Raw genomic sequence first — 56,310 nt, forward strand, 5'->3', positions numbered from 1 at the left:
TAATACCAGGGCAGCTTCAAAGGTTGAGATCTGACCTTCCAAAACCCGCTGCAAAACCAGCATCCGCTTCAGTTCCGTCTGTGACAGGGTAACCATCTCCTTCATACTGACATTTTCACTGACGGATTTTACCCTGACAATATCACAGACGGATCACACAGCCGCCAAAATTTCTGTTGACACGGTATGGCAGCTATGCTAAAATTATAATTTCTTGACAAGAACCAGGCCCCGTGTTATAATAATACCAGGGCAAAGTTTTGGTTTAAGGGGGTCCGGCGTTGTTTAAAGTTGGTGATAAAGTCGTGTACCCCATGCACGGGGCAGGGATTATCGAAGCCATTGAGGAAAAGGAAGTCCTGGGAGAGAAGAAGCAGTATTATATTTTGCGCTTACCCGTGGGTGATATGAAAGTAATGATTCCCATCGCCAACTGCCGGGAGGTTGGCCTGCGGGAAGTTATCGACCGGGCGAGCGTTCCCAAGGTAATCAATATTCTCAAGGGAAAAAGCACTGCCATGTCCTCCAACTGGAACCGGCGCTACCGGGCCAACCTGGAAAAAATGCGCAGCGGTGATATATATGAGGTAGCCGAAGTGGTACGCAACCTGGCCAAACGGGAGAAGGAAAAAGGCCTTTCTTCCGGGGAAAGAAAAATGCTTGAAAATGCGCGACAAATACTAATCAGTGAGCTGGCTCTGGCTGCTGAGCTGGAGGAAGAAAAGGCCCAATCCCTGGTGGACAGCGCTTTCGCTTGATACACGTCAGTCATTACTGACGTTTTTTCTTTTTTACAGGTAAGATTCTCCATTTTTTTGTTGAAGTGGCTGTCCCTTGGGACTATAATATAAGTGTCAACAGTGCTAATAATAAACAGCAAAAGAGAAAGGGAGGTGAAGAAATTGCTCAGGCGCATTATTTTTTTTCTGCTGATCGCCCTCTTTTCGGCATCCGGATTTTATGCGGGTTTGCTCATCCTGGACAAGAGTCTCTTTTCCCTTCCGGCCGGTTTACCCCAGCTCAAGTTTGGTATCATGGCCCTGAGCACCCTGGTGGGGCTGGTTTTGGGATTAGTGCTGACTTCTCCGATTATCCGCGGGGCGCTGCGCTTGACTTCTTTCCTGGAACAGCGCCTTTCCAGGACACCGACCCAGGATCTGGTCATGGGTTCTGTGGGCTTGATTATTGGACTCATAATTGCTAATTTATTAGGTTCAATTCTTTTCGTTCTGGGGCCTTTGGGCAGGTTAATCTGGATCCTTGGTACGCTGCTTTTAGGCTACCTGGGCATGAGTGTGGCCGTGAAAAAGCGGGAGGAATTGCTGGGCCTGTTTAGCAATTTTCCCCGTTTCGGCAAGGAGAAGGTTTCACGGGCTGAAAACCGCCAGTCCAATTACAAGCTGCTGGACACCAGCGTGATCATAGACGGCCGCATAGCCGATCTGGTTGAGAGCGGCTTCATCGAAGGCACCCTTCTGGTCCCAGCCTTTGTGCTGGAGGAACTGCGGCATATCGCCGATTCCCCGGACGTGTTGAAGCGCAACCGCGGTCGCCGGGGCCTGGATATCTTAAACCAGATGCGCAAGAATTCCCCGGTGAAGGTGCAGATTATCGACAATGTGCGGGGCCTGGATGATGTGGCCGAGGTGGACTCCAAGCTGGTTAAGCTCGCCCAGCGGTTGGGGGCCAAAATAATGACCAACGATTTTAATTTGAATAAGGTGGCCGAGCTTCACGGCGTGAAGGTGCTCAACATCAATGAACTGGCCAACGCCATCAAGCCCGTGGTTCTGCCGGGAGAAGAGATGACCGTGCAGGTGGTGCGGGACGGCAAGGAGGCTGGCCAGGGAGTGGGCTACCTGGACGACGGCACCATGATCGTGGTGGACGGGGGCAAAAAATACATGGGGCAAACCATCAGCGTGCTGGTGACCAGCGTTCTGCAAACCGCGGCCGGACGGATGATCTTTGCCCGTCCCCGGCAGGAACAGCGCCAGGAGGCACAAAATGTGCGGTACAACGGGGTGAACGCCCTTGGATAGTATTTTTGGCGTGGTGGTGGCCGCGGGACGTTCTGTGCGGATGGGTCAGGGAGTAAACAAACAGTTCCTGCCCCTTTCCGGCTTGCCGGTACTGGCCCGGAGCTTGCAGGTTTTTGAGGAGGCCGTGCCGGTTAAAGGTTATGTTCTGGTAATGGCAGAGGGTGAGGTAGACCGCGCGTCCCGGCTGGCCCGTCAGGAATGGGGCTGCCGCAAGCTGCTGGCGGTGGTGCCCGGCGGCGAGCGGCGGCAGGATTCCGTGCGCAAGGGGCTGGAGGCCCTGCCTGCGGAAGCGGAAATAGTGCTCGTCCACGACGGTGCCCGGCCGCTGGTGGGGGTGGAAGAGCTGGTGGCGGTGGCTTCCGAGGCCGCCCGCTGGGGGGCGGCCACCCTGGCCGTGCCGGTGAAGGATACGGTGAAGGAGGCGGGCACCGACGGCTTTGTGGTCCGCACCCTGCCCCGGGAGGCCCTGTGGTTGACCCAAACCCCCCAGGCCTTCAGATATTCCCTGCTTCGGGAAGCGCACCAAAGGGCGGAGGCGGAAAAATTTACGGCCACCGACGACGCTTCCCTGGTGGAGGCCCTGGGCCACCGGGTGAAGCTGGTGCCCGGTTCTTACCGGAACATCAAGATTACCACCCCCGAGGACTTAGCCGTGGCAGAGGCACTGCTCCGAGCGCCTTCCATAACAGGTGATGACCAAAGGGGGTAATAAAATTGTGCGCGAAGCAAAGACATGCCGCCGGGTCTTCACCTTTGCGGGTGGGTTTTGGTTATGACGTGCACCGGCTGGTTACCGGGCGCCCCCTGATCCTGGGAGGGGTCAACGTACCCTTTGACCGGGGGCTGGAGGGCCACTCCGATGCCGATGTGCTGGTGCATGCCGTTATGGATGCCCTGCTGGGTGCGGCCGGGCAGGGGGACATCGGGCGTCATTTTCCCGACCGTGATCCCCGGTATGCCGGCATTTCCAGCCTTTTGCTCCTGGAACGGGTTGGCCGCCTGCTGGTCGAGAAGGGTTTTGCCGTGAACAACATTGATGCGGTGGTGGTGGCCCAGGCGCCCAGGCTGGCCGCGTACATTCCTGACATGGAATTTAACATCGCCCGGTCGCTCAATATTGATGCCGGCCGCATTAACGTGAAGGCCACAACTACCGAGGGCCTGGGATTTACCGGCACCGGTGAGGGAATAGCGGCTTACGCCGTGGCCGCCGTTGTCTCTTCTTGAGGTCGTGCGGAAGAATCCATTCCCCACGGGAACCCTGGATTAACCGCGCAGGGACGAAATTCTTCCGGGGGCAACCGGCATGGTTTTTATACCCGGCGAAGGGGTGGATTCTATGTTGAATACTAAAGACCTCGTGATAACCCTGTTAAAAGAGCGGAAGTATGATGAAATCGCCGAAATGGTGGCCGGGGACAGGACCAGGATCAGGTACTTGAGAAGGCTCCTGTACGAGCCCGGTACGCTCCTCTGCTGGCGGGCCATCGAGGCCATGGGTGTGGTGGCCGGGCGCCTGGCCGAAGAAGACCCCCAGGCGGTGAGGTTGATTTTGCGCAACCTGCTCTGGGCCATTAACGAGGAGTCCGGGGGCATTGGCTGGGCTTCCGTGGAAGCCATGGGCGAGATAGTCTCCCGCCGGCCGGATCTATATGGGGATTATGCTTCCATCATCCTTTTTCACGTGGATGAGGAGATGCTGCGCCGCGGGGTAATGTGGGCGGCAGGACAAATTGCCCGGGCCAGACCGGATCTGGTGAGGAGATACATACCCATGCTGGCCCCTTACGTGGACGATCCCGACCCCGTGGTAAGGGGGTACACGTTGCGTTTTCTCGGTATAATGGGCGAGAAACTGGATAGGGAGCAATACGGGCATTTGTTGCAGGATACCAGTATCGTACCCGTTTATGAAGACGGGGAAATACGCCGGGTTACCATTGCGGAGCTTGCCCTTGCCTGCACCAATTGCCGGTAGACTTCTTCCACCTGCTTTCTGGTTTCTTCCAGGTTGCTGTCGTTATAAATCACAAAATCGGCCCACTTCATTTTTTCGCTCAGGGGAGCCTGGGCGTTAATTCTTTTGAGGGCTTCATCCCGGTCAAGACCCCGGGCCAAAAGCCTTTGAAGCTGCACCTCGGGGGAAGCGTAGACCACAATGATCTTCTCCACCAGGTGTACGGCCCCCGCTTCAATCAACAGGGGGATTTCTTTAATAATCACTGCACGGGGGTCCCCGGCTAAAATCTGAGCCGTAATTTTTTTATCCTCTTCAAAAACTGCCGGGTGGACGATCCGGTTCAATCGCGCCAGCTTTTCCGGGTCGTCAAAAACCAGGCGGCCCAGCTTTTTACGGTTGATGGTTTGATCGGGATTTAGAATTTCCACCCCGAAAAACTCGACGATTTCCTCCCAGGCCTTCAACCCCGGGCGCGTTACCTCGTGGGCCAGGACGTCAAAATCGATGACGTGGGCCCCCAGTTCTTGAAACAACCTGGCTACCGTGCTTTTGCCCGTGGCAATGCCGCCGGTAAGACCTGCGATCATCTCCCACTACCATCCTTTTTCCCCCTCACGGCCATGAAGGCGGCCGTGCCGGGCAAAAATCCCGCCCCCAGGTGTTCGAACACCGGGGAAAGGCGCTTTTTCTACGTCATTATTCTAACCCCGCGCGAACGGCCCGGCAAGGCCCCGATTACATTCAAAAGTTGCCTCTGCTCCCGGGCCGGTGATATAATATGGGTCGAATAATGAGGTTTTAAAAATCTCTTGAGCAGAGGAGGACTATTTTTTGTCCGGCGTCAGAGTAAGATTTGCCCCCAGCCCCACCGGCCCGCTGCACATCGGGGGGGCTCGTTCGGCTTTGTTTAACTGGCTGTTTGCCCGCAACCAGGGCGGCACTTTTATTGTGCGCATCGAGGATACGGATCTGGAGCGCTCTTCCCGGGAATCCGAGGAAAACATCCTGGCCGCTTTGCGCTGGCTGGGCCTCGATTGGGACGAGGGGATTGAAGTGGGCGGTCCCCACGGCCCTTACCGGCAGACGGAGAGGCTTACCATTTACCAGCGTTATGCCCGGCAGCTTTTAGAAACCGGGTGGGCCTACCACTGTTACTGTACCGAAGAGGAGCTGGCTGCCGAGCGGGAAGCCCTTTTGGCCCGGGGCGAGATGCCCCGCTATACCGGCCGATGTCGTCACCTGTGTGAGGAGGACCGGCGCCGTTTGGAAGCCGGGGGGCGCCGGCCGGTATTGCGCTTTGCGGTCCCCTCCGGGGAAAACATTACCGTGCAGGACCTGGTCCGCGGGGAAGTATCCTTTGATGCTGACGGCATCGGCGACTTTATTATCGTTAAGTCTGACGGCATCCCCACCTACAACTTTGCCGTGGTGGTGGATGACCATACCATGGGCATTACCCACGTCATCCGGGCGGAGGAGCACCTGTCCAATACGCCGCGGCAGATTCTCCTTTACCGGGCCTTCGGATGGCCGGTGCCGCAATTTGCCCACGTTTCGCTGATCCTGGGCCAGGATCGCACCAAGATGAGCAAGCGGCACGGAGCCACCTCCATCGAGCAGTACCGGGAGATGGGCTACCTTCCCGAGGCCCTGGTCAACTTCCTGGCCCTTTTAGGCTGGTCCCCCGGCGGCGAAGAGGAAATCTTTACTCTGGAAGAGTTAAAACGGCAGTTTTCCCTCGAGCGGGTGGCCAAAAATCCGGCCGTTTTTGACCTGGACAAGCTTAACTGGTTGAACGGCCACTACATTCGTCAAAGCTCCCTGGAGCGGGTTACCGATCTGGCCATACCCTTTTTGCAAAAGGCCGGATATATTTCCGGAGAAGTAACCCCGGAGCAGTATCAATGGTTGAAACAACTGGTGGCGACCGTACGGGATTACCTGACCAACCTGTCCGAGATTAACCAGCACGTGGATATTTTCTTTGCGCCGGAAGTAGAGCCGGAAAATGAAGAGGCCCGCACGGTGCTGGCCGGGGAGCAGGTTCCCCGTGTGCTGTCCGCCCTGGCAGAGAAAATCAGGTCGGCAGATGGATTGGATGAAGAAACTGCCCGGAGCATATTGAAAAAGCTGCCCAGGGAACTGGGATTGGGCGCTCGCAAAGTGTACCTGCCCATCCGGGTGGCCCTTACCGGCCGGACCCACGGTCCGGAACTTTACCAGGTCATCCCTCTCCTGGGCAAGGAAAAGGTGCTGGCCCGCCTGGCCCGGGCAGGTTAATTGTATCCATGCTCCGGTTTGCCACTTGGAGGGTGGGTTATGTTCAAGCAACTGAAGCGTGACATACAGGCGGTATTTGAACGGGATCCGGCGGCTAAAAGTCTTCTGGAAGTGCTGCTCTGCTATCCCGGCCTGCATGCCATTATTATGCACCGGATAGCCCATTTCTTTTACCGGAAGCGGCTCTTCACCATCGCCCGGTTGATTTCCCATATCTCCCGTTTTCTCACCCAGATTGAAATTCACCCCGGAGCCAGGATCGGCCAGGGACTGTTCATTGACCACGGAGCCGGGGTGGTCATCGGGGAAACGGCCGAAATTGGCGACAATGTAACCATTTACCAGGGAGTAACCCTGGGGGGAACGGGGAAGGAAAAGGGCAAACGCCACCCCACCATCGGCAACAATGTGGTCATCAGCGCCGGTGCCAAGATTTTAGGCTCCTTTACCGTCGGGGACAACTCGAAGATCGGCGCCGGGTCGGTGGTACTCAAGCCCGTACCTCCCAACAGTACCGTGGTGGGGGTGCCCGGCAAGGTGGTCATCCAGGACGGCAAGCGGGTAGGTTCGGCCAGTGCGCCGGATATTGACCTGCGGCACGACTTGCTGCCCGACCCGGTGGCGGAAGTAATTAACTGCCTGATGCACAACATTGAGCGCCTGGAAAAACGGGTCCTGGAACTGGAGAAAAAGCTGGCGGACAGCAAACCGGGGGAACCCTTAAAGTCCTGTGACGCCGTGGTGCAGGGCGCCTTTTCCCGGCCAAACGAGTCGTGAGGGGGCGGTACGCCGGTCCTGAAACGAAGCCCTGTGAGCTCGGGACCGGCGTGCAGGTCGTTTCATAACGTGGATTTAGAGGAGCGATTGTTCCATGGAAATATACAATACTTTGACCAGACGCAAGGAAAAGTTTATTCCCCGGGAGCAGGGGCGGGTGGATATGTATGTCTGCGGGCCGACCACCTATAACTTCATCCACCTGGGCAACGCCCGCCCCCTGGTCTTTTTTGACACCGTGCGGCGGTATTTCCAGTACAAGGGCTACCGGGTGAAGTATGTTCAGAATTTTACAGACATCGACGACAAGATCATCAACCGGGCCCGTGAAGAAGGTGTCGATGCCCTGGCCCTGGCCCGCAAATATATTGACGAATACTACCGGGACGCCGGGGCCTTGAATGTGCGGCCGGCCGATGTGCACCCCAGGGTTTCCGAGCACCTCCCGGAAATCATCGATCTCATTAGTACCCTTATCGAAAAGAAGGCCGCCTATGTGGTGGATGGGGACGTCTACTTTGACATCAGCGCTTTTCCCGAGTACGGCAAGCTGTCCGGGCGCACCCTGGAGGAAATGCAGGCGGGGGCCCGGGTGGAGGTGGACCCCCGCAAAAAGCACCCCATGGATTTCGCCCTGTGGAAGGCGGCCAAACCCGGCGAACCGGCCTGGGACAGTCCCTGGGGTAAAGGGCGTCCCGGCTGGCACATTGAATGCTCGGCCATGGCTTTAAAATACCTGGGGAATAACTTCGACATTCACGGGGGAGGTTTTGACCTGGTCTTCCCCCACCACGAAAACGAAATTGCCCAGGCCGAGGCGGCCACGGGCCGGCCGTTTGTGCGCTACTGGATGCATAACGGCTTCATTACCGTCAACCAGGAAAAAATGTCCAAATCCCTGGGCAACTTCTTTCTGGTGCGGGAAATTCTGGACAAGTTTCCCCCGGAGGTAGTGCGTTTCTTCCTCCTTTCCACCCATTACCGCAGCCCGCTGGATTTCGACGACGAAAAGATGGCTGCCGCCGGGCGGGGACTGGAACGCTTTAAAAACAGTATCCGCCTGTTAACCGAGGCCCTGGACCGGCCGTCCCGGGAACAAATAAAACCCGAAGATGAAGAATTTATAGCCGCCCTGGAAAAATACCACCAGGATTTTGTGGCCGCCATGGATGACGATTTTAATACCGCCCTGGCTGTGGGCATTTGCTTTGAACTGGCCCGGGAAGTGAATGCTTACCTGCATAACGCCGCCGGGTCTCCCTGCCGGGAAGCCCTGGAAAAGGCCATGGACCTTTTCCGCTCCTTTAACGAAGTGCTGGGCCTTTTCCGGGTTGATGAAAGGACCGGGCGCATACTCATCGAGGGGCGGCATGCAAAAAGCGATGGCCTTGAGGAAGCCCTGATCGATTTGTTGCTGGAAGTGCGGCAGCAGGCCAGGGCGAAAAAGGACTGGGCCACTGCAGACCACATCCGGGATCGCCTGAAGGAAATGGGTATTATTCTGGAAGATACGCCCGGCGGCGTGCGCTGGAAGAGACAGGGATAAGGGGACCGGTTGCCTTGGCTATGTCCTTACCCGGGGAGATCATCCCCAACCCGGAACAGTTGCCGGCCCTCGTGCTGGCCTATATTGGAGACGCCGTGTATGAGCTGGCCATCCGTCAATATCTGGTGGCCCGGGGGATCGTTTGCGTGAATCAACTGCATCAGGAAACCATAAAATATGTACGGGCCGATACACAGGCCCGGGTGATGCATGCCCTAAAAGATGAACTTACCGAAGTGGAGGCTGCCGTTGCCCGGCGGGGCCGCAATGCCCGGAGCGGTCACCCACCCCGGGGCTCCGATGTGATCAGCTACCGCTACAGTACGGGGCTGGAAAGTCTTGTCGGTTATCTGTATCTATCGGGGCAAAGCGAGCGCCTGGGAGAGATCCTTGCCCTTGCCCGTCAGGTGGTGGAAAAGGATGACTGAAAAGGCGGCTTGTGAAAATATCATTGCCGGCCGCCACCCGGTAAAAGAGGCCCTTGTGGCCAACCGGTCCATTAACAAGCTCCTGGTGGCTAAAGGAGCCGGCAGCGGCGCCCTGCAGGAAATCCTTAACCTTGCCCGGGAACGGGGGATACCCGTCCAGTACGTGGACCGGTCTCATCTGAACGGGCTGGTTAAGGATGCCCCGCACCAGGGAGTTGTAGCCGTGGCAGCGGCCAAAGAATACGTTTCCGTGGACGACATCCTGGCTGCCGCGTACCCTCAAGATCCCTTTTTAATCCTGCTGAACGAAATTACCGATCCCCACAACCTGGGAGCCATTTTGCGTACAGCCGATGCCGCCGGGGCACACGGTGTGGTTATTACCCGGCACCGTTCGGCAGCCCTTACTCCGGCGGTGGTCAAGGCTTCCTGCGGGGCGGTGGAATATGTCCGGGTGGCCCGGGTGCCCAATCTGGCCCGGACCATTACTTACCTGCAGGAGCGGGGGCTCTGGGTGGTCGGGGCCTGCGGGACGGCTCCGGACATATACTGGGATGTGCCTTTGGACGGCCCCATTGCCCTGGTCATTGGTGGGGAAGATAAGGGCCTGGGGAGATTGGTGCGGGAAAAGTGCGATCAGCTGGTCAGACTGCCCATGGCCGGGCGGGTTGGCTCTCTGAATGCCTCGGTGGCGGCAGCCCTGCTGGCCTACGAGGCGGTCAGGCAGAGGAGACAGGCCCATGGACGAGTACCTGATCGTTGACGGCTATAAGATCATTCATGCCTGGCCGGAACTGGAACAGCTTTCCGGGTCAAGTTTGGAGCATGCACGAACCCGGCTGGTGGATATTTTAGTTAATTATGCCGCTTTAACCGGGGAGCACGTGGTGGTAGTTTTTGATGCCCACCAGGTGAAACACGGCGGGGACCGGTCGGAAACCGTCGACGGGGTGCAGGTGATTTATACCCCCGAGGGAGAAACTGCCGACGCGGTCATTGAGAAACTGGTTGGTGAGCTGTCCCAGCGGGGAACGGTCTACGTGGCCACCTACGACTGGGCCGAACAACGGATGATTCTGGGGCGGGGTGCATACCGGATCACGCCCAGGGAGCTGTGGAAAAAGGTCCAGCGTACGCAGGAGGAAGGAAAAAAGCATTACGACAGCGGGCGGCCGGCCGATGCCTACTTAGAAAACCGCCTGGTGGACGAGGTTCGCATAATTTTTGAACGCTGGCGAAGAAGAAAAGACTAGCCGGGACGATTGTGGACGAAAGCAAGTCCTAATTTTTCTTGACGGGTTATCGGGGCTGAGATATAATTAGTTAGACAAAATTAAAGAAAGAGGTACGGGAAAATGCCTTGATCCGTTCCGTTTAAAGAAAAGAGAGTCTGGATCTATCTTTGGCCGGACTTCTGATTAGCGGCGGAAAGGCTTTTCTTTTTCTTTTGTTTTGAGCGGGAAAGCCGGACACACAAAGCGGGGGGGATATTGTGAGTCTGAGCGTCCAGAGGGAATGTGCGAGCTGTTATCACATGATGGACGATGAGGAAGTGGTGGAATACGCCCGCGAAGGTGATGACGCGGCCCTGGAGTATTTGATTAATAAATACAAAAACTTTGTCCGGGCGAAAGCACGTTCCTACTTCCTCATTGGGGCTGATCGGGAGGACATCATTCAGGAAGGAATGATTGGCCTTTATAAGGCTATTCGTGATTTCCGGTTAGACAAGCTTTCATCTTTCCGGGCCTTTGCAGAACTTTGTATTACCAGGCAGATCATTACGGCCATCAAGACGGCCACCCGGCAAAAACACATCCCATTGAACTCTTATGTTTCCTTGAATAAGCCCATTTACGACGAAGATTCCGACCGCACCCTTCTGGATGTCATCTCCGGTACTAAGATTGCCGACCCGGAGGAGTTGATTATCAGCCGGGAGGAATTTTATGATATTGAAGAAAAAATGGGCGAGATCCTGAGCTCCCTGGAATGGAAGGTGCTGATGTCCTACCTGGAGGGTAAGTCCTACCAGGAAATTGCCGAAGACTTAAAGCGCCACGTTAAGTCCATTGACAACGCCTTACAGCGAGTCAAGCGCAAGCTGGAAAGGTATCTGGAAAAGCGAAACAATTAATTAGCTAAGAAGGGTTACTTTGTGAGGTAGCCCTTTTCTTTTTTATATTTGACTTCGAAGGGCAAATTCCTGCTTTCAGGTCGAATGATTTACTGCCTGATTATGGCCAGCACCGCGGGTATTGATCTGGCCCGGGCGGTAAAGCAAAAAATGGCGGCCAATGCCCGGAAATACCCTACGGATACCGACCGGGGCAGGTACCAGTAGTTTTTGGCTATTTAAAGTAAGTGCGGAAAAATTTCTTAAAATAATTTAAGATTGTTGACCATTAACATGTTTAGCGTTATGATTATGGAGAGGTTTTCAAGATAACCGGGTAATTGAGCGGTTTTTCAATAAGTCAGTCGGGAGAGATGTCCATGCATTTAACGGAAGGAGAAAAAAGGGTTGCCTTAGAACAAACCGGGAACATCCTGGAAAGTTATTCCCGTGAACGGGGTAATCTTATTCCTATTTTGCAGCAGGTACAGGAAAAGCTGGGCTATGTGCCCCTGGTGGCCATGGAGGAAGTAGCGCGGCACCTGGGCATCCCACCCGTGGACGTTTACAGCGTGGCCACCTTTTACAACCAGTTTCGCCTCATTCCTCCGGGGAAACACCAGATCAAGGTATGCATGGGCACGGCCTGCCACATGAAGGGGGGCAATATCATCCTGGACTGCTGGAAGAGACGGCTGGGCATTGACGTTAACGAGGTTACGCCGGACCGGGAATTCAGCCTGGAAAGGGTGGCCTGCGTGGGATGCTGCACCATGGCACCGGTAACGGTGATCGATGAAGAAGTGCACGGCAAGGTAACCCCCACCCGGGTGGACGGATTGCTCTTTTCCTTTGGCGTAAAAATCCCAAAAGGCCAGCAGAAAGAAGGGGAAGCAGTTGAACAGCAGTAGTATAGTGGCAGAAACTTTTGCAAAATTACAACAAAAATCCAGGACTGCCTGGCAGAGCCTGCGGGACCGGCCCCTGATTCTGGTGGGCACGGCCACCTGCGGCCGCGCAGCCGGGGCCCTGGAGATTTTAAAGGTAATTAAAGAAGAGCTTGAAAAACACGGCATTGACGCCCAGGTCCTGGAAGTGGGCTGCATGGGCCATTGCTATGCGGAACCCCTGGTAACCGTTTACAAGCCCGGTTTCCCACCCATCAGCTACGGCTACGTTACCGAGGGCATTGCCGGCCGGCTGGTGCAGGATTTTTTAGGCGGTGACGACCCCTGCCTGGAATTTGCCCTGGCCGCGCTGGAGACCAACGATATGGTTCCGGCCCTCACCGACTTTCCCCGGGGAATGATTGAAAAGCCCATTATTCTGGACAAGTGTGGTCTAATTGACCCTGAGCAGATCGAGCACTACATCGCCCTGGGCGGGTATGCCGCCCAGGCCAGAGCCCTGACCCGGGAGCCTGAATGGGTGGTTGAAGAAATAAAAGCTTCTGGCCTGCGGGGGCGGGGTGGGGCCGGTTTCCCCACCGGGCGCAAGTGGGAAACCTGCCGTTTGGCGCCGGGGGAAAAGAAGTATGTCATTTGCAACGCTGACGAAGGGGACCCGGGGGCCTTTATGGACCGGGCCATCCTGGAGTCAAACCCCCACGAGGTGCTGGAGGGGCTGGCCATTGCCGCCTACGCGGTGGGAGCCCGCCAGGGCTATTTCTATATCCGCGCCGAGTATCCCCTGGCCGTGGAAAGGGTGAAAAAGGCCATCGAACAGGCGCGCCAGGCCGGCCTTTTAGGGACCAATATCCTGGGCAGCGGTTTTAGCTTTGACGTGGATGTTTTTCAGGGTTCGGGGGCCTTTGTTTGCGGCGAGGAAACGGCCCTGATCGCCTCCATGGAAGGGGAGCCGGGCCTGCCCCGCCACCGGCCACCATTTCCGGCCACTGCCGGGTTGCGGGGCAGGCCCACGGTGATTAACAACGTAAAGACACTGGCCTACGTGCCCCATATCATTGAGCGGGGTGCCCAATGGTTCAGGGAGACCGGTACTGCCGGCAGCCCCGGTACAGCCGTCTTTGCCCTGGCCGGGAAAGTGATCAATACCGGCCTGGCCGAGGTGCCCATGGGCACAACCCTAAGACAACTGGTTTATGACGTGGGCAGCGGTATTCCCAAAGGTAAGTCCTTTAAGGCCGTGCAGATTGGCGGGCCGTCGGGAGGGTGCCTGCCTGAAGCGGCCCTGGATATGCCCATAGATTTCGACTCTTTAAGCCAGGCCGGGGCCATGATGGGTTCCGGCGGGATGGTCATCCTGGATGAGGACGATTGCATGGTGGAAATAGCCCGGTTTTTCCTGGATTTCACCCAGAAGGAATCCTGCGGCAAGTGCACCATGTGCCGCCTGGGAACCAGGCAGATGCTGGACATCCTGGAGGCAATTACAAAAGGACAGGGCAAACCCGGGGATATAGAGCTTCTTTTGGAACTGGCTGAAGATGTGAAGGCGGGTTCGTTGTGCGGGCTGGGTAAGACGGCGCCCAATCCCGTTTTAAGCACCATCCGCTATTTCCGGGACGAATACGAGGCCCACATCAAGGAACGCCGTTGCCCGGCGCTGATGTGCCAGGAGTTGATTGCCTACTACATCCTGCCGGAAAAATGCGAGCGCTCCTGTGATGCCTGTGTGGGCAGCTGCCCGGTAGAGGCCATTTATACCAATGAGGACCGCGTTAAAGTTATAGACCAGCAAAAATGCGTCAAGTGCGCCAGCTGCCTGGAGGCCTGCCCGCCCCAGTACAAAGCGGTCGTCAAGCTCTCCCCGCCGGAACTGGTGGCCGAAAGGGGGCGTAAGGTATGAAAACAGTCACCTTAACCATAGATGGCCGGACCGTGCAGGCGCGGGAAGGGGAAAAGCTGCTCTGGGCGGCCCTGGAAAACGGCATCTACATCCCCAACCTCTGTGCCATTCCCGGGGCAAAACACCCGGCTGCCGCCTGCCGGTTGTGCTTTGTGGAGATCGAGGGCTACCCGCGCCCGGTGACCGCCTGCACCGAGCCCGTGGTGGAAGGCATGGTGGTGTCCACCCGCAGCCCGCGGGTGGACCGCCTGGTACACACGGCCTTTGAGCTCCTTTTGTCCAATCACCACCTGGACTGCGCCAACTGCCCCCGCAACCGCTCCTGCGAATTGCAGCGGATTGCCCGGGAACGCCGCTTCCCCTTGCGGGTGAAGCGGTTGAGAAAGCTGGAACGGAACCTGCAAGTGGACGACTCCAGCCCGGTAGTGCGCTACGACCCCGGCAAGTGTGTCCTCTGCGGGCGGTGTGTGTGGGTGTGCCGGGAAAAAGGCACCGGAGTGCTGGGTTTTGCCCGGCGGGGGTTTGAGCGCAAAGTAACCACCTTTGGGGATGTTCCCCTTGGCCAATCGGGCTGCAACGGTTGCGGCGAATGTGTCAAAGTTTGTCCCGTGGGTGCCCTGACGGGAAGAGACTCCGCAGCCATCTCAATATGAGATAAATGCCGGGAGCGCCAAACCTGGCGGTAATGCTGCCAGAGTTTACCCCGGCGTCGCAGAATGAGACAGCTTTCCGTTTCGCTTTGAGATAAAATGCTTGAAAAGTTATGGCAGGAAGTGCTTTCTTCCTGCTTTATTTTTTCTGCAGCCGGGATGGCTCAAGGCCCTGCCGCTTATTTCCCCAACCGCCAGCAATTACATAGGGCCTGGCACAACTCTTGCGAGTATAATCAAAACTGTGCGAGGCAATGGCTAAAGTTCCAGCCACCCCACAAGCTGTGAACATAGAACAAACAACATCAGTGCTTGACATGAAATAAGGACGGTTACGGTATCCGGAAATAATTAAAGGAGCAGCCGGGAGATCATTCCACATTTATGCATGCAGTGCGATCCCCGGCCTTTATTGCTGGGGGCATAAAATTGCCTCGAAGGAAAAGCACTTCAAACGGATGTGAGGTCCTGTGTCCAGACTGGATCAGGTAAAAGAAGACTGCCAGCGGGCTGCCGAAGCCATTGCCGCCGCCCTGGGGGTCGAGGTTGAGGTAATCGACCTCGACCTGGTGCGGGTGGCCGGCACGGGCAAGGTGCGCAACGACGTGGGCTCCCGCCTCCTGCGGGGGTTTGTGAATAAGCATGTGCTCAAGACCAGCCAGCCCATTTTTATCAAAGAAGCAGGCTATCACCCCATCTGCATGTCCTGCCCCCTTACGGGAAGCTGTTTTTACAAAGCTTCCATCGTTTACCCCATCATTGCGGGGCAGAACGTCATCGGCACCATCAGCCTGATTGCCTTTAGCGACGAGCAAAAAGTAACCCTGCTTACCCGCACCGAATCTTTGATGGAATTTATCGGGCGCATGGCCGACCTGATCGCAGCCAAGGTCCTGGAAACCGAGGCCATGACCGAGAAAATGATCATGGCCAGCCAGGTCAACGCGGTCATGGATGCGGTGGGTGAGGGGGTCATTGCTATCAACAGCGAGGGGATGGTCACCCACTTCAACCTCTCCGCCGAACGGATGTTCAGCATTCCCAAAAACGAAATTCTGCACCAACGCCTGGAAGAACACTTAGCCGGCCTGCCCCTCCTCCAGGCCCTGCGCGAACCCGGAGGCTTTACTTCCCGGGAGTGTTTTGTCCAGGCCAGGGGGCGGCGGCTGCATCTTCTGGTTACGGCCCGCCCCATAATGGGCAGCGACGGCCGGCCCGTAGGAGTGGTGGCCTCGGCCCGGGACTTCAAGGAAACCCAGAAGCTGGCCTATGAAATTATGAGAACTGCGGGGCCATACCGGAAACCCTGCTGGAAAGCGAACTGTTCGGCTATGAAGAAGGAGCCTTCACCGGTGCCCGTAAGGGGGGCAAACCGGGCAAGTTTGAGCTGGCCAATCACGGGACCATTTTCCTGGACGAAATTGGGAACATGTCCCTCTACCTGCAGGCAAAGCTTTTGCGGGTACTGCAGGAGCGCCAGGTAGAGCGCATTGGCGGCAATCGCCTGATCCCGGTGGATATACGCATCATTGCGGCCACCAACAGCAACCTGGAAGAAATGATTGCCAAGGGCCATTTCCGGGAGGACCTCTATTACCGCCTGAGCGTTATCCCCCTGACCATACCCCCTTTACGGGAAAGGCCGGAGGATATCAAGCTGCTCCTGGAACACTACCGGGAGCACTATAACAACCTTCTGGGCAAGAATATCCGCGGCTATACCCTCCAGGCGGAACGGGCCTGCCTTGCCTATAGCTGGCCGGGAAATGTGCGGGAGCTCATCAACGCCGTGGAATATGCCGTAAACCTGGAAGAAGGCAACCTTATTGATACCGGCAGCCTGCCCCGTGCGGTACAGGAAGGCGGTCACCGTATAGCAGAAATCCCCGGCCGCGAAAGCCGCTGGGTTACTTTAGAGCAGATGGAAAAGGAGGCCATCATCAGCGCCCTGGAACATTTCGGCTGGAACGAACAGGGCAAAACAAAAGCCGCCCGGGCGCTGGGCATAAGCCGGGCGACCATCTACCGCAAAATTGCCAAATATAACCTTTCCTCCCGCAGTGTCAGGGAAGCAATCACGGCTGAAAAACGTTAATTCCTGTAAAAGAGCCACTCTATGACAGAATGCTGTTATGGTGGATAAATGGAAATAGAAATGTTCATGAGGCGTACTCTATAACCCATGTATATAATCCTTTAGCAAGAAACAAAAAACGGGGTGGGGCTACCCACCCTTTCTTCTTATGTGATATACTTTATAGGTGCTTAAAGATTAAAGATACTTAAAGGTACAGTTGCAAAACCGCCTCCACCAAACTGAAGGTGACCCCCTGCAACGTTAATGATGCTGAACCACTGGTGTAAACATTACTCTGACCACGATATAGGGAGTGGCGGCGAAGTTGGTCAAGTTTCAGTATAGCTAATGAGGGGTTAGTCTGCCCTTTTTTGCCTGAAATGCTGGTAATAGGGAGGATGAAATGACAAAGGATACCAGCTTTTCTCGGCATTTACATGTTAAGGAGGAGGTGTGTAGCAGGTTTGGGTTTTATGTATAATGCTAAAATTGTTGATTTAAATGCCGATGTGGGTGAAAGTTTTGGTGCATACAAAATTGGCATGGATGAGGAGGTGATAAAGTACATCAGTTCAGCCAATATTGCTTGTGGACTGCATGCCGGAGATCCGGTGGTAATGGAAAAAACAATCAACCTGGCTGCTGAGTATGGGGTGGGCGTTGGTGCACACCCGGGCTATCCAGATTTGCAAGGTTTTGGCCGCAGGAATATGGCTCTCTCTCCTGCAGAGGTAAAAGCTTATGTAATGTACCAGATAGGAGCAATAATGTCTTTTGCCAGAGCTGCAGGAGTCAGGGTTGTCCATGTTAAGCCTCACGGTGCACTTTATAATATTGCAGCAAAAGATCCTTCCATAGCTCTGGCGATAGTGGAAGCAATAAAAGCGGTCGATGAAGAACTAATCCTTCTGGCCCTGGCCGGTTCGGAAATGGTGAAAGCTGCCCGGGCAGCAGGGTTGAAGGTGGCCCAGGAAGTGTTTGCCGACCGGGCTTATAATGCCGACGGAACTCTGGTGGCCAGGAGCAAGCCTGGTGCGGTAATCCATGATCCCGGGACGGCTATTCCCCGGGCAGTACGTATGGTCACTGAAGGTAAAGTAACCGCTATTAACGGAGAAGAGGTTTCTATTGAAGCTGATAGCATTTGCGTGCACGGGGATAACCCCCAGGCCATTGAGTTTGTACGGAAATTGAGGAAAGCCCTGGAGGCAGCCGGCGTAAGTATCAAGCCTTTAGTAGATGTGATACAGAAGTTTTAAGAGGGGAGCAGCTGGATATGTTGGACAACCTTGGGGCCCAAAATCTTTCCCCGGCCGAGTTAAGATCTGCCATTAGAAAAGGGGATTACAACCGGCCCACGCCGGGGCTGGCATCTGGTTATGCCCAGGCCAACCTGGTAATCTTGCCTAAAGATCTGGCTTTTGACTTTTTACTTTTTTGCCAGCGCAATCCAAAACCTTGCCCGGTACTTGATGTAACTGAAGTGGGCGATCCCGAACCAAAATTTGCTGCACCGGGAGCTGATTTAAGGACGGATCTGCCCCGTTACCGGGTTTATGAATACGGGCAGATGGTTGCCGAGGTCACGAACATCACTGATTACTGGCGGGACGATCTGGTAGCTTTTTTGCTGGGGTGCAGCTTTACCTTTGAGGAAGCCCTGTTAAACGCAGGAGTTCCTGTGCGGCATATAGAAGAAGGGAAAAATGTGCCCATGTTTATTACCGGTATTTCCTGCCGCCAGGCGGGTCCTTTTCACGGTCCTCTGGTGGTTTCCATGCGCCCTATTCCTGCTCATTTAGTAATAAGGGCGGTGCAGGTAACTTCCCGCTATCCCGCGGTACATGGAGCTCCTGTTCATATTGGCCAACCTGAGTTAATTGGTATAAAAGACCTGAACAGGCCCGATTTTGGTGATGCTGTGACTATCTACCCGGGAGAAGTTCCCGTCTTCTGGGCCTGTGGTGTAACTCCACAAGCGGTGGCCATGGCTGCCAAGCCCGAATTGATGATTACCCACGCACCGGGACACATGTTTATCACCGACCTGAGAGATCAAGACTTGGCAGTGATTTAAGGTTAGGAGGAAGAAAGAAAAATGAAGGCGGAAAAAAATAATTTTTGGACCAGGTTAAAGAACGTGGGGCCGGCGGCGGTGGTGAGCGCAGCCTTTATCGGCCCCGGAACGGTAACCACCGCTACTCTTGCCGGTGTCCAGTTCAAGTATGCCCTGCTTTGGGCGATGCTATTTTCCACCATTGCCACCATGATTCTCCAAGAGATGAGCGCCAGGGTGGGCATTGTCACCGGCAAGGGCCTGGGGACAGCCATCAAAAACACCTTCGAGCAGCCGGCGGCCAGGTTGGCGGCGGTGTTACTAATCGTGGCCGCTATCGGAGTGGGCAACTCCGCCTTCCAGAGCGGCAACATCTCCGGAGCCAGTATGGGCCTGCAAGTGCTGTTCGGCGCGACCAAACAGGTATGGGTGGCAGTGATTGGGTTAACCGCCTTTGCGCTGTTATGGACCGGCAGTTACAAGCTGGTGGAAAAGGTCCTGGTGGCCATGGTAGTTTTGATGAGCCTGGTGTTCCTGACCACCGCGGTGGTGATCAAGCCCAACGTGGGCGAATTGCTCCGTGGACTTTTCGTTCCTGTAATTCCTCCGGGAGCCCTGCTTGTTACCCTGGGCATTATCGGAACCACCGTGGTACCCTATAACCTGTACCTGCATGCGTCTGCCGCCGCTGAACGGTGGGGTGGAATAGCGGAGAAACAAGAGGCCATCAAGGCCAGCAAGTTGGACCTCCTGGTATCCATCGGCCTGGGAGGCGTTATCTCGTTAGCTATCATTATTACCGCCTCTTCCCTGTTCGGCAGCGGAGTGGAGGTGAAGACCGCCGGTGATATGGCCAAGCAGTTGGAACCCTTGCTGGGCCCGTGGGCCAAGTGGTTCTTTGCCATCGGGCTGTTCGCCGCCGGCGCCACCTCAGCCATCACTGCACCCATGGCCGCGGCCTACGCCATTACCGGTGTGGCCGGGTGGAATACCGACATGAAGAGCGCCCACTTCCGGGCTATCTGGATAATCGTCCTGGCTATCGGTGCCGTGGTTGCGTACGTGGGAGTTAACCCGGTGCAGCTCATTTTGTTTGCCCAGGCGGTAAATGGTATCCTGCTTCCCATTTCCGCCATCTTCCTCCTGATGGTGGTTAACCAGGAGAAGATTATGAAGAACTTTGTTAACGGAGGCGCCATGAACCTGGCAGGCATTGCGGTGGTGCTGGTCACTGTGGTGCTGGGGATACGGATGATTCTCAAAGCTTTCAAGGTTATCTAAAAACTGTTGCTAAGCTATTGAAATAAGATTGGAGGGCGCGCCTGCGGTTTAAAACCCGCTGGCGCGCTTCATTCCTGAGTACAGCAGGGGGTGATAAAAGTGTATGACAGGCCCAGATTTCTTCCGGCAGGTGACAGGGCGATAGTGGTGGAATTCGGCAATGAAATTAATCCAGAAATCAACCGGCGAGTGCGTAACCTGTACCTGGCTTTACAAAGGAGTGGTATTGGTGGGATAGGAGAAATGATTCCCACCTATCGTTCCCTGCTTATTTATTATGACCCTATGCAGCTACCCCTGAACCAGTTGATCGATTATATTCAAGAAGTAGAAGCTGATATGGAACGGCTGAAATTACCCCACCCAAAGATTTATGTAATACCGGTAATTTATGGTGGAGAATACGGCCCGGATCTGGAAGATGTAGCAAGATACAATCAACTTACACCCGGAGAAGTAATCCAGATTCATACCGCCACTGATTATCTCATTTATATGCTGGGGTTCGCTCCTGGTTTTCCTTATCTGGGAGGGATGTCTTTGCGCATTGCCACCCCCCGTCTAAAAACACCTCGTACCCATATACCCGCCGGGTCGGTGGGTATTGCCGATAAACAGACAGGTATTTATCCCATAGATAGCCCTGGTGGGTGGCGGATTATTGGTCGCACGCCTGTAAAACTGTACGATCCTTACCGGGAGCCACCGGTTTTACTGTCGGCAGGCAACTATGTGAGGTTTGTCTCTATAACTGCCGAAGATTACCATAAGATAAAGGCAGCAGTGGAACAAAATACTTACACGCTCCAAGAGCTGCCTGTAGAGCTGGGGGGATAGAAACTGCATGGCTGTCTTGAAAGTGGAAAAGCCGGGCATGCTAACTACCATTCAAGATCTGGGGCGACATGGTTTTCAAGAATTCGGAATGCCGGTGGCTGGGGCGGCTGACGAGTTCTCTTTTAAATTAGCCAACATGCTGGTGAGGAACCGGCCAGAAGAGGCGGCTCTGGAATTAACCCTCGCAGGTCCTACTTTAAAGGTACTGGAAGAAGGAGTAATTGCCATTACCGGAGCTGATATGGGACCCCAACTTAATGGCCGCCCGCTGGTGATGTGGGAAGCAGTACTGGTCTACCCGGGTGATGTGTTAAGTTTCGGGTGGTCCAGACAGGGGTGCCGTGCATACTTGGCTGTAGCTGGGGGTATAAACGTGCCGCCGGTAATGGGCAGCAAATCCACTTACCTGCGCGGAAGTATTGGCGGATTTGAAGGTAGGGCGCTAAGGGGGGGCGATATAATAAGCTCCGGAGTGCCTTCTTATCCACTGGATGAACTGGTTGGACGCAGTATCCCACCAGAGTATATATCATCCTATAACGGAAAATGGGAGGTAAGGGTAGTGCTGGGCCCTCAGGACGATTACTTCACGGCAAAGGGTATCCAGACCTTCCTCCAGAGTGAGTATAAAGTAACCCCCGAGTGTGACCGCATGGGATGCCGTTTGGAGGGTCCCCCCATTGAACATCAGAAGGGAGCAGATATAATTTCCGATGGGATACCTGCGGGTGCAGTACAGGTTCCCGGGCACGGTCAGCCCATTATTATGCTGGCCGATAGGCAGACCACGGGTGGTTATGCTAAAATAGCCACTGTCATCTCATCCGATTTATGGAAAGTAGCCCAGGCTAAGCCGGGTGATATTATCCACTTCCGGGCCGTTACCCTTCCCGAAGCTCATCAGGCCTACCGTATCTACCGGGAAAGGTTGCAGTCTCTTCCTACGGTAATTCAAATACTCTGGAACCGGAAGAAACATTATCGAATCCAGGTAAATGGTAAAATATACCGGGTATGTGTGGAAAAGATGGAATATTGAACTTTCAATAATGGCACGGTCATGGAAATTTTTGCCCGGGCCATCCACGCCGCCAGCCCGCGGAAAAACAAGCCCTTTGTGGCCATCAACTGCGGGGCCATACCGGAAACCCTGCTGGAAAGCGAACTGTTCGGCTATGAAGAAGGAGCCTTCACCGGTGCCCGCAAAGGGGGCAAACCGGGCAAGTTTGAGCTGGCCAATCACGGGACCATTTTCCTGGACGAAATTGGGAACATGTTCCTCTACCTGCAGGCAAAGCTTTTGCGGGTACTGCAGGAGCGCCAGGTGGAACGCGTCGGTGGCAACCGCCTGATCCCTGTGGATATACGCATCATTGCGGCCACCAACATCTTCCGTACCTGGTACGTGAGGAGGGCCAGCGAACAAAAAGAAAGAACCATGGTCATACCCACGGCGGTATGGGCATCATAGGTCAACACCAGCAGGGGTACGAGAATCTTAGAGGGTCAGCCCGCAGGGTGTACCAGGCAGGGAAAAGTTGATGTAACTGGGTCTAGAAGACGTTAAGCTGAAGGAGGTTGCAAATGGGACTCTCAATTAGGCCTTTACGGGTAGGGACATTAGCTGGTTTCGAAAAATCCAAGTTTACTTACGGGTTTAATTTTGGTGAGAAACTTGATGCACCATGTTTGGTTTGGTTAATTGAAGGGGCTTCGCGTAAGATCTTGGTTGATTCCGGTCCGTCCGGACCGGAATGGGCCGCCAAATACCATACAGCTATGAAATGGGACGCCGAGGATGCATTGGACAGAAGGCTCCGTTCGGTTGGGGTTGATCCCGCGGATATTGACCTGGTGATCTTGACGCATCTACACTGGGATCACTGCTTCAATACCGAACTATTTCCTAAAGCCAAATTCCTTGTTCAAAAGGAAGAACTGAAGTATGCGATTGCTCCTTTACCGGTTCATCAACGTGCATACGAAGTAGACATGCCCGGAATTAAACCTCCCTGGTTTCAGGTCTTTGATCGAATGGTAGTCCTGGACGGAGATACGCCGGTGGAACCAGGAATTCAGGTAATACTGTTACCTGGACATACGCCCGGCTTGCAGGGCGTACGGGTGGAAACAGAGACAGGAGTCTACCTTATTGCCAGTGATCTCATACCTCTCTTCGAGAACTGGGAAGGTTCACCTGATATGAAGCATATACCGCCGGGTATTCATGTGAGTCTGGCGGAGTGTTTCGAGACTTTCCGCAAGGTAGAAGCTATTACTGATCAGATACTTCCGGGACATGACCCCATGGTGCTGGATAGAGAGGTTTATGGTAAAAGGTGAAAATAATGGTTCTTCGCTGGGTCTTCCTCTTTAGGCGAGAAAAGAGCCTCCAGCAGCGGGATAATTGACAGAATACTGTTATGGTGGATAAATATTTGGTCTGGTTATAAATCCATTTAACCGTACTCTACAACCCATGCGTATGATCCTTTAGCAAGAAACAGAAAACGGGGTGGGGCTACCCACCCTTTTTTATTATGATATACTTAAAGATACTTAAAGTGTTTTTATTTTGTTCAAAGGAATAAATTATTTTAAAAGTATTGGTGGGGAGGACAGCCGATGGCAAAAAAACGGGTGGCGGTCATTTTTGGCGGGCGTTCGGGAGAGCACCAGGTCTCCTTAAACTCGGCGGCTTCGGTGATTGGCGCCCTGGATAAAGACAGGTACGAGATTATTCCCGTGGCTATTACTCCGGAAGGAAAATGGTTCGCAGGCGTTGAGCCGGCACAAATGCTGGCCGGAGAGGACCCGGAGCAACTGGGACAAAGGGTCGCTCTGCTGGCGGACCCCACTTATGGTGGCCTGGCTCCTGTGGGGGACGGGTGCGTAAGGGTGGAACAGTTGCAACCTATCGACGTGGTTATCCCGGTACTGCACGGCACTTTTGGCGAGGATGGTACCGTTCAGGGGCTTCTGGAACTGGCCAACATCCCCTATGTAGGGGCGGGGGTGATGGCTTCGGCAGTGGGCATGGATAAAGTAATGATGAAGACCGTCTTTGCCCGGCACGGCCTGCCCCAGGTACGTTTCTGCCACTTCCTGCGCCGTAATTGGGAGCGGGACCCGGAGGCGGTGCTGGACCGGGTAGAACAGCTGGGTTATCCCGTCTTTGTCAAGCCGGCCAACCTCGGTTCCAGCGTGGGCATATCCAAGGCGAGGGACCGGGAGGAACTGCGGCGGGCCATAGACCTGGCCGCCAGCTATGATCGCAAGATTATCGTGGAGGAGTTTGCGGATGTCCGGGAGGTGGAGGTAAGCGTCCTGGGGAACGATGATCCGGTGGCTTCCCTGCCGGGGGAAATTATTCCTTTAAACGAATTCTACGATTATGAAGCCAAATATGTGGAGGGAAAGTCCCGGCTGGTTATCCCGGCCCGGCTGCCGGAAGAAACCATGCTGGAGGTGCAAAGATTAGCCATTCAGGCTTTCAAAGCCCTGGACTGTGCCGGGTTGGCCCGGGTAGACTTTTTCCTGCGCCGGGATAACGGGGCCGTGCTGATCAATGAAATCAATACCATTCCCGGTTTCACCCGCACCAGCATGTATCCCAAGATGTGGGAAGCCAGTGGTATTCCCTATCCGGAGTTGCTGGACCGGCTTATTGACCTGGCCCTGGAAAGGCACCGGGAAAAGAACCGGTCCCGGACTACCTTCCAGCTTCCGGGGGGCGCGGGTTGAAACCGGCCCGGTGTAATCTGGTGTAGGGGATTGGAGCTGCCGACCATGGGGTTTGGGGCCGCTCTGTTCTGCCTGCATAACTCTTGCCCGGGGCGAAAAAATACCATTGCACACAACGTCGTAGAGGAGCTGGTAATGTGTTTACCCGCCTGGAATCAAAGCTTTGCCCGGTCAAATCAGAAGGAAGGGACGGCTGGCAGAGGGCGGCCCGGCTGGTTTTAATAGGACGACTTCTTTTCCTGGCCTTTCCCGGGGTGGCCCGGGAGTTAAAAAACTGGCGGCAAATGGCATCACGCTGTCCGGCTCCGCAGCTAAGGGAGATGGCCCTGGCCAGCATTGGCGCCAAGACATTTCACTGCCAGGGAGGCAGCGTTTTCAGCGCCTGGACCGGAAACCACCGCCGGGAGTTGATCCGGGCCATTGTGGCCCTGCAGACGATCAGTGACTACCTGGACAATTTGTGCGACCGCGCGGGGGTGCAGGACGGGGAGGCTTTCCACCAGCTGCACCGGGCTTTTATGGATGCCCTTTGCCCCGGGGCGTTCCCTCGGGACTATTATGCCCTCTACCCTTACCGGCAGGATGGAGGGTACCTGCAGGAACTGGTACGCTCCTGCCAGCAGGCCCTGGCTCTGCTGCCCGCCTACGCACCACTGCGCGAAAGGGTCTGCCAGCTGGCCGAACTCTATTGTCAGCTGCAGGTGTACAAGCACATCCAGTGGCCTCTACGGGTGAAGAGCCTGACCACCTGGCTGGAACCCTTGCTGGAAAGCCTCCCGGAAAGGCTCTACTGGTGGGAACTGGCTGCGGCCACCGGTTCAACCATTGGCATCTTTGCCCTCTTCGCCCTGGCGGCCAGGGGGAATTATACCGCGGACGAGGTGGAAAGAGTCGTGTCAGCCTATTTTCCCTGGATCTGCGGGTTGCACATTTTACTGGATTACTTTATCGACCAGCAGGAAGATATGGAAGGCGGCGACCTAAACTTTGTTTCCTATTACCGGGACGGGCAGCAGGCCGCCGGGCGCCTGAAGTATTTTGTGGACCGGTCCCTGGCCCTGGCTGCGGAACTGCCCGACCCCTTTTTCCACGTAACCGTGGTGCAGGGTCTTTTAGCCATGTACCTGTCCGATGAAAAGGTAGACGGACAGGGCCTTCAGGCCACCCGCCGCCTGCTTTTGGACAGCGGCGGCCCCGCTACCCGCCGGCTGTACCGCCTGTGCGCTTTTTTACGGAAAGTGGGGATTGTTTAAACAAGGCCTATAACTGCGGATTCTGGCCCCAAAGGCCCTGGGGAAAAGTCTATAAACACGGCTGGTTGTTGAGTGAACGAATTGTGATTTATTTCATTGTCCGTTCTAATTTAAATTCCTATAATGGGCCCTGATAAGTACCAGACCAACGGGAAAAAAGGATGATGCAGATGAAATGGACCAAAGAGGCCTTGCAGTACATGAACAACGTTCCCTTTTTTGTGCGGGAAAAGGCCAGGAAAAAGGTGGAGGAGTGGGCCAGGCAAAAAGGGGTCGGGGAAATCACCATGAACGAGGTTATGGAAGCCCGGAGCAAAATGACCGCCCGGGACCCCAATGCCCCCCCGCCGGCCAAACCCAGGATTGCCGTGGTGCGCTGCAACATTGTTTCCGAGGTCTGCCCGGGCGTGGGTTGTCTTAACAGCTTCAACAAAAGGGAGCAACACTTTGCCCGCTACGGTCCCGATGCCGAGCTGATCGGCTTTTTCACCTGCGGGGGATGTTGCGGGCGCCGAGTTTCCCGGCTGGTGGAAAAATTGCTGCCCTACGATCTCACCCATGTTCATTTGAGCTCATGCATGCTTTTGGAGGGGGACTACCCCAGGTGTCCTTTCAAGGAGCAGATCAAGAAGACCATCCAGGCTAAAGGTGTGGAGGTCGTCGAGGGGACGCACCACTGATGCACCGCGTGCCAGTTCTGCCAAAAAATTTTTTCGGGTGTACAGGAAATCAGTTATCAATCTTGAATTTTATATCATGTAAGAAAGCAAAAACGTTTTTGCTGTAGCTTTGTACGGTTTAGCGGTAGGATAAAACAAACTGGCTCATCTATATAACAAAGGGGGAATACAATGTCATGCAACCGGTGGAAATCAAAACGAAAATATACTGGGTGGGCGGCATCGATTGGGACCTGCGTTACTTTCATGGCTATCTCACTCCGCGGGGAACCACCTACAATGCTTACCTGATTGTGGATGAAAAAATTGTGCTGGTGGATACAGTCAAACACTACCTGTTTGATGAAATGTTGAGCAGGATTAAAAAAGTTGTGGATCCGGCCAAAATCGACTACCTGGTGGTCAATCATGTGGAAATGGATCATTCCGGCAGCGTCCCCAAAATAATGGATCTCGCCCCGGGTGCCAAAGTCGTAACTTCGCCCCAGGGGAGAAAGGGTTTGGAGCGGCATTACAAAAGGAATTGGGACTTTGTGGTTGTTAATTCCGGTGACGAACTCAACATCGGCTCCCGCACTTTAAAGTTTGTGCACACTCCCATGGTGCACTGGCCCGACTCAATGGTCACCTATATCCCTGAAGAGAAACTGCTTTTGCCCAACGATGCCTTTGGACAGCACATTGCCAGCATCGAACGTTTTGATGATGAGCTGGGGTGGGATGTGGTTCACGAGGAAGCGGCAAAGTACTACGCCAATATCGTTTTGCCCTACGGCGACCAGGTAAACAAGGCCCTGGATGTTGTTTCCCAGTTGCCCATTGACGTAATCGCCCCCAGCCACGGGGTGATCTGGCGCTCCTTCCTGCCCCGGATTTTGCAGGTTTACCGCCGGTGGGCCAATCACGAAACCGGGAAAAAAGCGCTTATAGTATACGATACCATGTGGGGTTCTACGAAGAAAATTGCTCTGGCCCTGCAGGACGGCCTGGAGGATGCCGGTATTCCCGTTACGGTCAGGTTCCTGCAGACCAATCACATCTCGGAGATTATGTCCGACGTGCTTGTATCGAAAGCCATTTTAATTGGCACGCCCACCTTAAACAACGGCATGCTGCCCAGCGTGAGTGCTTTTCTCACCTACCTTAAAGGACTGAGGCCGAAAAACCGGATCGGGTTTGCCTTTGGTTCTTACGGCTGGGGTGGTCAGGGTGCGAAAGAAGTAAAGGCGTTTATGCAATCGATGGGCTGGGAAGTGCCGCTGGATGTCGTCAACCTGCAGTATGTCCCCGGTGAGGACGAACTGGAAGCGGTGAGGGATATGGGACGTAAGCTGGGGGAGGTGCTGTAGCAGTTTGCGGGGTGGGCAAAGAGGAGTTTGAGAAGGAAAGGTAACTTTTTCCTCTAAATAGATTATAGCCAAGATCGTTCCATATACGTTCCCAAAATCGCCTTACCCGTGGTAAGGCGATTTTCCCGTGCGCCCGGCATGGGCGTTAACTTGGTGGTGAAAGTCCACTGCAGGCGAGGCAGCACCAGTCTGCTGGCCAAAGGCAAGGGTGTCCATCGCGAGGTGGAATCCGGAGGAACCCGGAGGCAAAACCACGGCCCGATGAACAAGAACCCCATAAGAGGGTAGCTCACAAGTGAATGGTGCTCCTGTTGTTTTTCCGGCGCCGGGTGCCTTCTCAATTTGAGATCAATGCCGGAAGTGTCGAATTTAGCGGTAATGCTGCCAGAGTTTACCCCGGCGTCGCAGAATGAGACAGCTTTCCGTTTCGCTTTGAGATGAAATTCTGAAAAATGCTGCCGCAGGAAGTGCTTTCTTCCTGCTTTATTTTTTCTGCAGCCGGGATGGTTCAAGGCCTTGCCGCTTATTCCCCCAACCGCCAGCAATTACATAGGGTCTGGCACAACTCTTGCGTGTATAATCAAGTAAAGGTTCCAAACGCGCGAGGTGATGGCAATGGCTAATGCTTTAGCTGCTCCAAAAGCTGTGAACATAGAAGTGCGCCAAAGCTGGTGCAAGGGGTGCGGGATTTGTGTTGCCCTTTGCCCCAGGGAAGTGCTCTCCCTGAATGGTTCGGGCAAGGTTGCGGTGGTGAATCCCGACCGCTGCGTTGGTTGCGGCCGGTGTGAAATCCACTGTCCGGACTTTGCCATCGGCATAGAGGTGAAGGAACAATGAGCGATGTGGTGGAAATGGCCCGCCTGATGCAGGGCAACGAGGCTGTGGTGGAAGGGGCCCTGGCGGCAGGGGTACGCTTTTTTGCCGGCTACCCCATCACCCCCTCCACGGAGATTGCCGAGCTGATGGCTGAACGCCTGCCCGGGTTAGGCGGTAAGTTCATCCAAATGGAAGACGAGATCGCCAGTATGGCCGCGGTAATCGGTGCTTCCCTGGCCGGGGTGAAGGCCCTTACGGCCACCAGCGGGCCGGGCTTTTCGCTGAAGCAGGAAAACATCGGCTATGCGGCTATGGCTGAAATTCCCTGCGTGATTGTCAATGTGCAGCGCTGGGGTCCCAGTACGGGTATTCCCACCGCTCCCGCCCAGGGGGATGTAATGCAGGCCAGATGGGGAACCCACGGCGATCACCCGGTTATCGTCCTCTGCCCTGCCTCGGTGCGGGAGGCGTACATGCTGGCCATCCGGGCAGTCAACCTATCGGAAAAGTACCGGGTGCCGGTGATCCTGCTCATGGACGAAGTGATCGGTCACATGCGGGAACGTGTGGTGCAGCCCCATGCCGAAGAAGTGGAAGTAATTGAGCGTAAAAAGCCGGCGGTGGAGCCAAAAGATTATTACCCCTACCGTCCCGGCGATGACGGTGTACCGCCCATGGCCAACTTCGGAGATGGTTACCGTTACCACGTAACGGGGCTGGTGCACGATGAAAAAGGCAATCCCACCACCGACCCTCAGGTTGCTGAAAGCTTAATTCTGAGGTTGCACCGGAAAATTTACGATCATCTGGATGATGTGATTACCGTAGAGGGTTATCAACTGGAGGATGCGGAAATAGTTGTGGTCGCCTATGGTGCGGTGGCCAGATCGGCTAAACGGGCGGTCAAGGATGCCCGGGCGGCGGGTATCAAAGCGGGGCTGTTCCGGCCGGTAACCATCTGGCCCTTTCCGGAAAAAGAGGTAGCGGAACTGGCCGGCCGGGTGCGGCACATCATCGTGGCCGAAATGAACCTGGGCCAGCTCAAGGGAGAAGTGGAACGGGCGGTGCAGGGCCGGGTGAGGGTGACGGGGGTTAACCGGCTGAACGGGGAACTGATCACCTTTGACGAAATCCTGTCCGCCATCAAGGAGGTGACAACGGATGCTCAGTCAGGTTGAATCCCACCTGCGATCTGACCGGTTTCCCCATATCTGGTGTCCCGGTTGCGGCAACGGCATAGTTTTATCGGCGCTGGTCAGGGCCATTGAAGAGCTGGGGTACGACCCGGACAAAACCGTGGTGGTTTCCGGCATCGGCTGTTCCTCCCGGGCGGCGGGTTACCTGGATTTCAACACCCTGCATACCACCCACGGTCGTGCGCTGGCCTTTGCCACCGGTATCAAACTGGCCAGGCCTGAACTGGATGTCTTTGTCCTGATGGGAGACGGCGACGCCACAGCCATCGGCGGCAATCACTTTATACACGCTGCCAGGCGCAATATAGACCTCACGGCCATCATTTTTAACAACAGCATCTATGGTATGACCGGGGGGCAATATTCACCCCTCACTCCTCCCGACAAAAGGGCAACTACCGCCCCCTACGGGAATATAGAGCGAAGCTTTGATATTGCCGAACTGGCTAAAGGTGCCGGCGCCACCTATGTGGCCCGGGCCACCACCTATCATGCCACCATGCTGGAAAAATTGATTGTGGCCGGAGCCAGAAACAAGGGCTTCAGCGTCATTGAGGCCATCACCGCCTGCCCGGTAGGATACGGGCGGCGCAACAAAATGGGCAACGGGCTGCAAATGCTTCTCTGGCAGAAGGAACATGCGGTAACGGTGAAACAGGCGGAAAAAATGAGCCCGGAGGAGCTGCAGGATAAAATAATCATTGGTGAGTTATACAGGGGGGAAGCTCCCGAATACACCGCCATGTACGAAGAAATCATTGCCAGGGCAAAGGGCAAAAACCGGTGAGAGCAAAGGAGATGAGTAAAATGTCCAGAACGATAGAATTCAGGTTGAGCGGTTCAGGTGGTCAGGGCCTGATCCTGGCGGGCGTTATCTTGGCCGATGCGGCCATCCGGGAGGGCAAAAACGCCGTGCAGGCCCAGTCCTACGGCCCGGAAGCCCGGGGTGGCGCCAGCAAGGCGGAAGTGATTATCAGTGACGGTGAAATTGATTACCCCAAGGTGGTCTTGCCCGATGTGGTGCTGGCCATGAGCCAGGAAGCAGCCAATAAATATGCCGCTCGTGTAAAAAAAGGAGGCCTTTTAATTGTTGACAGCACCTACGTAAAAAATATACCGGCCACCCCGGGGCGGGTGTACGTTTTTCCCATCAGCCGCCTGGCCCGGGAAAAGGTGGGCAAGGAACTGGTGGCCAATATCGTGGCGCTGGGAATCCTGGCCGGACTGACCGGTGTTGTTTCCCGCCAGGTCCTGGAGCAGGCGCTGCTTTCCCGCATCCCCAAAGGTACCGAAACCTTGAATATGCAGGCCCTGGAAGCGGGGTTTGAAATGGCGAAGGCCTCTTCGGTAAAGGTTCCGGCTTAAAAAGAAAGAATGGTTGTTTTGGGCTGGGAACACATTTCCAGGGGAATTGTTTAGCTGTCAGAATCTGCCGGAGGAAAAACACTTCCGGTGCAGAAGAAATAAATAGGGCTGTAATTGATACTGTCGCCAGTCCGGGGAAGATTTCCTTCCGGCTGCTTTTGCGACAGTATCTTATTTCGGGGTGAATTGGACCACGGGGGCCATCGGGGGGAAAAAGATTGCTATGGAAGAAAAATTTATATGTCATGTGCCTGGCGCAGTTTCTGGCCATGTCTTCAATGCAGTTGATCATGCCCTTTCTTCCCTTCTATATTGAGAAACTGGGCGTTACAGAACCAGGAGCCGTAACCGTCTGGACGGGTATCATTGCCTCGGCCAATTTTCTGGCTTCGGCCATTATGTCCCCGGTGTGGGGAAACATGACGGATCGCCTTGGTTGTAAAATTATGGTTCTGCGTTCACTGGTTGCCCTGGCGACATTTGCCGTCTTTTTAAGTCTGGCGCAGAATGTTTACCAGTTTACGGCCATCAGAGCTTTGATGGGGGCCTTTAGTGGCTTTAATGCGGCAGCCATTGCCCTGGTGGCGGTGAACACGCCCGAACAGCACCTGGGTTATGCCCTTGGGCTTTTGCAAACGGCCCAGGTGGCGGGAACCATAACAGGCCCCCTGTTTGGTGGAATAATAGCCAGCCTTTACGGATACCATCAGGTTTTCCATCTGATTACATTGATTAACGCCCTGGCTGCGGTAATGGTTTATGTTTTGATCAGGGAAAGTTTTGGCCCTGGCTGCACCGTACGGGATATTCACGATCCGGCGGAGGAAAGTGGATCTTCCCCCGGACAAACCCCTCTCTGGGTTGTTTTTGTCGTTATTTTCATTGCCCAGCTATCCGTACGCGTTGCGGAACCAATGGTACCTATCTTTGTGAAATCCTTATACCAGGATGAGCGCTTTCTGTCCTTAATCGCCGGGATAATCATTGCTTCCACGGGTGTGGCCAATGTGCTGGGAGCCCCTGTGCTGGGGCGTCGCAGTGACAGATCCGGCTATAAGTTAACCCTGGTGCTGTCCCTTACCGGTGCGGGTTTTCTGTATCTGGCCCAAACTCTGGCCAGTTCCCCATGGCAACTGGGCATTTTAAGATTTCTCCTGGGCTTTTGCATGGCCGGCATTTTCCCGGCCGCCAATGCCATAGTGGGGCACCTTTTCCCGAAGGAAAAGCGGGGGAAGGCCTATGGCATAATTTCCAGCGCCACTTTTTTGGGCAATTTTGCCGGGCCGCTGGCCGGAGGATTGATTGCCGCCCGGTTTAGTGTGCATGCCGTTTTCCCGGTTACCGGTGCGCTGTTACTGATCAATGCGGTGTGGGTGGTTAAATCCCTGGTGGAACCCAGAAAAATTTTTAACCCCGGGCAGCAGGAAAATTAAATGTTTGTATCGAATAGGTTACTACCATCAATTGTTTTCAAAAAATTTGCAACAAGGGCTATAATGCTTGCAGCGGGATAGTATGTCAGTGTCCCGTAATTAGGGTCGTCAACTGTAATATCTGCAATCGCCCAAGCGATCGGGCGGTGCGAGTAGATAGGTAGCCAGTTGTACGCCGGGCGTAAACGGTTACCTATTTTTTATTTTTAGATTTTTGTTTGGTTTGGACTTTTACTTATATTCGTGCAGGGGGTGATGTTTAGGGAAAAGAGATGCAGAGAAAAAACTTTGGCAATTTAAAAGTCCATCGGTAAACTGTTTATGGCTGGTGTGTTACCGGGCATTTTACTGGGCGGCGTACTCCTGATAACATCTATCATTTATGCACGCATGAAAAATTACGACAGTAGCTCCTACCGACATTGTCAGGAGACTTAAAAGCATCACCGCCAACAAAATATTTGCTATTTTCCCCAGCCTTAAGAAGAAATACTTTTGGGCACAGCCGGTAATGTAAGCGTTGAAACTATCCGTAAATGCATCGAAGCCCAGAAATCATCCCGGAGGGAGGTGAAACCAAGTGAGCCGGTGCAAAAACAATGCGGTCAAGAAACTAAAAACTTGCTCTGATGAGCAGTCCATTAACATTCTGGTGGAAAAGTTTCCCCTGCGCCTTACTAAAAGGCAAATTGCGGGCGTATGTTGAGACTTTCCAACTTGACTTTGACACCTAAAATTTAGAAAGCCTTGAGGCTGTAGGAATGAGGTTACTTCCAATTCCTGGACCCCTTAAATTGTGCCACGCGAAAAGTCGAGTAATGACAAGGGTTTCAGGGATCGCTGTCAAAGTCCAGTCCAACGGTTGGGGCAGAGAACCGCTGATGGTAAAGCTCCCTAAAAGGCTTACCAACGCCGCAATCCTGCAAGCGCAACTGGTCTGGCACCGTAATCAATACTGGCTGCACGTAACCGTAGAGAAACCGGCCCTGTTAAAAGTTCAGGGCGACGTTTGTGCCGCCATTGACCCGGGGGAAGTGCATGCCCTGAGCATCACCGACGGCGATGAAGCTCTGGTGATCAGTGGCAGGCTGCTTCGTTCGCTCAACCGCTTGAGGAACAAGGTGCTGCGGCAGTTGCAACGAGCTATCTCCAGAACATCGAGCGGCTCCAGGAAGCGCAAGAAACTCCTGGCTAAAAAGTACCGGTTCCTCAACTGGATCGAGCGGCGGATAGAACATATTCTGCACAGTATTTCGGCCCAGGCCGTCCGCTGGTGCCTGGAAAAGTACGTCAAGGTGGTCTACACCGGCAACCCGGAAGGCGTGCGCGAGAAAAACTGCGGCAAAAAGCACAATCAGCGCATGGGCCAGTGGGCCTTCGGCAAATTGCGCGCTTTGCTGGAATACAAGCTCAAGCGTCACGGCATAGAGCTGATTCCGGTGGATGAGCGCGGCACTTCCGGTACCTGCCCGGTATGCGGGGAATATACCAAACAGACCGGACGCGTATTCCGGTGTGGAAATGCTTCCTGCGGGATTTCGGGTATCCACCGGGACGTGCTGGGAGCCAGCGGCATTTTGGATAAAGCTGTGAACGGAAATTTCACTAAAGGCCGTAAGCTACCCGGAAAAGTGGAATACCTGCGGCCGCAGGTGCTGGCGCCGCAAAAAGCGGCATGACGTATCTACGACGAGTAGTAGACGCCCATGGACCGGGCCTTCCCGGCAAGTGCCGGGATGTAGCTCACGAGGAAAGCGTAAGACCTGCGATTTTGCAGGCGGCTTTCCGATGACATGAGAAACCTTCGGGACGAAGCCCCCGGGCTTGTCCCGGGGGAGGTTCACGGGCTACAATCTCACCCAGAAGATCCTGCTCAATCACCTGGTTTCCGGTACCCTGCAGCCGGGTCAGGAGATCGCCATCAGGATAGATCAAACTCTTACCCAGGATGCTACCGGTACCATGGCTTACCTGCAGTTTGAGGCTATGGGCATCCCCCGGGTCAAAACCGAACTTTCTGTATCTTACGTGGATCATAATACCCTGCAGACCGGCTTTGAAAACGCCGACGACCACCGGTTTTTACAAAGTACGGCGGCTAAATACGGGGCTTATTTCTTCAGGGCGGGTAACGGCATCTGCCACCAGGTTCACCTGGAAAGGTTCGGCGTACCCGGCAAAACCCTGCTGGGATCGGACAGCCATACCCCCACGGCCGGGGGCCTGGGCATGCTGGCCATTGGGGTGGGCGGTCTGGACGTGGCGGTGGCCATGGGCGGAGGTCCTTTCCATATGATTATGCCCAGGGTGGTCAACATCCGGCTGCACGGCCGGCTGGCGCCGTGGGCCACGGCCAAGGATGTGATCCTGGAGGTTTTACGCCGCCTTACCGTTAAAGTGCGCCTGCGGGCCGTGCATTGGCATGGGGCAGGCTCCCCCTTCCGGCGGGGTTTCGGTGCGCACCATCAACCGGAACTTCAAGGGGCGCAGCGGTACGGCCGATGCCCGGGTGTACCTGGCAGGCCCGGAAACCGCGGCAGCAACTGCCCTTACGGGCAGGCTGACCGATCCAAGGGAACTGGGTGACCCTCCGGTAATCGCGCTGCCTGAAAGATTCCATGTAGACGACCGCATGATTTTACCCCCTGCCGATAACTCGGATGACGTGGAAATCGTGCGCGGTCCAAACATAAAGCCCCTGCCGGTGGCTGAATCTCTACCCCGGAGCATACAGGGCCGGGTGCTCATTAAGGTAGGCGACAACATCACCACCGACCACATTATGCCGGCCGGAGCCAGGGTATTGCCCCTGCGTTCCAATATCCCGGCCATGGCCGAGTATGTTTTTGCCGCCGTGGATCCTTCTTTCCCCCGCAGAGCCAGGGAGGCCGGAGGCGGGATTATCGTGGGCGGGGAAAATTACGGCCAGGGCTCCAGCCGGGAGCATGCCGCGCTTGTTCCCATGTACCTGAGTGTGAAAGCCGTGCTGGCCAAATCCTTTGCCCGCATTCACCGGGACAACCTGATCAACTTTGGTATTCTGCCCCTTACCTTCATTGAGCCTGCAGATTACGACAGGTTGGAGCAGGACGACGTGCTGCAGATTGATCAGGTACACCAGGCCCTGCAAGAAGGAGCGGAACTGGAAGTTAAAAACGTCACCCGCAACATAACCTTTAAAGTCCGGGCGCAGCTAACGCCCCGGCAGGTGGAGATCATCCTGGCGGGAGGTTTGCTTAATCATACGCGCAGGGGTTAGAACATGCGTAACTTGAAGTCAGCCGTGTAGCATTTAAGTTGATACCCATGACGATTTTGGTCCTACCAACACAGGATGAAAATGGCTGCCGGTTTGCACGGAAGCGAGCGACCTTGAGCCGAGCAGATGCCAAACTTAGCGAGACCGAGGGCGGAGGCGGGGCCGAGGGCATGGATGCCCGAGGCCGGCCCCTGAGGCATGGATGCCGAATGGGCCGGGAACCCCGCCGGAGCCTGAGGTCGAGCGCTAGTTTTGGCCTGCGAGGCGAACGGAGCGAGCGCGTGCAAACGGCAGGCAAGTGCTATTTTCTCGGGATAGAGTTACCTGCCGAGTCTTGACACCAGAGATCATCAGTTCTTGGCATGAGATAAATACGGAACGTTATCCGGAGATAACTAAAGGAGCCCGATGCACAATGGCTATGGAACTATCAAACAAAATGAGCCGGGGAATCATTGAGCGGATTAAGGAAATTAGCGGGCAGGATCCGCATTTATGCATGCAGTGCGGCACCTGCAGTGCGGGATGTACGGGCAGGGAGGTCATGGAACTGTTACCCCGGCAGGTCATGCGCCTGATCCAGCTGGGTGACGCCCGAGTCCTGCACTGCCGCTCCATTTGGGTCTGCAGCACCTGTTTGCTCTGTACGGCCCGCTGCCCGCGGGGTATAGATCTGGCCCGGTTAATGGAAGCTCTACGGGTAATCAACCTGCGTTCGGGCAGGGAAGTGCTGGTGGCCGAAAAAATACCGGTGGAATTGCTCACCCGGGTTCCCCAGATGGCCTTGACCAGTGGTATGCGCAAGCTGAGCGCTTGAAAAGGGGGGCATAGGGATGAAAATACCATACTTTCCGGGATGTACGCTATACAATAAAGCAAGAGGTCTGGATAATTCTACCCGGGCCTCCCTGGCCGCTCTGGGGGTGGAACTGGCCGAGCTGCCCCGGTGGACCTGCTGCGGAACGGTGTTTCCCCTGGCCCGGGATAATTACATGGGCATGGTCGCAGCGGCGCGTATTTTGGCCGGTGTCGCCGGAGAAGGAGAAGACAGGCTGCTTACGGTATGCTCCTTCTGCTATAACGTTCTAAAACGGGTAAATTATGAAATGCAACATAATTTAGAGGCCAGGCAAAAGCTCAATAATTACTTAGAAGAAAATTATACCGGGGAAATACAGGTGGTCCATCCACTGGAAATTTGCAAGGAACACGTGGGGTTTGACGCCATTCGGGCCAGAGCGGGCCGCAACCTGAAAGGGCTTAAAGTGGCCTGTTATTACGGTTGCATGCTTGTGCGGCCTGCTCTGGAGATGGGTTTTGACGATCCGGAAAACCCCACCATCATGGAAGAGCTGGTCGCCGCCCTTGGCGCAGAAGTGGTGGAATACCCCCATAAAACAACCTGCTGTGGTTCCTACCAGGTGCTGCACGAAAATGACCTGGTGATGCAAAGGGTACAGGACATTCTCAACTCCGCCGTTGCTAAAGGGGCAGAAGCAATCATCACCAGTTGCCCCTTGTGCCAGTTTAACCTGGACTGGCTGCAGGAAAAAATCCTGGAACAAGACACCGGCTTTCGCCAAATTCCCGTTCTGTATTTCACCCAGCTTCTGGGGGTGGCCCTGGAACTCCCCCGGGAAAGCCTGGGACTGGAGCAGCATTACGTAGACCCCCGGCCTTTATTGCTGGGGGCTATGCCTCATCTTCGCTAAAGGCGGCGAGAACCTCCCGTGCCTCCTGGATTCTTGCCGCAGGGACCCATATTTCCAGGGCGACCACCGGACCCATGATAACCTTCAAGCAGCGGTTGATGCCGGAGTATTATTTTTTAATTATTCTCTCCGGCCGGCCGCATTTTTTGTATCCTAATTTGTAGCCATTAGAGTAACGTCGTGGCCAGGGAGTAAAGGGCCACGGCGGTGACCAGCAGGGGTACCCCCCGGCGAAAAAGTTCCTGGGATACCCGGGGAAAAATGCCGAGACCCACCATCTGGCCCAGCAGGGCAAAGGGGACCAGGGAAAGGGCGGTCAGGATGGTCTGCCGGTCCAGGGCCTGCACGGCCAGCAAAAGGAGCAGGCTGGCCGGGTAAACCAGGCAAAAGTAGGCGGCGGTGGTGGCCCGGAACTGCTCCTTGGGCACTCCCTGGTGATTTAAAAAGAGCACCACGGGAGGACCGGGCATGCTTACGCTGGCTCCCAGAAAGCCGCCTGCGGCTCCCACTGCGGCTTCGGTCCAGGAACCAAAAGACCTGCGGGGTACCCAGTCCAGGAGGAGGGCCAGGGCAAAGGCCAGGGTAACCAGGGCAATGATGATTTTGAGCCGGGTGACGTCAAAGTGGATAAAAACGTAGGCTCCCAGGGGAATGCCGGCCAGACCGCCCAGGGACAGGTTTCTGGCCATCGGCTTGATGATGTTCTTCCGTACCTGGTACGTGAGGAGGGCCAGCGAACAAAAAGAAATGACCATGGTCATACACACGGCGGTGTGGGCGTCGTAGGCCAGCACCAGCAGGGGGACGAGTACGAGGGCTGCGCCAAAACCGGTCACGGCCTGCAGGGTAGTGGCCATGGTTACGGCCAGGGCAGCTACCAGCCAGGAAACGGAAAACAACATCGCCATCCCTCCGAGTCGGTCATATGAGAATAGGAAAAACATATATAATTATACACTACATTGAGATGACCAGGTGTGTTTTTTTGAAGCCGCGTCCGGGAAGAGACGGGGTGTTTCTTTTTTGTGGCGAGGCACAGTCATGGAAGGCATAAATGTACGAGTTGTGACAAATGTATTAAGACATTATACGGTACAATTATGGCAATTACAGGAAGTCAATCCTTGCCTTTAAAGTCTCATAAAATGAAATGGAGGGATTTCAATACCTGTTGTGGAAGTACTAAAAGACATTTACTGGGTGGGGGCAGTGGGCTGGAACATCCGCTATTTCCATGGCCCAGCCTATATTAATTAGCGGATTTCGTTAGCAAAAAATAGGGGGCGAAGAGCATGAGTAAAACGCAGGTTTACTTTATCCTGGCCCTGGCTTTAGCCGTGCTGATGGCGGTTTTTGCCTTGCAGAATCTTGAACCGGTTAGCATCAACTTTCTGTTCTGGCACCTGGACGGCATCTCCAAGGTGCTGGTGATCCTGTTTTCTACCCTAGCGGGGGCCCTGGCGGTGTTGTTCCTGGGTGTGTGGTGGCAGTTCAGGAGGTACCTTTACATCAGGCGCCTGGAAGGGGAAATTCAGAAACTGCAGAGCGAGCTTGACGATCATAAAAAGAGTGCCGGAGTTTCCCCCGCCGGTCAGCTGTCGGCCGGAGCAACCGGCCCGGCCAAAGCAGGACCGGAAAAGAACAACGTTTATCATTAATCCTAAGCGGTGAATTCAAGGCCAGAAATTCGAACGCATCGCTCTATAGCTTGTTCCCGGGAGGAAATTTGCCCGGCCCGTTGAATGTTAAAAGCATTAAGTTTAAAATTTTAAATAAGGAGGTGTGCGCAACGCCCTGCCCCCCGGGGGGCTTGCGCTTTTTTATGAACGATAACGAAAGCATGAAAAAATACGTTTTGCTGGCGGCCACTCTGGCTTCCTTTTTAACTCCCTTTATGGGCAGTGCCGTTAACCTGGCCGTTCCGGCCATTGGACGGGAGTTTCACCTGGAAGCATTGATGCTCAACTGGATTGTTACTTCCTATCTCCTGGCCTCCTCTGTTTTCTTGCTTCCCTTTGGCCGGGCTGCGGATCTGTACGGCAGGAAAAAAGTCTTTCTGGCCGGGATCATTACTTATACCTTGCTGTCCCTTTTAAGCGGTCTGGCCACTTCAGGGGAAATGCTGATCCTTTTCCGCATCCTGCACGGGATTGGCGGGGCCATGATCTTCGGCACCGGCGTGGCCATCCTGACCGGCGTATTTCCTCCCCAGGAACGGGGGAAAGTGCTGGGCATCAACGTGGCGGCTGTTTATACGGGGCTATCCCTGGGGCCGGTGGTGGGCGGGTTCTTAACCCACCAGCTGGGCTGGCGTTATATTTTCCTCCTGAACTTTTTGCTTGGCTTGATTGTGGTCCTGGTCACCGTGTTTAAACTCAAGGGAGAATGGAGGGATGGGCGGGGTGAAAAATATGACCCGGCGGGGGCGGTCCTTTACAGCCTGGGCATGACGGCGTTGATGTACGGCATAGCGGCCGTTAATTCTGCCCCCCATGCCCCGTGGGTTCTGTTACTGGGCGTGGTTTTGCTGGCCTCCTTTATCCGGCAGGAGTTGCGTTACCGGTATCCCTTGTTAAACCTCAATCTTTTCCGCAACCTGGTTTTTGCCTTTTCCAACCTGGCGGCGCTCATTCACTATAGCGCCACCTTTGCGGTGGGGTTTTTGCTTTCCCTGTACCTGCAGGTGGTCAGGGGGCTGGATGCCCAGACTGCCGGCTTTATCCTCCTGGCGCAGCCCATTCTGATGGCCCTTCTTTCCCCGCTGGCCGGCAGGCTTTCCGACCGTGTTGAGCCGCGGTTGCTTGCTTCCCTGGGGATGGCTTTGAGCTTTGCCGGGCTTTTCCTTTTTTCCCTTATAAACAAAACCACTCCTCTGTGGACGATAATGGGATATCTGGTGTTGCTTGGCATTGGTTTTGCTCTGTTTTCTTCGCCCAATACCAATGCGGTAATGAGTGCAGTGGAAAAACGCTATTACGGGGTGGCTTCGGCCACCCTGGGTACCATGCGTCTGGTCGGCCAGGCTTTAAGCATGGCCCTGGTCACCTTCTTCTTTGGCCTTTATCTGAAGGGCACGGCCATCACTCCGGCTGCGAGTCCGCTCTTACTGAAAAGTATGCATATATCGTTTTTGCTCTTTGCCGTGCTCTGCGCCGGCGGCGTGTTTTTCTCCCTGGCCCGGGGGGAGGTCCGTGAAAAAGAAGGGCGGCTGTAAACGCGCCACCCGGATTTTTTAATCAAACAGATCTTCAAATAACTCGAAGATGCTGCGTTTCTTTTTGTGCTTGTGGTAGCCGTGATGGCCGTAGTGGTCGTGATGGTGATGGCGGTGGTGCTCGTCGTAATCCTTATAATGCTGAAATTCGCCGTGGAACTCCCGGGCCAGGGCAATCACCTTTTCCAGTTCTCCGCCGTCGAGCCACACCCCGTGGCAGCGGGAGCAGACATCCAGCAAAACCCCGAAGCGGGGCACTTCCCTCAGGGGTACATGGCATACCGGGCATTCCTTCATCAAGACAAGACCTCCTTCAAACACATTTTGCTTCCATTATAACCGGAACTGGTCATGATGTAAGCATGGCTTTTCCCATGGCCCTGGTATTACTACTGGCTGTTGGGCGATGATTCCAGCCACCGGGCGTTCTCTATAGCGGTGAGAAATTTTTCCCGGATGTCGGGATAGGCTTTCGCCATCAAGCCGACCAGGGTGCGTATTTCTTCCCGCTTCGTTTTACCGCTGGCAGGACAGGGGTTGTCCATCACGGGAAGATTTTCCGCCCGCGCAATGCCGGCCAGGGTGGCTTCCGGCAGATAAATAAGGGGGCGGATGAGTACCAGGCCGCTTCTGGCCAGATGGGTCACCGGTGTAAAGGTGGCCAGGCGGCCGGTATAGACCCAGTTTAAAAGAAAGGTTTCCAGGAGATCATCCAGGTGATGCCCCAGGGCCACCTTGTTGCAACCCAGCCGCCGGGCCGCTTCGTGCAGGGCACCCCGGCGCAGGTGGGCACACAGGGCGCAGGGGTTTTCCTCCCGGCGGTGTTCAAAGACGATGGCTCCGATGGCCGTTTGTTCCACGTGAAATGGTATGTCCCGTTCCCGGCAAAAGGAGGCCAGCGGGGCGGCATCCACCGGCCAGCCCAGGTCAAGAAAGACGGCGTGAAAGTCAAAGGAAAGCGGGGAATAGTTTTTAAGCAGCCACATTATGTACAGGAGAGCGGAACTATCCTTGCCCCCCGAAACACCTACGGCAATTTTATCGCCTGCCGTGATCATGGAGTACCGGTAGATTGCCCGTTTCACTTTCGTCAGGAACCATTTCCCGTAGGTGCGCTTGATTTGGTAGACTGCCTTACCCTGGCCCTTCATGCCTTACCTCCGGTTTTCCTGACAAAGGTCATTTAACCATATATATATCAAGGTTAGAAACCTCCGATTCTTGCCATTCTATTTAGACTTAAAATCGTGTAATATTAAAGAGCAATGGTAAATACCATTAATTCTTTGTAGAGGGTGAGCCAATGAGTCTCTTTTATGGTGATGTACAAAAAATTGTTGTACCGCGCATTGTTCGCCTGGCCCGGGAGATGAATCTCGGCGCCGGCCAGGCCGTAGAGCTGGACTGCCCGCGGGCGACCCTTTTGAACATTGCCTTTCGCATCCGCACTACCGGGACCGTGAATCTCTTTGTAGAGGAGCACAACGGGCAGGAATGGGAGACCACCGGCAGGCTGGAGGTCGAAGAAGGGGAAACTGTGTGGCACCACATATTAAAGCACCCCGGCTTCCGGCTACGCGTGACAAATCCCTCGCCAGCCGATGCCGTGGAGGTTTCCATTGAAGCCAACCTGCCCTGCCTGAAAGAACTTGGTGAAATAAATAGCATAAAATAGCCGGTGTCAAAAAAACTCGGCGGGACAAGCCGTGTCACAGTAAAGCCACCGTAATAGAATCTTAACGCGTAAATGTTTCAGTCAACTTGCTTAAGGCACGGTGTTGTCCCTCTCACTCATATGTTCCCCAGCACTCACTGAAAAAGCTATACTGGAAAGAGCAGCGTTTACTACTTGTTACATCAGTCTTAAAAAGAGCAGCATTTCCGGTGAGTGCTGGGTTACCGGCGCTCCGCAAAATCGTTCGTTCTGGACAACGCCGTGCTTTTGGAGTAATCAGAGCGGTTTTACTGAACTTTTACCCTTAGCGCTAAAACGCGTGGCGGGGCCACCGGCCCAGGCGGCGGAACGCTTCTATTTTTTCCTGGCGGCCCAGGCGGCTTTCGGCCAGGGCTTTCTCCAGAAAGGCTATGGAGTGATCATAGGTAGCCCGGTCTACGGGATAAGGGTGGCCGTCCTTGCCCCCGTGGGCGAAACTGAACCTGGCCGGATCCCTGAAGCTGGGCGGTGTTCCGTAGGCCAGTTCCGAGAGCAGGGAAAGAGCCCGCAGCGCTTTGGGTCCCACTCCCTCGGTGGCCACCAGGGCGGCAAAACTCTCCGGCTGCCGTTCGTAACTTTTCAGGAGCACCCGGTGCAGCCTGGCCGGATTCAGGTCGGCCAGTTCCACCCGGTGCCGGGCCGGCAGGTTCAGGGCATCCTGCTGCAACCGGGTCAGATCCCGGAGCAGGTTTTCCGGTTTTTCCCGGGCCAGTTCGGTAATCACCTTACGGGCCGGGTCGCTTTCCAGGGCCACCAGGTTAAGGGTTTCGCCTTTGTGGTCGCAGCATACCGCCGTGTGGGGTTCGCAGACAAAATCCTTTACCGTGGTGCTCAACCAGTGATAGCGGCGGGCCCAGCGGGCGGTTTCGTTCATACCCTGCTGGATGATTGCCCAGCGTCCGGAGGAAGTAAAAAAGAAGGTATGGTGGTAGAGCTGGTAGCCGTCCTGGACGGCGGCGTTGTCCACTTTTGCGGCCATTTTGCTCGCAAAAACCAGTTCCCCGGGATCTCTGGCCAGGGGAAACCTTTCCCCTATGGCCAGGATTTCGCCGGGTGTCTGGCGGGATGTCTTTCCTTTGCCGCCCGCCACAAAAAGCCCCAGCTGGCCGGCCCGGTCCCGCAGGGCTTCCTTTAACGCACCGCAGACGGTGGTGGTTAAACCAGAAGAATGCCAGTCAAATCCCAGCACGCAACCCAGGGCCTGAAACCAGAAGGGGTCGGCCAGCCTGGCCAGGATTCCGTCCGGGCCGCCTTCCACCACCATTACTTCAATTAAGGCGCGGCTCATTTTGACCATCCGTTCAAAGAGCCAGGGCGGGCATTTCCCTCCGTGCAGGGGCAGATTGGCCGTCCCGGTTCGCATGTGCATTCCTCCAGCAAATAAGGGGGCGTCTTTCCCGACGCCCCTTGTTTTTTGCTTTAGTTCTTTCTATTCCTCTTTCCAGTGGATGCACTGGGCAGGGCACATATCAATGGCTTCCTGAATTTCATCTTCACTGGCACCCTGGGGGTTAACCACCTCGGCGAAGCCCAGGGTTTCATTCATCTGGAAGACATCCGGGCAAACATCTGCGCAGGAGCCGCAGGCCAGGCATTCTTCCGATTCGATGTACGGGATTTTGGCCACGGTTTTCCCCTCCTTAACTTTTCCGTTTGTGGCTGTACCGCCGGGGATATTATATCATCTTCACCAATCATTTTGAATAGAGAGGTAACTGGATCCTCTTTTGTATTTTGTATGCACTATGCAGGAAAATGAAAAATTTCCTTGAATAATTATTAACATAAATTTACGAAAAATATCGGAAGGTGGACTGAGCATGGAAGAATTTCGCCGCAGAGTTGTAGCAGGCGAGGAAATAACCAATCCTTCGCCGGAAATTTTAAGGGCACTGGCCTCCCATGAGGAACAGGTCACCGTTTACGGTAGTGTCAATTATATCACCCTGGTCCGCAACCGCAGCGCCAAATTCACCTATATCGTAGAAGACGGAGTGCGGCTGGGAGTGGACCAGCAGGGCATTTCCCGGCAGCGGGCGCTGGAGCTGGTGGACCAGGTGCATGCCTATCTGAAGCGAAAATCGGTCATCCGCCTGGACCGGCAGATGGGCACCCATCCCGATTTCCGCCTGCACTGCCGTTTATATATCACCGCTGAATATGCTCGCATCCCGCTACAGTGGCGCTTGATGCTCTTTGAGCCGGAAAACCCGGACAAAGAGCCCGATTTAATGAGCATCTATGTTCCGGAGTGGCCCGAACGGATTATTTTTTGCCACCCCGAAGCCGGTGTTACCTACATTTTGGGAACGGACTACTTCGGGGAATGCAAGAAATCCTTTTTGCGCATGGCCATGTACGTGGTGAAAAAGCAGGGCTGGCTGGGCCTGCATGCCGGGAGCAAGGCTTTAAGGGTGCGGGACAGGGACGGCCAATTAAAAGAGGTCGGCTTTATTCTCTTTGGCCTTTCCGGTACGGGAAAAACCACCCTCACCATGCATGATCACGGCTTGACCGGGGAGGAAGGGGTGGCCATCCGCCAGGACGACGTGGTGATGATGGATGGCCGGGGTTACTGTTACGGTACGGAAAATGGTTTTTATATTAAAACGGAAGGTTTGGATGAGTCCCAGCTGGTCCTCTACCGGGCGGCCACCGCTCCCGGGGCCATCTTTGAAAACGTGAAGGTGCTGGAAGATGGGCGGATTTTGTTTGATGATACCGGGCTGACTTCCAACGGCCGGGGAGTGATCCTGCGCCGGGACGTGCTCAATACCGATTACCGCATTGATCTCGACAAGGCTCACCGGCTCATCTTTATCACCCGCCGGAATACCATTATCCCTCCCGTGGCCAGGTTAACGGCGGAACAGGCGGCGGCTTATTTTATGCTGGGGGAATCTATTGAAACCTCGGCGGGAGATCCCACCCGTGCCGGCCAGTCGAAACGGGAGGTGGGCACCAACCCCTTTATCATTGGTCCTGAAGAAGAGGAAGGTAACCGCCTGCTGGAAATACTGCGGGCCAACCCGGACATGGAATGCTACCTGTTGAACACCGGCAGTGTGGGTGCGGGACCCGGCTTCCCCGGCGAAAAAATCACCATTGCCGTTTCCACCCACATCTTGCGGGAAATTGCCCGGGACAGCATTACCTGGCAAACCGATCCCGACTGGGGCTACCAGGTGCCTTTACAGGTGCCGGGGGTGGACCTGGACCGCTATAACCCCGTTACTTACTACAGCCCGGAAGTTTACCGGCAGCTGGTGGAAGAACTGCGCCGGGAGCGCCGCCAGTGGCTGGCTAAGTACCGGGGTTTGAAGCCGGAAATTGTTGCCGCCATTGAACCGCCGGGGAATTAGTCTTTTGGAAAGCTTAAGACAGGATTTTCTTTGCCTTTAGCGTTTCTTGCAGGCGGGCCATCACTCCTATGGCAGTGGCCCCCAGCAGGGCGGAGTAGAGCAGCATGACCGTGAGGACGTCCCAGCGCTGGGCCAGGAAAGTGCCCACCAGGGGACCGGCGAGCAGCCCCACGGAATAGGCGGTATTGGCTATGCCGTAGGTGGTGCCGTAAAGGCCGTTTGCCTGGCCTGTCTTTCCGTCCGTGGGGTGTTTGGGGTGAATTTTCTCCATGGATTCCGCCAGCAAAGGCAGCGCGGGGGTGGAGTAGGCCCCAGTGGTAAGGCCTAGCAGGGCCATGGTCGCCGTTACCAGTTTAACATTTGGCGCCACCACCAGCCACGGCACGGTGGCCGCCGTGCTGATCAATCCAGCTACGATCAGAGGTTTACGTCCCAGCCGGTCGGAAAGGATCCCGAAAAGGGGCTGGAACAGGGCGAAGGAGAGGCTCAAGGCGCCAAAGAGCAGTCCCACGCCGGCACTGCCGAGACCAAAACGTTTTTGCAGGTCAATGGGCAGAAGGGGCTCCAGCATGCCAAACCCAAAGCTGCCCGTGACGGTTATTAACACTACCCAGAAAATGTTCCGGTTGAATAAAAACTGCTGCCAGGGCGGCTGCTGCCGCCCGGCAGGGTTGCTGTTTCTCGGCAGGGGGCTGAACCAGAGCAAAAGGGTCAGCAAAGCCCCTGCGCCCGCCGTTACCAGAAAGGGGAAGGCGTAACCGGCAAACTGGTAAAGAGTACCGCCCAGCACCGGGCCGATAATGGTACCCAGGCCGGTGCTGGTCATGACTATCCCCATTTTTTGTCCCCTTAGATGGGGCGGGTACAGGATCGCCACCAGGGCCAGGCCCGCAGACCAGGTGGCCGCTGCGGCTATTCCCTGGAGTAAACGGCTGATAACCAGAAGCCAGACCGAGCGGGAAATTATGAAAATTAGCGTGGATATGGTCAGGCCAGCCATACCCAGAACCATGACCGGCCTGTAGCCGTACCGGTCACAGGCCAGCCCCGCGGGTACGCTGGCCAGCAGGAGGCCGGCGGAAAGGGCGGCAAAAATTAGCCCCAGTTCGGTGGTGGAAGCACCTACGCTGGTGGCGTAATAGGGCACCACGGGGACGATGATGCCGTACAACACGGTATCCAGAAAAACGGCCAGGTTGATCAGCGTAAACAAGTAGCCGGTATTCATAATTTGCCTCGCTTGCAACCCTCCCCAAAAGCTTCTAAGAAGACCTGTGCCCTTTTGGTTTTCCTTTATTGCACCGGTTTTTTTCTGATACTCATATTCTGGTTGGTAACCTGTCTTCCCTTCTTTCACGAAGATATGAAGGTAAAATGATGCATTTATATCTACGGACCGCAGGCAGGCAAAACCTGCCTTTTGTTTTTCGCTGGTTGAGCTGGAGGAAATCATATTGCAATGTCGAAATTATGAAGTGTCTAAATATTTTTAACGTAACTTATCGGGGAGGGAGGAGAAAGCATATGCTTTTTAAAGAAGGCCTTTCTCGTTACCTGCCGGAATGTTGGAAAGATGGAAGCGATCATATACTCGCTTTACATAAGACAAATCTTTTAGAAAAAAATACCCCGGGGTCCAAACAAAGGACAGGGAATTATCAGGGCAGGTCGTTACGTGTTACCGATACTGAAACCGGTTTTTACTACACCAACGGGCAGGCTTATACCCTGGGCGTGAACAGTGCCTACGAATGTTTAACCGGCCTGCATGGCGACGAACTGTTCGGACGCAACATGAATGAACTGGTGGATAACCGCTACTTCGACCGGTCGGTTTCTCTGATGGTACTGGAACAGGGGCGCTCCGTTACCATTCCCCAGCACGTGCTTAAAACCGGCCAGAAAGTGATGGTAACCGGAAATCCCGTTTTTGACGAAGAGGGTAAAATTCTTCTGGTAGTAACTACGGTGAAACCGTTACGAAACAATAAAGGAAAGAAAGTAAACGGGCCGACCCAGGCAAATCACCTGGTGGAACTGGAAGGCATTGGAACTGTGGTGGCGGAAAGCGAGGCCATGAAGCAGGTGGTGAACAGGGCCATTCGTGCCGCGTATTCCGACGCCACCGTCTTGATCCAGGGCGAGTCCGGCGTCGGCAAAGAAGTCGTGGCCAGGATTATCCATGAATACAGTCCAAGGAAGCACAAACCCTTTATGGTGGTAAACGCGGCTGCCATTCCGGGGGAACTTTTTGAGGCGGAATTATTCGGTTACCGTCCGGGGGCCTTTACGGGTGCCCGGCGGGAAGGTTATCCCGGGTTGGTCAAGGCTGCCGAGGGAGGGACCCTGTTTCTGGATGAGATTAGTGAGGTGCCCCTTTCCGCCCAGGTGAAATTATTACGGCTGATTCAAAATAAGGAATTATACCCTTTAGGTAGTGGACAACCGGAAAGAATAGATGTGCGCATTGTGGCTGCATCCAATCAGAACCTGGTAAGGCTGGTGCGTGAGGGGCGTTTTCGTCAGGATCTATACTACAGGTTGAATGTCATACCAATTTACATTCCTCCCCTGGCAAACCGGCGGGAGGATATTATCCCCCTGGCCAGCCACTTTTTTAACCTCTACCTGGACCGCTACAATATAAAAAAGATTCTTACCCCGGAAGCCTGCCGGGAATTGCAGAGCTACCGGTGGCCGGGAAACGTGCGGGAGCTGCAGAACTTGATGGAGCGCCTGGTGGTTCTCAGTAGCGGAGTAAAAATTACTGCCCACATGGTAGCCAGGGAACTGGAGGCACAGGTAGAGCAATCCACCACTTGCTTTTCGCCTAAAACTCCGGAGAACCTGGAAAAGGCGTTGGAAGAATTCGAAAAGGATCTTATCCAGCATGCTTTGCAGGTATATTCCACGCAAGAGGAGGCGTCCCGGGCGCTGGGTATTCACCGGAGTACCCTGGCCCGGAAAATAAAAAAATACTTTTCTTAAGAACGCGCAGAGTTGCGCGTTTTTTGTCGCAATCTTGCTGCATCCAGAGGCAGGTGTCAGAGGATAAAAGGGAGAGCGGCGGGAATCAAGCCGGGAAATTAAAAGGCTTGACGGCCATGAAAGCAAGAAATTTCAAGCAGGCATGAAATTTGAAAAATTACAGCACCGACAGAAAAATTTCTGGAGGTGCATGATGTGAAAGTAAGCTATTTCTGGACGGCAAGCACAATCATTACCGGTAGGGGTAGCCTTGGTCGGATTGCCGATGAGGCTAAAAACCTTGGCGCCACCAAAATCCTGCTGGTTACCGACCCCGTACTTTTAAAAACCGGCCTGGTGAACAAGGTGAAAGAGGCCCTGGCTCCCGCCGGTCTGGAAGTAGGGGTTTTTAGCGAAGTGGAACCCGAACCACGCCTGCAGGTGGTGACCAAATGCCAGGAGGCCATTAAAGAAGGCGGTTATGACCTGCTGGTGGCGGTGGGTGGAGGCAGTTCCATGGACGTGGCCAAGGCCGCTTCTATTTTGATGACCAACCCCGGTACCATTAAAGACTACCTTGGCGTGAACCTGGTACCCAATCCGGGTATACCGGTAATTGCCGTGCCGACCACGGCCGGCACGGGCAGCGAAGTAACGCCCATAGCCATCCTTTCCGATGTTGATGAACAGCTGAAAAAGGGAGTGGTCAGCCCGTACCTTCTCCCCAAAGTGGCCATTGTGGATCCGGAGCTAACGGTTACCATGCCTCCCCACATTACTGCGGCCACCGGTATGGATGCCCTGACCCACGCCGTGGAAGCGTATATCTCCGTTAATGCCACTACCATTACCGATACATTGGCTCTGGAAGCCATAAGACTCATTGCCCGGCACCTGCGTACCGCGGTGGCCAACGGTGAGCATATGGAAGCCAGGGAGAACATGGCCATGGCCAGCCTGCTGGCAGGGATTGCCTTCGCCAACGCCGGTGTTGCTGCCGTCCATGCGCTAGCCTATCCCCTGGGTGCCCAGTTCCATGTTCCCCACGGTGTAGCCAATGCCGTCCTGCTGCCTTATGTCATGGAATCAAACCTGCTCGGAGCTCTGCCCAGGTTCAAGATTATGGCTCTGGCCATGGGTGAAAAGGTGGAGGACCTGTCTGACCGTGAGGCGGCCGGTAAATTCATTGAGGCCATTAAACAGCTGTCCACCGATGTTAGAATTCCTTTGCATCTGCGCGATCTCGGTGTAACTGCCGAAGCCATACCGGGTATGGCCGAGGGTGCCATTAAAGTGACCCGCCTGCTGGCCAACAACCCGAGGAAGCTCACGGTGGACGACATCAGGGAAATCTACGAAAGGGCATTTTAAAGGCAAGAAGTTTTAAAAAGAACAAAAAGGAGGAATAAAAAGATGAAAAACTGGCGGGCTATAAGACCAGATGGTGTCGAAGTGCCGTACTGGCCTTTGGGCCCCTTTAAAATGAGACTGCCTGGGGTGCACTACCGTTGGGAGTGGGCGGATTACATTCAAGGGCTGGTCATGTGTGCCGTCTGCCTGTCCATTATCCCCGTTTTGCAGGATACCCTGGGCATGCCCTTTGAGGTAGCCCTGGCCATTGTGGTGTTAAACGGCATCTTATATTGTTTGCATGCCCTGTTGGGCGACCCTGTGGTACCCGGGTGGGTAACTCCCGCTATACCGCTCCTTATAGCCTATGTTTCAAGCTATCCGGCAGGGCCGGAACGCATGCACGCGTTAATTGCCTTTGAACTTTTGCTGGGATTGTGGTGCATCTTTTTAGGCATTACGGGACTGGCCAACAGGGTAATTGCTTCCATTCCCCCCGCCATTAAATCGGGAGTGATTATCGGGGCCGGTATTTCGGCCATTTATATGATTTTCCAAAAAGGAGGGCGTTTTGAAAAATTCCCCATTACCATTACCATCGCCATTGGTCTGGCTTTCTGGATGATGTATGCCGAATCCTTTAAAAAGCTGGCGGAAAGAAACAAAATTGCCCGTGTCATTTCCAACCTGGGTATTTTACCATCTATCTTGCTGGCGGTATTTGTAGCAGCTCTGGTCAAGGAAAGTGGCTTCCCGGCCATTGAGTGGGGTATTTCCCGGCCCGACTTTGCCACCCTGTGGACCGATTGGGTGCCCTGGGGTAAACTTGGCTGGCCGTCAATTGACTATTACATTAAAGCTCTTCCCCTTGTTTTGGCGGCTTATATAGTGATATTTGGAGACGCCGTCCAGTGTCAGGCCATTATCCGGGATGCTCAAAAATTCCGGCCGGACGATCCGGTGGACTATAACCCCAGCCGGGCACACCTGGTAGTTGGTTTGCGTAACGCCGGAATGAGTATTCTCGGTCCCGACATCTCCATGTGCGGCCCAATCTGGGCGGCTATGACCGTGGTGACCTATGAACGGTGGAAAAATGGCCGGGCGGCCATGGATTCTTCCATTGGTGGGGTAGGTGCTTTCCGGTTCGGGACTCTGACGGGTTACTTTATTTTACCTATAGTCAGCCTGGTAAGACCAATTCTGCCGGTGGCCCTCTCCCTGACCATGCTCATCCAGGGATTCGTTTCCCTTTATGTGGGTGTTAAAGAATCCAGAAATATCAAGGATCTGGGTATTGCCGGCATTGTGGGCGGTGTGTTGCTGGCCAAGGGTGCTGCTTATGCTTTTGGTGCAGGAATAATTATGTGTTTACTGGTTTACGGACGCAACTTCTTCAAAGGTGACTCTACTCCCAACCTGTTTGCGGAAGAAAAAGTGCTCCAGCCGGCTGAAAAGGCTACCGGCTGTTAAAGTTCGTGGTTCCAAAAATTTTTCGGTTCGGAAGGCGGTGGGAGAAGTTCTCGCCGCCTTTTTGCTTTCATTAAATATAATCTGGCAGGATTTATCAATTGGGAAAACGAATTTCCAACCCTGGGAGCAATAAAGGGGAGGGCGCTGCCATGCACCTGTATCTTGTGGATGACGGGACCCTTACCGCGGGGGCTTTGCGCCGGGAATTGCCGGCGGCGCTGGCCGGGTGGCCGGTGGCCATAACAGTATTGAATATGGGTTTGGAGCATGAATGCATTGACCCCGCCCCGGTGGATGGAAGAGTGGTCAAGGAATTTTACGGATCTCCGGCGGAGCTGGCCGGTAAGCTGGCCGGGGCCGACATACTGGTGGTGCACAAGGCACCTGTGACTGGAGAGGTGATCGAGGGCGCACCCGGGTTGCGCCTGATTGCCTGTGCCCGGGCGCACCCGGTGAATGTGGATGTCCGGGCGGCCTTAAGCCGGGGGATCCCCGTGGTGCATGCCCCGGGGCGGGCGGCCGACTCTACCGCCGATTTAACCATGGCCCTTTTGCTTTTTCTGGCCCGCAATATGGGGGAGACCTGCCGTCTGGTAAGCCGCCTGGGGGCCGGCGCCTGGCAGTACGACTGCCGCAGCCGGCTGGAGGGAGTAGAACTGGCCGGGAAGATCCTGGGCATTATCGGTTTCGGGCATGTGGGCCGCCGGGTGGCGGTCCGGGCGCAGGCCTTTGGTATGAACCTCCTCGTACACAGTCCCCATGTGAATCCCGCTGAAATTCTTGCCGCGGGCGGCCGGCCCGTAACTCTGGAAGAACTCCTGTCAGCTTCTGATTTTGTCAGCCTCCATACCCGGCCCGCTCCCGAAAAAATAGGCTTAATTGGCGCACCCCAGCTGGCGCTGATGAAGAACTCGGCCTGCTTGATCAATACCGCCCGGGGTGAACTGGTGGATGAGGATGCCCTTTACCGCGCTTTAAAGGAAAAAAGGATCCGGGCTGCGGCGCTGGATGTTTTAATTTCGGAGCCCCCGCCGCCGGATCATCCCTTTTTTACCCTCCCCAACGTCGTCCTGACCCCCCACCTGGGAGGCAAGACGGAAGCTGCACCAGTTAGGGCGGCAAAGATAATCACAGAAGAGATCATTAACTTTCTGAGCGGAAAGTCCCTGCGCCATGTTATAAACAGGGTCTGAAGTTTGATACCACTCCTGCCAGAAATTTTACCTTGCACTGCGAACATAATTTCATTTACACTTATCAATAAATAGGTCCTCTAATTAAAGCATTCATAAGTGTCCGGCCTTTGCCGGCTCTTTTTTTGCGTTCGGGAAGGAGGATGTGGATAATGAAGAGACGTCGCCTGTTAAGCATAATGATGTTCTTAATTGCCCTGCCGTTTCTTGTCGCGGGTACAGGAGGTTCTTTAAACGGTCCGGACCCGGATGTTTCGCTGGCGCAGGCGACCGGAGATAAGGATTGGTCTTTCCGGCAGGTGCCGGATTACCAGCCGCTGCAAGAACAACTGAAAGACTACCTGGCCCAGCAGCCGGGAGTTTACGGCATCTACTTTAAGGACCTGCACTCCGGGGCCAGCTTTGATATCAACGGTGATGAGCCCATAACCGCCGCCAGCACGGTGAAGGTGCCCGTGGTCCTGTACCTGAATCATCTCGTCGCCCAGGGCAAGTTGAATTGGGATGACCGGGTGGTTTATGACAGCAAACAGGACTATCAAGGGGGAGCCGGTATCCTGCAGTTTTCCGCCCGGGACGGCGATAGCTATTCCCTGCGGGTACTGGCCAACCTGTCCATAACCATCAGCGACAACATCGCCTACCGCATGCTGGTGCGCCACCTGGGTAAGGACAACGTGGCCCGGTTTATGCGCGACCTGGGCGGGCAAACCGTGTTCCCCGGCGGGGAGAATATCACCACTGCCCGGGACATGGGCCGGTATATGGAGGCGGTGCTGGAATTCAGCCGTGAGCATCCTGCCCTGGGAGAACGCCTGTTGGATGATATGGCCAACCCCATTTATCACGTGGGTCTGCCCGGCAAGCTCCCGCCGGAGGTAAGGGTGGCCCATAAGGAAGGAGATGTCTGGGGTGTGGCCAACGATGCCGGGATTGTTTTTGCCGAACACCCTTACATCCTGGTGGTGCTGTCCAGAGGGGAAACGGATGTGGATAAAGGATTTGCCCGCATTGCGGAGATTTCCCGGATGGTCTATGATTACCAGGTAAATCTGAAGCGGTAATGCCGCACAAAAGGCCTGGCGTTATTCAAATTGCGCCAGGCCCTTGTTTTAGTACCGGCAAATCACTAAGATTCTTTCGCTACCAGATCATCCAGCGTCTTAAAGGTGTACCCCTGGGCCCTGGCGTCTTTAAGGATGCGGTCCAGGGCTTCGGTGTTGTCCCTGGATACGGCGTGCAGCAATATTACCGCCCCGTTGTGCAGGTTATCCATTACCGACTGGTAGGCTTCCTGGGGACCTCCGGGCATGGGTACCCAGTCCACCAGGGCCAGGCTCCAGAAAATATTGTAATATCCCAGTTGTCTGGTTACGGCCAGGGTGCGCTCACTGTATTCCCCCTTGGGCGGGCGCAGGTATTTCATCTTCTTCCCCGTCAGCTTTGTGAAAAGTTCTTCCACCGATTGCAGCTCTTTCTTGATCTCCTCATCGCTGATGTCGGGCAGGCTGGGGTGATTCATGGTGTGGTTGCCCACGATGTGCCCTTCAGCCACCATGCGCTTGACCAGCTCCGGCTGGGTTTTGACGTAGTGCCCGGTCACAAAGAAGGCGGCTTTGACGTTGTTGGCTTTGAGAATGTCCAGTATTTTAGCCGTGTAGCCGTTTTCGTAACCTTCGTCAAAGGTCAGGTAAAGCACCTTTTCACCGGGACTGCCGATCCAGTAGGCGTCATACCGGGCCAGGGTGTCGCGGATTGCTTTGGGCATTTCCGGCTGCTGGTGTTTGTCATTGCGTTTAATGCCCCAACCGCGGCGTGCGTTGGACAAGGAGGTAGTGGTCTGAACGGTCTTTTTATCGCCGGTGGCACCTTTCTTTTCATTAACATTTTCCGGGGTTTGAGCCTTTGCCTCATTTTTTGCCGGTTGTGAAGGGGATATATTTGCCGTTGCTTTTTCCCCCGCAGGCTGGGAAGAATAGACCCCAGCGACAGTGGATTTTGGATTGTCCGCCGCCAGGTACATCCTGCCGGCGTAAAATCCACCGGCAATTACAGCCATTATAAGTGCCACGGTTGCTTTAGCATATCGGGACAACGGATTTTCCTCCTTATAGTAAAAATGTTTAGCATTAGCTTGGGCAGGGAGATAAGGAATTATTCCCGGGTCTTGATTGGCAAAAATTCGACACCTTCTGCCATCAACCTTCTTTTGCTATACTATTTTTAAAGGCGTTTCACGGGAAGACCGGCTACCTGCTGAACTTTGCCTGTATACCTGACGTTCACTTAAGCTTAATACCAGGGCAGCTTCAAAGGTTGAAATCTGACCTTCCAGAACCCGCTGCAAAACCAGCATCCGCTTCAGTTCCGTCTGCGACAGGGTAACCATCTCCTTCATACTGACATTTTCACTGACGGATTTTACCCTGACAATATCACAGACGGATCACACGGCTGCGGTGGGGGTATTGACACGACCGGGGTTTTCTGTTATTATAATAACTGCGCCTGAAGCAAGTGAGCCATGCCGGCGTAGCTCAATTGGTAGAGCAGCTGACTTGTAATCAGCAGGTTGCGGGTTCGAGTCCCATCGCCGGCTCCAGTGCCTTTCTCGTGGAGGGGTTCCCGAGTGGTCAAAGGGAGCAGACTGTAAATCTGCCGGCTGACGCCTTCGCAGGTTCGAATCCTGCCCCCTCCACCAAATGCCAGCTTATACTCAGGACCGGACTTCTTCAAATAAAGGGTTTGAAAAGTTCCGGTTCTGTGTTATAATATAACTTGCCGACGCGGGGTGGAGCAGCTGGTAGCTCGTCGGGCTCATAACCCGAAGGTCGTAGGTTCAAATCCTACCCCCGCAACCAATGCCACTATAGCTCAGTCGGTAGAGCGCGTCCTTGGTAAGGACGAGGTCACCGGTTCAATCCCGGTTAGTGGCTCCAATTTCAGAGGTCAGAAGTCGGAGGTCTGAGGTTGGAAGGAGCCGCTTGGCGACAGGGGAACTCAGGTGGAAAGCAATTCTGACATCCGACATCCGACATCTGACTTCCGCTCATGGCGGCGTAGCTCAGTTGGTTAGAGCAAGCGGTTCATACCCGCTGTGTCCGGGGTTCGAGTCCCTGCGCCGCTACCACCAGAAAATCACCAGTGCAAAAGCTGGTGATTTTTATTTTTGGGAGCAGGAATTTTAAGCCCTTTAGCGAATTTTGAGTTCTGTGGTTTATTGCATGATTTAAAGAAAAGTGGTAATAATTTAGAAGTGTGTAAAAAAGTGGGTTTTAAGGAGGAGGAAAGAGGATCATGGCCAAGGCCAAATTTGAGCGGACCAAACCCCACGTAAACGTTGGGACGATTGGACACGTTGACCACGGGAAG

Annotated in this window: 55 protein-coding genes, 5 tRNA genes and 3 pseudogenes; 53 read left to right on the top strand and 10 right to left on the bottom strand. The window is 54.7% G+C overall.

Annotation, left to right across the window (positions count from 1 at the left end; genetic code table 11):
- The first annotated feature begins 281 nt into the window (after nt 1-281).
- The 5 genes from D7024_RS01955 (at nt 282) to D7024_RS01975 (ending at nt 4,020) form a co-directional block, all read left to right on the top strand.
- Nucleotides 282-758, top strand: a complete 477-nt coding sequence (locus tag D7024_RS01955; protein WP_121450310.1) for a CarD family transcriptional regulator — start codon at nt 282-284, stop codon at nt 756-758.
- 144 nt (nt 759-902) lie between these two features.
- Nucleotides 903-2,042 carry a PIN/TRAM domain-containing protein gene (locus D7024_RS01960; RefSeq protein ID WP_121450311.1) on the top strand — a complete coding sequence of 380 codons (1,140 nt, stop codon included), beginning with the start codon at nt 903-905 and terminating at the stop codon, nt 2,040-2,042.
- A complete protein-coding gene (gene ispD / locus D7024_RS01965; RefSeq protein WP_121450312.1) occupies nt 2,035-2,751 on the top strand; it encodes a 2-C-methyl-D-erythritol 4-phosphate cytidylyltransferase in 717 nt (238 codons plus the stop codon). The genes D7024_RS01960 and ispD overlap by 8 nt, the downstream gene beginning before the upstream one ends.
- Before the next feature lie 44 nt (nt 2,752-2,795).
- Complete coding sequence (gene ispF, locus D7024_RS01970) at nt 2,796-3,269, top strand: 2-C-methyl-D-erythritol 2,4-cyclodiphosphate synthase (protein WP_121452418.1); 474 nt, start codon at nt 2,796-2,798, stop codon at nt 3,267-3,269.
- A 112-nt stretch (nt 3,270-3,381) separates the two neighbouring features.
- Nucleotides 3,382-4,020: a DVU0298 family protein gene (locus tag D7024_RS01975; RefSeq protein WP_125185606.1), complete on the top strand. Its 639-nt coding sequence runs from the start codon at nt 3,382-3,384 to the stop codon at nt 4,018-4,020.
- Here D7024_RS01975 and coaE read toward each other — a convergent pair.
- The gene (coaE, locus tag D7024_RS01980; RefSeq protein WP_121450314.1) at nt 3,951-4,589 is read right to left on the bottom strand and encodes a dephospho-CoA kinase; all 639 of its coding nucleotides are present in this window, start codon (nt 4,587-4,589) and stop codon (nt 3,951-3,953) included. The genes D7024_RS01975 and coaE overlap by 70 nt on opposite strands.
- 244 nt (nt 4,590-4,833) lie before the next feature.
- Between coaE and gltX the strand changes: the two genes are divergently transcribed.
- From gltX to D7024_RS02145, 34 genes and pseudogenes are all read left to right on the top strand, one after another.
- Nucleotides 4,834-6,282 carry a glutamate--tRNA ligase gene (gene gltX / locus D7024_RS01985; protein WP_121450315.1) on the top strand — a complete coding sequence of 483 codons (1,449 nt, stop codon included), beginning with the start codon at nt 4,834-4,836 and terminating at the stop codon, nt 6,280-6,282.
- A gap of 39 nt (nt 6,283-6,321) precedes the next feature.
- Nucleotides 6,322-7,059: a serine O-acetyltransferase gene (gene cysE, locus D7024_RS01990; protein WP_121450316.1), complete on the top strand. Its 738-nt coding sequence runs from the start codon at nt 6,322-6,324 to the stop codon at nt 7,057-7,059.
- A 94-nt stretch (nt 7,060-7,153) separates the two neighbouring features.
- Nucleotides 7,154-8,605 (top strand): cysteine--tRNA ligase, encoded by a 1,452-nt coding sequence (gene cysS / locus D7024_RS01995; RefSeq protein ID WP_121450317.1) that lies wholly within the window; start codon nt 7,154-7,156, stop codon nt 8,603-8,605.
- A gap of 20 nt (nt 8,606-8,625) precedes the next feature.
- Nucleotides 8,626-9,033 carry a Mini-ribonuclease 3 gene (locus tag D7024_RS02000; RefSeq protein WP_121452419.1) on the top strand — a complete coding sequence of 136 codons (408 nt, stop codon included), beginning with the start codon at nt 8,626-8,628 and terminating at the stop codon, nt 9,031-9,033.
- Nucleotides 9,026-9,796 (top strand): 23S rRNA (guanosine(2251)-2'-O)-methyltransferase RlmB, encoded by a 771-nt coding sequence (gene rlmB / locus D7024_RS02005; protein ID WP_121450318.1) that lies wholly within the window; start codon nt 9,026-9,028, stop codon nt 9,794-9,796. The genes D7024_RS02000 and rlmB overlap by 8 nt, the downstream gene beginning before the upstream one ends.
- Nucleotides 9,774-10,286, top strand: coding sequence for an NYN domain-containing protein (locus D7024_RS02010; protein WP_121452420.1), 513 nt, complete (start codon nt 9,774-9,776; stop codon nt 10,284-10,286). The genes rlmB and D7024_RS02010 overlap by 23 nt, the downstream gene beginning before the upstream one ends.
- A gap of 239 nt (nt 10,287-10,525) precedes the next feature.
- Entirely contained in the window at nt 10,526-11,170 is a 645-nt protein-coding gene (gene sigH / locus D7024_RS02015) for an RNA polymerase sporulation sigma factor SigH (protein ID WP_013824141.1), read from the top strand.
- Between the two features lie 84 nt (nt 11,171-11,254).
- Nucleotides 11,255-11,377, top strand: a complete 123-nt coding sequence (locus D7024_RS15310; protein WP_121450319.1) for a hypothetical protein — start codon at nt 11,255-11,257, stop codon at nt 11,375-11,377.
- Nucleotides 11,378-11,529: 152 nt separating this feature from the next.
- On the top strand, nt 11,530-12,060 hold the full coding sequence (gene nuoE, locus D7024_RS02025; protein WP_121450320.1) for an NADH-quinone oxidoreductase subunit NuoE: 531 nt from the start codon (nt 11,530-11,532) through the stop codon (nt 12,058-12,060).
- Nucleotides 12,047-13,957 (top strand): NADH-quinone oxidoreductase subunit NuoF, encoded by a 1,911-nt coding sequence (locus D7024_RS02030; RefSeq protein ID WP_121450321.1) that lies wholly within the window; start codon nt 12,047-12,049, stop codon nt 13,955-13,957. The genes nuoE and D7024_RS02030 overlap by 14 nt, the downstream gene beginning before the upstream one ends.
- Nucleotides 13,954-14,610 carry a 2Fe-2S iron-sulfur cluster-binding protein gene (locus D7024_RS02035; RefSeq protein WP_121450322.1) on the top strand — a complete coding sequence of 219 codons (657 nt, stop codon included), beginning with the start codon at nt 13,954-13,956 and terminating at the stop codon, nt 14,608-14,610. The genes D7024_RS02030 and D7024_RS02035 overlap by 4 nt, the downstream gene beginning before the upstream one ends.
- Nucleotides 14,611-15,077: 467 nt before the next feature.
- A pseudogene (locus D7024_RS15635) lies at nt 15,078-16,702 on the top strand (sigma 54-interacting transcriptional regulator).
- 455 nt (nt 16,703-17,157) lie between these two features.
- Complete coding sequence (locus D7024_RS02045; protein ID WP_121452421.1) at nt 17,158-17,943, top strand: LamB/YcsF family protein; 786 nt, start codon at nt 17,158-17,160, stop codon at nt 17,941-17,943.
- A gap of 17 nt (nt 17,944-17,960) precedes the next feature.
- On the top strand, nt 17,961-18,761 hold the full coding sequence (locus D7024_RS02050) for a putative hydro-lyase (protein WP_121450323.1): 801 nt from the start codon (nt 17,961-17,963) through the stop codon (nt 18,759-18,761).
- 21 nt (nt 18,762-18,782) lie between these two features.
- The gene (locus D7024_RS02055; protein ID WP_121450324.1) at nt 18,783-20,021 is read left to right on the top strand and encodes an Nramp family divalent metal transporter; all 1,239 of its coding nucleotides are present in this window, start codon (nt 18,783-18,785) and stop codon (nt 20,019-20,021) included.
- Nucleotides 20,022-20,120: 99 nt separating this feature from the next.
- Nucleotides 20,121-20,858: a 5-oxoprolinase subunit PxpB gene (gene pxpB, locus D7024_RS02060; RefSeq protein ID WP_121450325.1), complete on the top strand. Its 738-nt coding sequence runs from the start codon at nt 20,121-20,123 to the stop codon at nt 20,856-20,858.
- Nucleotides 20,859-20,865: 7 nt separating this feature from the next.
- Nucleotides 20,866-21,897, top strand: coding sequence for a 5-oxoprolinase subunit C family protein (locus D7024_RS02065; RefSeq protein ID WP_121450326.1), 1,032 nt, complete (start codon nt 20,866-20,868; stop codon nt 21,895-21,897).
- A gap of 9 nt (nt 21,898-21,906) precedes the next feature.
- A pseudogene (locus D7024_RS02070) lies at nt 21,907-22,245 on the top strand (sigma 54-interacting transcriptional regulator); the annotation flags it as partial.
- A gap of 197 nt (nt 22,246-22,442) precedes the next feature.
- Nucleotides 22,443-23,201 (top strand): N-acyl homoserine lactonase family protein, encoded by a 759-nt coding sequence (locus D7024_RS02075; protein ID WP_121450327.1) that lies wholly within the window; start codon nt 22,443-22,445, stop codon nt 23,199-23,201.
- A 282-nt stretch (nt 23,202-23,483) separates the two neighbouring features.
- Nucleotides 23,484-24,602 carry a D-alanine--D-alanine ligase gene (locus tag D7024_RS02080; RefSeq protein ID WP_121450328.1) on the top strand — a complete coding sequence of 373 codons (1,119 nt, stop codon included), beginning with the start codon at nt 23,484-23,486 and terminating at the stop codon, nt 24,600-24,602.
- 137 nt (nt 24,603-24,739) lie between these two features.
- Nucleotides 24,740-25,855, top strand: coding sequence for a tetraprenyl-beta-curcumene synthase family protein (locus D7024_RS02085; protein WP_243113661.1), 1,116 nt, complete (start codon nt 24,740-24,742; stop codon nt 25,853-25,855).
- 170 nt (nt 25,856-26,025) lie between these two features.
- Nucleotides 26,026-26,535: a CGGC domain-containing protein gene (locus D7024_RS02090; protein WP_121450329.1), complete on the top strand. Its 510-nt coding sequence runs from the start codon at nt 26,026-26,028 to the stop codon at nt 26,533-26,535.
- 176 nt (nt 26,536-26,711) lie between these two features.
- Nucleotides 26,712-27,884 (top strand): FprA family A-type flavoprotein, encoded by a 1,173-nt coding sequence (locus D7024_RS02095; protein WP_121450330.1) that lies wholly within the window; start codon nt 26,712-26,714, stop codon nt 27,882-27,884.
- A gap of 615 nt (nt 27,885-28,499) precedes the next feature.
- Nucleotides 28,500-28,721: a 4Fe-4S binding protein gene (locus tag D7024_RS02100; protein WP_121450331.1), complete on the top strand. Its 222-nt coding sequence runs from the start codon at nt 28,500-28,502 to the stop codon at nt 28,719-28,721.
- Nucleotides 28,718-29,878: a 2-oxoacid:acceptor oxidoreductase subunit alpha gene (locus D7024_RS02105; protein ID WP_121450332.1), complete on the top strand. Its 1,161-nt coding sequence runs from the start codon at nt 28,718-28,720 to the stop codon at nt 29,876-29,878. Before D7024_RS02100 ends, D7024_RS02105 begins: the two co-directional genes overlap by 4 nt.
- Nucleotides 29,862-30,683, top strand: a complete 822-nt coding sequence (locus D7024_RS02110) for a 2-oxoacid:ferredoxin oxidoreductase subunit beta (protein WP_121450333.1) — start codon at nt 29,862-29,864, stop codon at nt 30,681-30,683. Before D7024_RS02105 ends, D7024_RS02110 begins: the two co-directional genes overlap by 17 nt.
- Nucleotides 30,684-30,703: 20 nt before the next feature.
- A complete protein-coding gene (locus D7024_RS02115; protein ID WP_121450334.1) occupies nt 30,704-31,261 on the top strand; it encodes a 2-oxoacid:acceptor oxidoreductase family protein in 558 nt (185 codons plus the stop codon).
- Nucleotides 31,262-31,479: 218 nt separating this feature from the next.
- The gene (locus D7024_RS02120) at nt 31,480-32,694 is read left to right on the top strand and encodes an MFS transporter (RefSeq protein ID WP_121450335.1); all 1,215 of its coding nucleotides are present in this window, start codon (nt 31,480-31,482) and stop codon (nt 32,692-32,694) included.
- A 315-nt stretch (nt 32,695-33,009) separates the two neighbouring features.
- Nucleotides 33,010-33,132, top strand: a complete 123-nt coding sequence (locus tag D7024_RS02125) for a hypothetical protein (RefSeq protein WP_435374067.1) — start codon at nt 33,010-33,012, stop codon at nt 33,130-33,132.
- Nucleotides 33,133-33,274: 142 nt separating this feature from the next.
- Entirely contained in the window at nt 33,275-33,400 is a 126-nt protein-coding gene (locus D7024_RS15315; protein ID WP_279220960.1) for a hypothetical protein, read from the top strand.
- Nucleotides 33,401-33,575: 175 nt separating this feature from the next.
- Complete coding sequence (locus D7024_RS02130; RefSeq protein ID WP_243113663.1) at nt 33,576-34,373, top strand: RNA-guided endonuclease TnpB family protein; 798 nt, start codon at nt 33,576-33,578, stop codon at nt 34,371-34,373.
- 187 nt (nt 34,374-34,560) lie between these two features.
- Nucleotides 34,561-35,953 (top strand): annotated as a pseudogene (locus D7024_RS02135) (aconitase family protein).
- A 415-nt stretch (nt 35,954-36,368) separates the two neighbouring features.
- Complete coding sequence (locus D7024_RS02140) at nt 36,369-36,770, top strand: 4Fe-4S dicluster domain-containing protein (protein WP_121450336.1); 402 nt, start codon at nt 36,369-36,371, stop codon at nt 36,768-36,770.
- A 16-nt stretch (nt 36,771-36,786) separates the two neighbouring features.
- The gene (locus tag D7024_RS02145) at nt 36,787-37,665 is read left to right on the top strand and encodes a CoB--CoM heterodisulfide reductase iron-sulfur subunit B family protein (protein ID WP_121450337.1); all 879 of its coding nucleotides are present in this window, start codon (nt 36,787-36,789) and stop codon (nt 37,663-37,665) included.
- Nucleotides 37,666-37,832: 167 nt separating this feature from the next.
- On the opposite strand, the gene D7024_RS02150 is transcribed toward D7024_RS02145, so the two are convergent.
- Entirely contained in the window at nt 37,833-38,567 is a 735-nt protein-coding gene (locus D7024_RS02150; RefSeq protein WP_165859239.1) for a sulfite exporter TauE/SafE family protein, read from the bottom strand.
- A 390-nt stretch (nt 38,568-38,957) separates the two neighbouring features.
- On the opposite strand from D7024_RS02150, the gene D7024_RS02155 reads away from it, so the two are divergent.
- Nucleotides 38,958-39,323, top strand: a complete 366-nt coding sequence (locus D7024_RS02155; protein WP_121450339.1) for a LapA family protein — start codon at nt 38,958-38,960, stop codon at nt 39,321-39,323.
- Between the two features lie 164 nt (nt 39,324-39,487).
- Complete coding sequence (locus D7024_RS02160; RefSeq protein ID WP_165859240.1) at nt 39,488-40,879, top strand: MFS transporter; 1,392 nt, start codon at nt 39,488-39,490, stop codon at nt 40,877-40,879.
- An 18-nt stretch (nt 40,880-40,897) separates the two neighbouring features.
- Here the strand turns inward: D7024_RS02160 and D7024_RS02165 are convergent, their stop codons facing one another.
- Both D7024_RS02165 and D7024_RS02170 read right to left on the bottom strand, forming a co-directional pair.
- Nucleotides 40,898-41,176 carry a TFIIB-type zinc ribbon-containing protein gene (locus D7024_RS02165; RefSeq protein ID WP_121450340.1) on the bottom strand — a complete coding sequence of 93 codons (279 nt, stop codon included), beginning with the start codon at nt 41,174-41,176 and terminating at the stop codon, nt 40,898-40,900.
- A 92-nt stretch (nt 41,177-41,268) separates the two neighbouring features.
- Complete coding sequence (locus D7024_RS02170; RefSeq protein ID WP_121450341.1) at nt 41,269-42,030, bottom strand: tRNA lysidine(34) synthetase; 762 nt, start codon at nt 42,028-42,030, stop codon at nt 41,269-41,271.
- A 152-nt stretch (nt 42,031-42,182) separates the two neighbouring features.
- Here D7024_RS02170 and D7024_RS02175 point away from each other — a divergent pair, with 152 nt between their 5' ends.
- Entirely contained in the window at nt 42,183-42,554 is a 372-nt protein-coding gene (locus tag D7024_RS02175) for a hypothetical protein (RefSeq protein ID WP_121450342.1), read from the top strand.
- Nucleotides 42,555-42,864: 310 nt separating this feature from the next.
- On the opposite strand, the gene D7024_RS02180 is transcribed toward D7024_RS02175, so the two are convergent.
- Together D7024_RS02180 and D7024_RS02185 are read right to left on the bottom strand one after the other, a co-directional pair.
- Complete coding sequence (locus D7024_RS02180) at nt 42,865-43,935, bottom strand: DUF763 domain-containing protein (protein ID WP_435374068.1); 1,071 nt, start codon at nt 43,933-43,935, stop codon at nt 42,865-42,867.
- A gap of 87 nt (nt 43,936-44,022) precedes the next feature.
- Nucleotides 44,023-44,220 (bottom strand): ferredoxin, encoded by a 198-nt coding sequence (locus D7024_RS02185; RefSeq protein WP_013824091.1) that lies wholly within the window; start codon nt 44,218-44,220, stop codon nt 44,023-44,025.
- 193 nt (nt 44,221-44,413) lie between these two features.
- Here D7024_RS02185 and D7024_RS02190 point away from each other — a divergent pair, with 193 nt between their 5' ends.
- Nucleotides 44,414-45,955 (top strand): phosphoenolpyruvate carboxykinase (ATP), encoded by a 1,542-nt coding sequence (locus D7024_RS02190; RefSeq protein WP_121450344.1) that lies wholly within the window; start codon nt 44,414-44,416, stop codon nt 45,953-45,955.
- 13 nt (nt 45,956-45,968) lie between these two features.
- On the opposite strand, the gene D7024_RS02195 is transcribed toward D7024_RS02190, so the two are convergent.
- Complete coding sequence (locus tag D7024_RS02195; RefSeq protein ID WP_121450345.1) at nt 45,969-47,408, bottom strand: MFS transporter; 1,440 nt, start codon at nt 47,406-47,408, stop codon at nt 45,969-45,971.
- 71 nt (nt 47,409-47,479) lie between these two features.
- Between D7024_RS02195 and D7024_RS02200 the strand changes: the two genes are divergently transcribed.
- The 5 genes from D7024_RS02200 (at nt 47,480) to D7024_RS02220 (ending at nt 54,002) form a co-directional block, all read left to right on the top strand.
- The gene (locus D7024_RS02200) at nt 47,480-48,943 is read left to right on the top strand and encodes a sigma-54 interaction domain-containing protein (protein ID WP_121450346.1); all 1,464 of its coding nucleotides are present in this window, start codon (nt 47,480-47,482) and stop codon (nt 48,941-48,943) included.
- A 195-nt stretch (nt 48,944-49,138) separates the two neighbouring features.
- The gene (locus D7024_RS02205; protein WP_121450347.1) at nt 49,139-50,293 is read left to right on the top strand and encodes an iron-containing alcohol dehydrogenase; all 1,155 of its coding nucleotides are present in this window, start codon (nt 49,139-49,141) and stop codon (nt 50,291-50,293) included.
- 42 nt (nt 50,294-50,335) lie between these two features.
- Nucleotides 50,336-51,745 (top strand): solute carrier family 23 protein, encoded by a 1,410-nt coding sequence (locus D7024_RS02210; RefSeq protein WP_121450348.1) that lies wholly within the window; start codon nt 50,336-50,338, stop codon nt 51,743-51,745.
- A gap of 149 nt (nt 51,746-51,894) precedes the next feature.
- Nucleotides 51,895-52,938 (top strand): NAD(P)-dependent oxidoreductase, encoded by a 1,044-nt coding sequence (locus D7024_RS02215; RefSeq protein ID WP_121450349.1) that lies wholly within the window; start codon nt 51,895-51,897, stop codon nt 52,936-52,938.
- Between the two features lie 152 nt (nt 52,939-53,090).
- Nucleotides 53,091-54,002: a serine hydrolase gene (locus D7024_RS02220; protein WP_121450350.1), complete on the top strand. Its 912-nt coding sequence runs from the start codon at nt 53,091-53,093 to the stop codon at nt 54,000-54,002.
- Nucleotides 54,003-54,067: 65 nt separating this feature from the next.
- Here the strand turns inward: D7024_RS02220 and pdaA are convergent, their stop codons facing one another.
- Together pdaA and D7024_RS02230 are read right to left on the bottom strand one after the other, a co-directional pair.
- A complete protein-coding gene (gene pdaA, locus D7024_RS02225; protein ID WP_207666877.1) occupies nt 54,068-55,033 on the bottom strand; it encodes a delta-lactam-biosynthetic de-N-acetylase in 966 nt (321 codons plus the stop codon).
- Nucleotides 55,034-55,150: 117 nt separating this feature from the next.
- The gene (locus D7024_RS02230; protein WP_207666878.1) at nt 55,151-55,336 is read right to left on the bottom strand and encodes a hypothetical protein; all 186 of its coding nucleotides are present in this window, start codon (nt 55,334-55,336) and stop codon (nt 55,151-55,153) included.
- A 128-nt stretch (nt 55,337-55,464) separates the two neighbouring features.
- Between D7024_RS02230 and D7024_RS02235 the strand changes: the two genes are divergently transcribed.
- The 5 genes from D7024_RS02235 (at nt 55,465) to D7024_RS02255 (ending at nt 56,068) form a co-directional block, all read left to right on the top strand.
- A tRNA-Thr gene (locus D7024_RS02235) sits at nt 55,465-55,540 on the top strand.
- Nucleotides 55,541-55,553: 13 nt separating this feature from the next.
- Nucleotides 55,554-55,639, top strand: a tRNA-Tyr gene (locus tag D7024_RS02240).
- 84 nt (nt 55,640-55,723) lie between these two features.
- Nucleotides 55,724-55,799: transfer RNA gene (locus D7024_RS02245), tRNA-Met, on the top strand.
- Nucleotides 55,800-55,801: 2 nt separating this feature from the next.
- Nucleotides 55,802-55,877: transfer RNA gene (locus D7024_RS02250), tRNA-Thr, on the top strand.
- A gap of 114 nt (nt 55,878-55,991) precedes the next feature.
- Nucleotides 55,992-56,068: transfer RNA gene (locus D7024_RS02255), tRNA-Met, on the top strand.
- 8 nt (nt 56,069-56,076) lie between these two features.
- On the opposite strand, the gene D7024_RS14910 is transcribed toward D7024_RS02255, so the two are convergent.
- A partial coding sequence (locus D7024_RS14910) for a hypothetical protein (RefSeq protein WP_207666879.1) occupies nt 56,077-56,310 on the bottom strand: 234 nt, incomplete at its 5' end.

The organism is Desulfofundulus salinus, assembly GCF_003627965.1.
GTDB classification, from domain to species: Bacteria; Bacillota; Desulfotomaculia; order Desulfotomaculales; family Desulfovirgulaceae; genus Desulfofundulus; species Desulfofundulus salinus.

Bases quoted from the DNA above. Each gene is read 5' to 3' on its own strand.
- D7024_RS02080 (WP_121450328.1), top strand. From the start codon at position 23,484: ATGGCAAAAAAACGGGTGGCGGTCATTTTTGGCGGGCGTTCGGGAGAG.
- D7024_RS02155 (WP_121450339.1), top strand. From the start codon at position 38,958: ATGAGTAAAACGCAGGTTTACTTTATCCTGGCCCTGGCTTTAGCCGTG.
- D7024_RS02095 (WP_121450330.1), top strand. From the start codon at position 26,712: ATGCAACCGGTGGAAATCAAAACGAAAATATACTGGGTGGGCGGCATC.
- D7024_RS02195 (WP_121450345.1), bottom strand. From the start codon at position 47,408: ATGATTTCCTCCAGCTCAACCAGCGAAAAACAAAAGGCAGGTTTTGCC.
- rlmB (WP_121450318.1), top strand. From the start codon at position 9,026: ATGACTGAAAAGGCGGCTTGTGAAAATATCATTGCCGGCCGCCACCCG.
- D7024_RS02145 (WP_121450337.1), top strand. From the start codon at position 36,787: ATGAAAATACCATACTTTCCGGGATGTACGCTATACAATAAAGCAAGA.
- D7024_RS02050 (WP_121450323.1), top strand. From the start codon at position 17,961: ATGTTGGACAACCTTGGGGCCCAAAATCTTTCCCCGGCCGAGTTAAGA.
- D7024_RS02010 (WP_121452420.1), top strand. From the start codon at position 9,774: ATGGACGAGTACCTGATCGTTGACGGCTATAAGATCATTCATGCCTGG.
- D7024_RS02105 (WP_121450332.1), top strand. From the start codon at position 28,718: ATGAGCGATGTGGTGGAAATGGCCCGCCTGATGCAGGGCAACGAGGCT.
- cysE (WP_121450316.1), top strand. From the start codon at position 6,322: ATGTTCAAGCAACTGAAGCGTGACATACAGGCGGTATTTGAACGGGAT.
- D7024_RS02175 (WP_121450342.1), top strand. From the start codon at position 42,183: ATGAGTCTCTTTTATGGTGATGTACAAAAAATTGTTGTACCGCGCATT.
- D7024_RS02200 (WP_121450346.1), top strand. From the start codon at position 47,480: ATGCTTTTTAAAGAAGGCCTTTCTCGTTACCTGCCGGAATGTTGGAAA.
- D7024_RS02215 (WP_121450349.1), top strand. From the start codon at position 51,895: ATGCACCTGTATCTTGTGGATGACGGGACCCTTACCGCGGGGGCTTTG.
- D7024_RS02045 (WP_121452421.1), top strand. From the start codon at position 17,158: ATGTATAATGCTAAAATTGTTGATTTAAATGCCGATGTGGGTGAAAGT.
- D7024_RS02210 (WP_121450348.1), top strand. From the start codon at position 50,336: ATGAAAAACTGGCGGGCTATAAGACCAGATGGTGTCGAAGTGCCGTAC.
- cysS (WP_121450317.1), top strand. From the start codon at position 7,154: ATGGAAATATACAATACTTTGACCAGACGCAAGGAAAAGTTTATTCCC.
- nuoE (WP_121450320.1), top strand. From the start codon at position 11,530: ATGCATTTAACGGAAGGAGAAAAAAGGGTTGCCTTAGAACAAACCGGG.
- coaE (WP_121450314.1), bottom strand. From the start codon at position 4,589: ATGATCGCAGGTCTTACCGGCGGCATTGCCACGGGCAAAAGCACGGTA.
- D7024_RS02190 (WP_121450344.1), top strand. From the start codon at position 44,414: ATGGAAGAATTTCGCCGCAGAGTTGTAGCAGGCGAGGAAATAACCAAT.
- D7024_RS02075 (WP_121450327.1), top strand. From the start codon at position 22,443: ATGGGACTCTCAATTAGGCCTTTACGGGTAGGGACATTAGCTGGTTTC.
- D7024_RS02055 (WP_121450324.1), top strand. From the start codon at position 18,783: ATGAAGGCGGAAAAAAATAATTTTTGGACCAGGTTAAAGAACGTGGGG.
- D7024_RS02090 (WP_121450329.1), top strand. From the start codon at position 26,026: ATGAAATGGACCAAAGAGGCCTTGCAGTACATGAACAACGTTCCCTTT.
- D7024_RS02150 (WP_165859239.1), bottom strand. From the start codon at position 38,567: ATGTTGTTTTCCGTTTCCTGGCTGGTAGCTGCCCTGGCCGTAACCATG.
- D7024_RS02165 (WP_121450340.1), bottom strand. From the start codon at position 41,176: ATGAAGGAATGCCCGGTATGCCATGTACCCCTGAGGGAAGTGCCCCGC.
- D7024_RS02065 (WP_121450326.1), top strand. From the start codon at position 20,866: ATGGCTGTCTTGAAAGTGGAAAAGCCGGGCATGCTAACTACCATTCAA.
- D7024_RS15310 (WP_121450319.1), top strand. From the start codon at position 11,255: ATGATTTACTGCCTGATTATGGCCAGCACCGCGGGTATTGATCTGGCC.
- D7024_RS02140 (WP_121450336.1), top strand. From the start codon at position 36,369: ATGGCTATGGAACTATCAAACAAAATGAGCCGGGGAATCATTGAGCGG.
- D7024_RS02130 (WP_243113663.1), top strand. From the start codon at position 33,576: ATGGTAAAGCTCCCTAAAAGGCTTACCAACGCCGCAATCCTGCAAGCG.
- D7024_RS01975 (WP_125185606.1), top strand. From the start codon at position 3,382: ATGTTGAATACTAAAGACCTCGTGATAACCCTGTTAAAAGAGCGGAAG.
- D7024_RS02170 (WP_121450341.1), bottom strand. From the start codon at position 42,030: ATGAAGGGCCAGGGTAAGGCAGTCTACCAAATCAAGCGCACCTACGGG.
- D7024_RS02115 (WP_121450334.1), top strand. From the start codon at position 30,704: ATGTCCAGAACGATAGAATTCAGGTTGAGCGGTTCAGGTGGTCAGGGC.
- D7024_RS02000 (WP_121452419.1), top strand. From the start codon at position 8,626: ATGTCCTTACCCGGGGAGATCATCCCCAACCCGGAACAGTTGCCGGCC.
- D7024_RS02220 (WP_121450350.1), top strand. From the start codon at position 53,091: ATGAAGAGACGTCGCCTGTTAAGCATAATGATGTTCTTAATTGCCCTG.
- D7024_RS02230 (WP_207666878.1), bottom strand. From the start codon at position 55,336: ATGAAGGAGATGGTTACCCTGTCGCAGACGGAACTGAAGCGGATGCTG.
- D7024_RS02100 (WP_121450331.1), top strand. From the start codon at position 28,500: ATGGCTAATGCTTTAGCTGCTCCAAAAGCTGTGAACATAGAAGTGCGC.
- D7024_RS02160 (WP_165859240.1), top strand. From the start codon at position 39,488: ATGAACGATAACGAAAGCATGAAAAAATACGTTTTGCTGGCGGCCACT.
- D7024_RS02110 (WP_121450333.1), top strand. From the start codon at position 29,862: ATGCTCAGTCAGGTTGAATCCCACCTGCGATCTGACCGGTTTCCCCAT.
- D7024_RS02035 (WP_121450322.1), top strand. From the start codon at position 13,954: ATGAAAACAGTCACCTTAACCATAGATGGCCGGACCGTGCAGGCGCGG.